This is a genomic window from Klebsiella sp. CN_Kp091 (genome assembly GCF_040065095.1).
Lineage (GTDB): Bacteria > Pseudomonadota > Gammaproteobacteria > Enterobacterales > Enterobacteriaceae > Klebsiella > Klebsiella aerogenes.
This window is the reverse complement of sequence record NZ_JBEAIO010000005.1, coordinates 56,923-114,593: the sequence shown is the minus strand read 5'-3', so window position 1 is coordinate 114,593 and position 57,671 is coordinate 56,923. Positions and strand designations below refer to the sequence as shown.

Annotated in this window: 51 protein-coding genes and 1 tRNA gene (2 of these 52 only partly in view); 21 read left to right on the top strand and 31 right to left on the bottom strand. The window is 54.5% G+C overall.

Going from position 1 to position 57,671, the window contains the following annotated elements; translation table 11 throughout:
• Both ABLV17_RS05075 and ABLV17_RS05070 read left to right on the top strand, forming a co-directional pair.
• Window positions 1-594 carry the 3' portion of an amino acid ABC transporter permease gene (locus ABLV17_RS05075; protein WP_213317077.1) on the top strand. The gene continues 159 nt to the left of window position 1, outside the view, so 594 of the gene's 753 nt are visible here — the last part of the coding sequence; its start codon lies beyond the left edge, outside the window; its stop codon occupies window positions 592-594.
• The gene (locus ABLV17_RS05070; protein WP_213317076.1) at window positions 584-1,288 is read left to right on the top strand and encodes an amino acid ABC transporter permease; all 705 of its coding nucleotides are present in this window, start codon (window positions 584-586) and stop codon (window positions 1,286-1,288) included. Before ABLV17_RS05075 ends, ABLV17_RS05070 begins: the two co-directional genes overlap by 11 nt.
• Here the strand turns inward: ABLV17_RS05070 and ABLV17_RS05065 are convergent.
• The gene (locus ABLV17_RS05065) at window positions 1,248-2,156 is read right to left on the bottom strand and encodes a LysR substrate-binding domain-containing protein (RefSeq protein ID WP_045391015.1); all 909 of its coding nucleotides are present in this window, start codon (window positions 2,154-2,156) and stop codon (window positions 1,248-1,250) included. The two genes, ABLV17_RS05070 and ABLV17_RS05065, sit on opposite strands and share 41 nt — an antisense overlap.
• Window positions 2,157-2,290: 134 nt before the next feature.
• On the opposite strand from ABLV17_RS05065, the gene ABLV17_RS05060 reads away from it, so the two are divergent.
• Both ABLV17_RS05060 and ABLV17_RS05055 read left to right on the top strand, forming a co-directional pair.
• Window positions 2,291-3,484, top strand: coding sequence for an MFS transporter (locus tag ABLV17_RS05060; RefSeq protein ID WP_213317075.1), 1,194 nt, complete (start codon window positions 2,291-2,293; stop codon window positions 3,482-3,484).
• 11 nt (window positions 3,485-3,495) lie between these two features.
• Complete coding sequence (locus ABLV17_RS05055; RefSeq protein ID WP_213317074.1) at window positions 3,496-4,677, top strand: amidohydrolase; 1,182 nt, start codon at window positions 3,496-3,498, stop codon at window positions 4,675-4,677.
• Window positions 4,678-4,694: 17 nt separating this feature from the next.
• Here ABLV17_RS05055 and ABLV17_RS05050 read toward each other — a convergent pair whose 3' ends face one another.
• Genes ABLV17_RS05050 through ABLV17_RS05025 form a run of 6 tightly spaced genes read right to left on the bottom strand, consistent with a single transcriptional unit; the run spans window position 4,695 to window position 11,462 of the window.
• Window positions 4,695-5,390, bottom strand: a complete 696-nt coding sequence (locus ABLV17_RS05050; protein WP_087859193.1) for a fimbria/pilus periplasmic chaperone — start codon at window positions 5,388-5,390, stop codon at window positions 4,695-4,697.
• Window positions 5,359-6,951 (bottom strand): hypothetical protein, encoded by a 1,593-nt coding sequence (locus ABLV17_RS05045; protein ID WP_348854142.1) that lies wholly within the window; start codon window positions 6,949-6,951, stop codon window positions 5,359-5,361. The genes ABLV17_RS05050 and ABLV17_RS05045 overlap by 32 nt, the downstream gene beginning before the upstream one ends.
• A gap of 43 nt (window positions 6,952-6,994) precedes the next feature.
• Window positions 6,995-9,520 carry a CS1-pili formation C-terminal domain-containing protein gene (locus tag ABLV17_RS05040; protein ID WP_348854117.1) on the bottom strand — a complete coding sequence of 842 codons (2,526 nt, stop codon included), beginning with the start codon at window positions 9,518-9,520 and terminating at the stop codon, window positions 6,995-6,997.
• A 25-nt stretch (window positions 9,521-9,545) separates the two neighbouring features.
• Window positions 9,546-10,214 carry a hypothetical protein gene (locus ABLV17_RS05035; protein ID WP_047080978.1) on the bottom strand — a complete coding sequence of 223 codons (669 nt, stop codon included), beginning with the start codon at window positions 10,212-10,214 and terminating at the stop codon, window positions 9,546-9,548.
• Window positions 10,215-10,271: 57 nt separating this feature from the next.
• Window positions 10,272-10,859, bottom strand: a complete 588-nt coding sequence (locus tag ABLV17_RS05030) for a common pilus major fimbrillin subunit EcpA (RefSeq protein ID WP_015704519.1) — start codon at window positions 10,857-10,859, stop codon at window positions 10,272-10,274.
• 60 nt (window positions 10,860-10,919) lie between these two features.
• Complete coding sequence (locus ABLV17_RS05025; RefSeq protein ID WP_047063962.1) at window positions 10,920-11,462, bottom strand: helix-turn-helix transcriptional regulator; 543 nt, start codon at window positions 11,460-11,462, stop codon at window positions 10,920-10,922.
• Window positions 11,463-12,265: 803 nt separating this feature from the next.
• On the opposite strand from ABLV17_RS05025, the gene phnC reads away from it, so the two are divergent.
• The 4 genes from phnC (at window position 12,266) to phnE (ABLV17_RS05005) (ending at window position 15,904) form a co-directional block, all read left to right on the top strand.
• Window positions 12,266-13,108: a phosphonate ABC transporter ATP-binding protein gene (gene phnC / locus ABLV17_RS05020; protein ID WP_213794284.1), complete on the top strand. Its 843-nt coding sequence runs from the start codon at window positions 12,266-12,268 to the stop codon at window positions 13,106-13,108.
• A gap of 31 nt (window positions 13,109-13,139) precedes the next feature.
• Window positions 13,140-14,081, top strand: coding sequence for a phosphonate ABC transporter substrate-binding protein (phnD, locus tag ABLV17_RS05015; RefSeq protein WP_087859189.1), 942 nt, complete (start codon window positions 13,140-13,142; stop codon window positions 14,079-14,081).
• A 69-nt stretch (window positions 14,082-14,150) separates the two neighbouring features.
• Window positions 14,151-15,023 carry a phosphonate ABC transporter, permease protein PhnE gene (gene phnE, locus ABLV17_RS05010; RefSeq protein WP_316425262.1) on the top strand — a complete coding sequence of 291 codons (873 nt, stop codon included), beginning with the start codon at window positions 14,151-14,153 and terminating at the stop codon, window positions 15,021-15,023.
• A complete protein-coding gene (gene phnE / locus ABLV17_RS05005; RefSeq protein ID WP_045388453.1) occupies window positions 15,020-15,904 on the top strand; it encodes a phosphonate ABC transporter, permease protein PhnE in 885 nt (294 codons plus the stop codon). The genes phnE (ABLV17_RS05010) and phnE (ABLV17_RS05005) overlap by 4 nt, the downstream gene beginning before the upstream one ends.
• Window positions 15,905-15,961: 57 nt before the next feature.
• On the opposite strand, the gene ABLV17_RS05000 is transcribed toward phnE (ABLV17_RS05005), so the two are convergent.
• Complete coding sequence (locus tag ABLV17_RS05000) at window positions 15,962-16,627, bottom strand: HAD family hydrolase (RefSeq protein ID WP_348854116.1); 666 nt, start codon at window positions 16,625-16,627, stop codon at window positions 15,962-15,964.
• Window positions 16,628-16,707: 80 nt separating this feature from the next.
• Window positions 16,708-17,505: a sulfite exporter TauE/SafE family protein gene (locus ABLV17_RS04995; protein ID WP_348854115.1), complete on the bottom strand. Its 798-nt coding sequence runs from the start codon at window positions 17,503-17,505 to the stop codon at window positions 16,708-16,710.
• 101 nt (window positions 17,506-17,606) lie between these two features.
• On the opposite strand from ABLV17_RS04995, the gene ABLV17_RS04990 reads away from it, so the two are divergent.
• Both ABLV17_RS04990 and ABLV17_RS04985 read left to right on the top strand, forming a co-directional pair.
• Window positions 17,607-18,404: a helix-turn-helix transcriptional regulator gene (locus ABLV17_RS04990; RefSeq protein ID WP_113374958.1), complete on the top strand. Its 798-nt coding sequence runs from the start codon at window positions 17,607-17,609 to the stop codon at window positions 18,402-18,404.
• 226 nt (window positions 18,405-18,630) lie between these two features.
• Complete coding sequence (locus ABLV17_RS04985; protein ID WP_032707509.1) at window positions 18,631-19,197, top strand: NlpC/P60 family protein; 567 nt, start codon at window positions 18,631-18,633, stop codon at window positions 19,195-19,197.
• Between the two features lie 64 nt (window positions 19,198-19,261).
• Here ABLV17_RS04985 and phoE read toward each other — a convergent pair whose 3' ends face one another.
• Window positions 19,262-20,314 (bottom strand): phosphoporin PhoE, encoded by a 1,053-nt coding sequence (gene phoE / locus ABLV17_RS04980; RefSeq protein ID WP_015368078.1) that lies wholly within the window; start codon window positions 20,312-20,314, stop codon window positions 19,262-19,264.
• A gap of 289 nt (window positions 20,315-20,603) precedes the next feature.
• Here phoE and proB point away from each other — a divergent pair, with 289 nt between their 5' ends.
• On the top strand, window positions 20,604-21,707 hold the full coding sequence (gene proB, locus ABLV17_RS04975; RefSeq protein WP_015368077.1) for a glutamate 5-kinase: 1,104 nt from the start codon (window positions 20,604-20,606) through the stop codon (window positions 21,705-21,707).
• Window positions 21,708-21,717: 10 nt separating this feature from the next.
• Window positions 21,718-22,971 (top strand): glutamate-5-semialdehyde dehydrogenase, encoded by a 1,254-nt coding sequence (proA, locus tag ABLV17_RS04970; RefSeq protein WP_348854114.1) that lies wholly within the window; start codon window positions 21,718-21,720, stop codon window positions 22,969-22,971.
• A 103-nt stretch (window positions 22,972-23,074) separates the two neighbouring features.
• Here proA and ABLV17_RS04965 read toward each other — a convergent pair whose 3' ends face one another.
• Window positions 23,075-24,181 carry a DUF6708 domain-containing protein gene (locus ABLV17_RS04965; protein WP_348854141.1) on the bottom strand — a complete coding sequence of 369 codons (1,107 nt, stop codon included), beginning with the start codon at window positions 24,179-24,181 and terminating at the stop codon, window positions 23,075-23,077.
• A 382-nt stretch (window positions 24,182-24,563) separates the two neighbouring features.
• On the opposite strand from ABLV17_RS04965, the gene ABLV17_RS04960 reads away from it, so the two are divergent.
• Window positions 24,564-24,639: transfer RNA gene (locus ABLV17_RS04960), tRNA-Thr, on the top strand.
• 204 nt (window positions 24,640-24,843) lie between these two features.
• Here the strand turns inward: ABLV17_RS04960 and tssG are convergent.
• The 20 genes from tssG to ampC all read right to left on the bottom strand — a co-directional run bounded on the left by tssG (window position 24,844) and on the right by ampC (window position 48,277).
• A complete protein-coding gene (gene tssG / locus ABLV17_RS04955; RefSeq protein ID WP_348854113.1) occupies window positions 24,844-25,911 on the bottom strand; it encodes a type VI secretion system baseplate subunit TssG in 1,068 nt (355 codons plus the stop codon).
• Entirely contained in the window at window positions 25,875-27,089 is a 1,215-nt protein-coding gene (locus ABLV17_RS04950) for a type VI secretion system baseplate subunit TssF (RefSeq protein ID WP_348854112.1), read from the bottom strand. The genes tssG and ABLV17_RS04950 overlap by 37 nt, the downstream gene beginning before the upstream one ends.
• The gene (locus tag ABLV17_RS04945) at window positions 27,071-27,658 is read right to left on the bottom strand and encodes a type VI secretion system baseplate subunit TssF (RefSeq protein WP_348854111.1); all 588 of its coding nucleotides are present in this window, start codon (window positions 27,656-27,658) and stop codon (window positions 27,071-27,073) included. Before ABLV17_RS04945 ends, ABLV17_RS04950 begins: the two co-directional genes overlap by 19 nt.
• 7 nt (window positions 27,659-27,665) lie before the next feature.
• Complete coding sequence (locus ABLV17_RS04940; RefSeq protein WP_348854110.1) at window positions 27,666-28,067, bottom strand: hypothetical protein; 402 nt, start codon at window positions 28,065-28,067, stop codon at window positions 27,666-27,668.
• Entirely contained in the window at window positions 28,037-29,371 is a 1,335-nt protein-coding gene (locus ABLV17_RS04935) for a phosphatase PAP2/dual specificity phosphatase family protein (protein ID WP_316425255.1), read from the bottom strand. Before ABLV17_RS04935 ends, ABLV17_RS04940 begins: the two co-directional genes overlap by 31 nt.
• Window positions 29,364-31,127, bottom strand: coding sequence for a bifunctional alpha/beta hydrolase/class I SAM-dependent methyltransferase (locus ABLV17_RS04930; RefSeq protein ID WP_316425254.1), 1,764 nt, complete (start codon window positions 31,125-31,127; stop codon window positions 29,364-29,366). Before ABLV17_RS04930 ends, ABLV17_RS04935 begins: the two co-directional genes overlap by 8 nt.
• Window positions 31,124-31,756, bottom strand: coding sequence for a lysophospholipid acyltransferase family protein (locus ABLV17_RS04925; protein WP_348854109.1), 633 nt, complete (start codon window positions 31,754-31,756; stop codon window positions 31,124-31,126). Before ABLV17_RS04925 ends, ABLV17_RS04930 begins: the two co-directional genes overlap by 4 nt.
• A gap of 9 nt (window positions 31,757-31,765) precedes the next feature.
• Window positions 31,766-32,695, bottom strand: coding sequence for a phosphatidate cytidylyltransferase (locus ABLV17_RS04920; protein ID WP_316425252.1), 930 nt, complete (start codon window positions 32,693-32,695; stop codon window positions 31,766-31,768).
• Window positions 32,688-33,290, bottom strand: coding sequence for a CDP-alcohol phosphatidyltransferase family protein (locus tag ABLV17_RS04915; protein ID WP_316425251.1), 603 nt, complete (start codon window positions 33,288-33,290; stop codon window positions 32,688-32,690). The genes ABLV17_RS04920 and ABLV17_RS04915 overlap by 8 nt, the downstream gene beginning before the upstream one ends.
• 32 nt (window positions 33,291-33,322) lie before the next feature.
• On the bottom strand, window positions 33,323-33,844 hold the full coding sequence (gene tssJ / locus ABLV17_RS04910; protein ID WP_316425250.1) for a type VI secretion system lipoprotein TssJ: 522 nt from the start codon (window positions 33,842-33,844) through the stop codon (window positions 33,323-33,325).
• Window positions 33,841-37,194, bottom strand: a complete 3,354-nt coding sequence (locus tag ABLV17_RS04905) for an ImcF-related family protein (RefSeq protein WP_348854108.1) — start codon at window positions 37,192-37,194, stop codon at window positions 33,841-33,843. The genes tssJ and ABLV17_RS04905 overlap by 4 nt, the downstream gene beginning before the upstream one ends.
• The gene (locus ABLV17_RS04900; RefSeq protein WP_348854107.1) at window positions 37,175-38,320 is read right to left on the bottom strand and encodes a hypothetical protein; all 1,146 of its coding nucleotides are present in this window, start codon (window positions 38,318-38,320) and stop codon (window positions 37,175-37,177) included. The genes ABLV17_RS04905 and ABLV17_RS04900 overlap by 20 nt, the downstream gene beginning before the upstream one ends.
• Window positions 38,317-38,574, bottom strand: coding sequence for a PAAR domain-containing protein (locus ABLV17_RS04895; protein WP_348854140.1), 258 nt, complete (start codon window positions 38,572-38,574; stop codon window positions 38,317-38,319). Before ABLV17_RS04895 ends, ABLV17_RS04900 begins: the two co-directional genes overlap by 4 nt.
• A gap of 2 nt (window positions 38,575-38,576) precedes the next feature.
• Window positions 38,577-40,919 carry a DUF2235 domain-containing protein gene (locus ABLV17_RS04890; RefSeq protein WP_348854106.1) on the bottom strand — a complete coding sequence of 781 codons (2,343 nt, stop codon included), beginning with the start codon at window positions 40,917-40,919 and terminating at the stop codon, window positions 38,577-38,579.
• Window positions 40,907-41,419 (bottom strand): DUF3304 domain-containing protein, encoded by a 513-nt coding sequence (locus ABLV17_RS04885; protein ID WP_348854105.1) that lies wholly within the window; start codon window positions 41,417-41,419, stop codon window positions 40,907-40,909. Before ABLV17_RS04885 ends, ABLV17_RS04890 begins: the two co-directional genes overlap by 13 nt.
• Window positions 41,420-41,579: 160 nt before the next feature.
• Complete coding sequence (locus tag ABLV17_RS04880; protein ID WP_348854104.1) at window positions 41,580-42,356, bottom strand: DUF4123 domain-containing protein; 777 nt, start codon at window positions 42,354-42,356, stop codon at window positions 41,580-41,582.
• A 9-nt stretch (window positions 42,357-42,365) separates the two neighbouring features.
• Window positions 42,366-44,750 (bottom strand): type VI secretion system tip protein VgrG, encoded by a 2,385-nt coding sequence (gene vgrG / locus ABLV17_RS04875; RefSeq protein ID WP_348854103.1) that lies wholly within the window; start codon window positions 44,748-44,750, stop codon window positions 42,366-42,368.
• Window positions 44,751-44,777: 27 nt separating this feature from the next.
• Complete coding sequence (tssL, locus tag ABLV17_RS04870) at window positions 44,778-45,479, bottom strand: type VI secretion system protein TssL, short form (RefSeq protein ID WP_348854102.1); 702 nt, start codon at window positions 45,477-45,479, stop codon at window positions 44,778-44,780.
• Window positions 45,480-45,831: 352 nt separating this feature from the next.
• Entirely contained in the window at window positions 45,832-46,458 is a 627-nt protein-coding gene (locus tag ABLV17_RS04865) for a DNA-binding protein (protein ID WP_348854101.1), read from the bottom strand.
• A gap of 673 nt (window positions 46,459-47,131) precedes the next feature.
• A complete protein-coding gene (gene ampC / locus ABLV17_RS04860; protein WP_348854100.1) occupies window positions 47,132-48,277 on the bottom strand; it encodes a CMY2-MIR-ACT-EC family cephalosporin-hydrolyzing class C beta-lactamase in 1,146 nt (381 codons plus the stop codon).
• 142 nt (window positions 48,278-48,419) lie between these two features.
• Between ampC and ampR the strand changes: the two genes are divergently transcribed.
• The 8 genes from ampR to lhgO all read left to right on the top strand — a co-directional run.
• Window positions 48,420-49,298, top strand: a complete 879-nt coding sequence (gene ampR / locus ABLV17_RS04855; protein ID WP_348854099.1) for a LysR family transcriptional regulator AmpR — start codon at window positions 48,420-48,422, stop codon at window positions 49,296-49,298.
• 457 nt (window positions 49,299-49,755) lie between these two features.
• A complete protein-coding gene (locus tag ABLV17_RS04850) occupies window positions 49,756-50,283 on the top strand; it encodes a fimbrial protein (RefSeq protein ID WP_087859131.1) in 528 nt (175 codons plus the stop codon).
• A gap of 69 nt (window positions 50,284-50,352) precedes the next feature.
• Entirely contained in the window at window positions 50,353-51,036 is a 684-nt protein-coding gene (locus ABLV17_RS04845) for a molecular chaperone (protein ID WP_045391067.1), read from the top strand.
• A 90-nt stretch (window positions 51,037-51,126) separates the two neighbouring features.
• Window positions 51,127-53,652, top strand: coding sequence for a fimbria/pilus outer membrane usher protein (locus tag ABLV17_RS04840; protein ID WP_087859130.1), 2,526 nt, complete (start codon window positions 51,127-51,129; stop codon window positions 53,650-53,652).
• 19 nt (window positions 53,653-53,671) lie between these two features.
• A complete protein-coding gene (locus ABLV17_RS04835) occupies window positions 53,672-54,712 on the top strand; it encodes a fimbrial protein (protein ID WP_348854098.1) in 1,041 nt (346 codons plus the stop codon).
• A gap of 9 nt (window positions 54,713-54,721) precedes the next feature.
• Window positions 54,722-55,426, top strand: a complete 705-nt coding sequence (locus tag ABLV17_RS04830; RefSeq protein ID WP_045391073.1) for an EAL domain-containing protein — start codon at window positions 54,722-54,724, stop codon at window positions 55,424-55,426.
• Window positions 55,427-55,687: 261 nt separating this feature from the next.
• Window positions 55,688-56,665, top strand: a complete 978-nt coding sequence (gene glaH, locus ABLV17_RS04825; RefSeq protein ID WP_045380863.1) for a glutarate dioxygenase GlaH — start codon at window positions 55,688-55,690, stop codon at window positions 56,663-56,665.
• A 27-nt stretch (window positions 56,666-56,692) separates the two neighbouring features.
• Window positions 56,693-57,671, top strand: partial view of an L-2-hydroxyglutarate oxidase gene (gene lhgO / locus ABLV17_RS04820; RefSeq protein ID WP_015704497.1) — the 5' portion only. Its footprint extends 290 nt past the window's final position; the window shows 979 of its 1,269 coding nt (coding positions 1-979); the start codon lies at window positions 56,693-56,695; its stop codon lies beyond the right edge, outside the window.

The window sequence follows — 57,671 nt, the reverse complement described above, 5'->3', positions numbered from 1 at the left end:
CCCGGTCGCTGGCTGGTGGCGGCGTGGGTATCGCTGTTTCGCAATACGCCGCTGCTGGTTCAACTGCTGTTCTGGTACTTCGCCGCCTGGAACCTGCTGCCGCTGGCGGCGCGCGATTTTATCAACGACTCCCATAGCTGGTCGATTCTACCGGGCGACGTCTGGTGGCTGACGCCGGAATTTCTCTGCTCAATGTGGGGGCTCGGCGTATTTACCTCGGCATTTCTGGTGGAAGAGATTGCCGCCGGGTTGCGCGCCGTGAGCCACGGCCAGCGCGAAGCGGCGCTGTCGCAGGGATTTAGCCCGTGGGGTGAATTACGTTTTATTCTGCTGCCGCAGGGGCTGGCCAACGCCTGGCAGCCGATTGTCGGCCAGTACCTGAACTTGATGAAACTCTCTTCGCTGGCCAGCGGTATCGGTTTTGCCGAGCTCACCTACCAGGTACGGCAAATCGAGAGCTATAACGCCCACGCGCTGGAGGCCTTTGCTATCGGCACAGTGCTGTATCTGGCGCTGGGTATCGTTATGGGACTGGCGCTGACGCGTTTCGGTCCGGGATATCGTCAGCCACGGAGCGCACAACATGAACGCTAACCTCGCGGTGATCGCCGACAACCTTGATTATCTGCTGTGGGGACGGCTGGCGGAAGGCCAACCCGGCGGCGTGGCGCTCACTTTACTGATGGCCATCGGCGCGACCGCGCTGGCGCTACCGGGCGGTATTCTGCTGGCCTGCGCCGCCTGGCGCTACGGCGGAGCGGTCCGTCGTCTGCTATTCCTGTGGGCGGAAATTATTCGCGGTATCCCGCTGATCTTCGTTATTTTCTGGCTATGGTATCTGCTGCCGATGCTGACCGGCGGCGATCTGCCGGGCGCGGTGACGGTCACGCTGGCGTTGGCGTGGTTCACCGCCGCCTCGGTGATGCACTCGGTGCTGGCGGGGCTGCGCGCCCTGCCCGGCGGCCAGCATGAAGCGGCGCTGACGCAGGGATTCGCCCCCGGCCAGACGCTACGCTTAATCCTGCTGCCGCAGGCGCTGCGCAACGTCCAGCCGTCGCTGGTCGGCATTTTTATCGGCCTGCTGAAAGACACCTCGCTGGCGTTTATCGTCAACGTGCCGGAACTCACCACCGTCGCCGGGCAGGTCAATAACCGGGTGCAAATCTATCCGCTGGCGATATTCGTCTTTACCGGCGCGGTTTACTATTTGCTGTGCTGCGCCCTCAGCCAGCTGGCGAGCCGCCGTTTTACCAGGCGTAGCGCTGACAGGCGCTTCGCAGTCGATTGAGAAACAGCCGGGCATTGGCGGTGAGCGCCGATTTTTGCGACCATACCGCGCAATACTGCGCCGCCGGGAGCGTGGATACCGGCAGCGTGACCAGCTTATCGCCAAGCTGCAGCGGCTGGCTCATGGCGCGCGCGACGATGGTCAGATAATCGGATTCCAGTACCATCTGCAAGCCGACAATCACCGAGTCGGTGCGCAGCGGGGTAATCGACACCTGGCGATAAAAGTGAATCAGCTCGTTTTGTAGCTGCTGATAGTAACCCATCGGCGACTCCGGCAGCAGCCAGCGGGCTTTACGCAGCGCCAGCAGATCGCTCTCGTGCGCCAGCGGATGCCCCTTGCGCGCGATGACGCAGAACGGCGCGGTAAACAGCGGTTCCAGCATCACCCCTTCCGGCGGATGCATCGGGTCGACCGAACCGATCGCCAGGTCAATCTCTCCGCTGCGGACACCCGGCAGCAGCGACGAAAGCTGCCCCTCTTTCACCGTCATCTGTACCTGCGGCAGCGCTTGCTTAAATCCTTCGGCCACCTGCGGAAACACCGTCAGGGCAATCAGCGACGAAAAGCCGACCGTCAGCCGACCGTGGGTGACATGGTTTATCTGTTCCACCTCATCCGCCGCGCGCCGCAGCTCCTCCAGCACCCACTCCGCGCGCTGTAAGAAAGCGATTCCCGCTTCGGTCAGGGCGACGCCTTCTTTGCTGCGCAGAAAAAGTTGCGTGCCGAGGATTTGCTCCAGCTCACGTAATGTCCGGCTCAGCGCTGGCTGCGATTGCCCCAGTTCACGCGCCGCTGAGCGGATGCTGCCGCTACGCGCCACCTGCCGTAGCGCCTGCAGCTGGTTCAATTTGGGAAGATATTTCACCGCTCACCCCTATCAGAAAAAAGCATCACCTATAGAAAAATTATATCTTCCCGCCGCGCGGGTAAAGCCTGAGGATGCAGTGGGGGGATTTCCCACGACAACACATGCAACCATGAGACACCGGGCGGAAAAAAATGAAAAGTCAGTCTCAGATGATCTTCTTACTGTTTATCGGCTACGTGGTCGTTTATATCGACAAAACCGTCACCGGCTTCGCGCTACTGCCTATCGAAAAGGAGTTCGGGCTTAACGCCGAGCAGTTGGGCTACATTACCGGCATCTTTTTTCTCGCCTATTCGCTGTTTCAGGTTCCGGCGGGCTGGCTTAACGATCGCATTGGCTACAAAACCATGCTGGTGCTGTCGCTGGCGGCGCTGGGGATCTTCGCGCTGTGCTTCGGCCTGCTGGGAGCGAGCTTCGGCCTGCTGCTGCTGTTCCGCTTTCTGTCGGGCGTCGGCCACTCCGGCTATCCCTGCTCCTGCGCCAAAGCGGTGGTAAGCAACTTCACTCTTGAACAACGTACCTTCGCCCAATCAATATTGCTGTCGTCAGCGGGACTGGCGATGACCATTGGGCCGATTATCGCTGTTAACGCGCTGGCGCTGCTCGGCTGGCATCTGTCGTTCACCGTACTGGGGATCGTTGCCTGCGCTATCGCCCTACTGATCGCCCTGCGCGTGCCGCGCCGACAGCCGACGGCGGTGGTCGCGAAACAGAGCGCCGCTGGCGCCGCCCTGTGGCGTAACCCCACGGTTATCCTGCTCTTTCTGGCTATCTTTTGCGTCAATATTCCCAGCTATGGCCTGATGGCCTGGCTGCCGAAGTTTTTTGTTCAGAGTATGGGAATGTCGCTTTCTGCATCCGGCTACGTGGTGGCCGCGGGGGGGCTGGGGATCTGGATCTCATCGCTCGGTACCGGCTGGCTGGTGGGCAAATATTTTCTTAATCGCGAACCGCTGGTGATTGCCATCAGCGCGCTAATCAGCGCCGTGGCGATCTTCGCCATCTTCCACGCCCGGACGCCGCTTATCGCCAGCCTGCTGCTGTTTATCGGCGAAATTTTCCTGATGTCGACCTTCGTCACCGCCTTTACCCTGCCGATGAAGCGCCTGCCGGAAAATATGATGGGCTCGGCCATCGGTCTGATTAATACCGGTGGTACCCTCGGCGGCTTTGTCTCGCCGATCGTCATTGGCTATCTGGTGGAGAAAACCCACGGTTACGCCAGCGCTTTCCTGTTTCTTTCACTGGCGATGGTTTGCTCCGCGCTGGCGGTGCTGCCGCTCATGAAACGTAAAACCGTCGTCAATCAGCCCGTTATTGATTGAAGGAGTCACTGATGCAACACGCCACTGAACAATTCATTTCCGCCGCGGCCGAGGAAGCGCTGCGCTGGCGTCGGCATATCCACGCCCATCCGGATCTGTCGTTTAACGAGAAGCCGACCGCCGATTACATCGCCCGCGAGCTGGCGCTATTTTCCGGCCTTGAGATCAGCCGCCCGCTGGAAAATAGCGTGATTGCCGTACTGCGCGGCGCGCATCCTGGGCCCATGTGGGCGCTGCGTGCCGATATCGATGCCCTGCCGCTCCAGGAAGAGAGTGGTGAAGCATTCTGCTCAACGAAGCCCGGGGTGATGCACGCCTGCGGTCACGACGCGCATACCGCGATGCTGATGGGGGCGGCGAAAGTCTTGTGCCAGCTTCGCGAACAGCTGCACGGCAGCATTAAATTCATCTTCCAGCCTGCGGAAGAGGTGCCGCCGGGCGGCGCACGTGAGCTGGTTGAGCTGGGCGTGGTTGACGACGTCGAACATATTTTCGGCCTGCATGTTTTCCCCACCAGCCCGGTTGGCGTGATAACCCTGAAAGAGGGTGTGTACGTCGCCTCCAGCGATAACTTTGATATCACCATTCGCGGCAAAGGCGGCCACGGTTCGATGCCACAGCACTGTATCGATCCGGTGACCATCGGCGCGGAAGTGGTCGGCGCGCTGCAGCAGATCGTCGCCCGCCATATCGACCCGGCCAACGCGCCGGTGCTGACTATCGCCACTTTTCAGGCCGGCGATAGCTATAACGTGATTCCCGACAGCGCGCGCCTGGCCGGGACGCTGCGTACCCATAGCCAGCAGGTGCGCGAGGCGGTACCGCCGCTGATGGCGCGGATTATCGACGGCATCACCGCCGCCCACGGCGCCAGCTACGAAATCAAATGGCAGCAGGGCTATGCGGTGGGCAACAACCACGACGCCACCAATCATATCGCCCGCGAAGCCATAGCCCGCCATTTCCCGGCAGGCACGCTGCAGCTGCAGGATAAGGCGCTATTCGGCAGCGAGGATTTCTCCTCCTACCAGGAGAAAATCCCCGGTACCTTCCTGTTTATCGGCTGTGGCAACCCGCAAAAAGGGGCGACGTGGAACGTGCACAACCCGCATTTTCGCATCGACGAAGATGCGCTGGCGGTCGGCATTAAGACCCATATCGCGCTGGTGAGTCAGTTGCTGAACGAGGAATAAATCAGGCGAATGCCCGGCTATTTCACCGGGCAATCATTGCTGATTTTAATAAATTTCTCGTTATAGATGATGTAGTGGTTGCCGGGCTTACGCAGCGACGACTGGCGAACGACATCGCCGGGGCGCAGATACCAGGCGTCCCCCTCCTCTTCCGTGGTGTCGCATCCCGGTTTGATCAGCAGCTTAAACCAGGTATTGCCGGTATTACTGACGCTCCCCGCCGCTTTATCGAACGCCCATTTAAACTGAACCTGCCGCGGGCGCACCACCAGAATGGTATCCATCACCACCACCGGCTCCATGCTGATCTGCCCGCCCGCCGGGGCGCGCATCACCAGGTTGCGGGTGGGAATTTCACGAAACGAGACCCGATAGTAGCGTTCGCGGTTATCCTTCGGCCCGTGATAATAGAACTTAAAATATTCGCTTTCGCCCGCCTGCAGCGTCAGTTGGCGCGGGGCGAACAGCAGTTCGCCGTCCGCCGGACGGAGGCGCACCTCACGGCCGCCGGGCCGGTCGATGCCAACGATCGACACCCGATATAGCCGCGCGCTTTTATTGTTGTTGATAACTCTCTTCGCCGCAAACTCAGCGTCAGAGGCCAGCGAAAAGGTCAGATTACCGACAGAAATCGCCTGCGCCAGCGGCGTAGCCAGCAGCCACAGGCTCGCCAGCGCCAGCTTAATTAATGTTACGCCACGTCGCCTGGACATGAATCTCTCCTGAAGCGCTGACCTCGCCAAACCAGCCGTTGTCGGTGATGGTGCGCAGCGAGATAGGATCGTCCATAGCAATCGAGAAGCGCACCGTTGTTTTATCCATCTGCCCCACATCGCCGGAAATATCAGTCCACGGCGTGGTCAGCCATAGCGCATCGGTCATGTCGTGCCAGCTATCGTCGCAGCCGGCGTCGTAACTTTTCGTCGCCCCGCTTTGGGTAATGAAAGAGAGCGACGCCGGAAACGGCACCTGCGCGGTACCGTCCGCCGAGCTGAACAGGCAATACGAGCGCCCGCTAATCGCCTGTGACGGACCGGTCACTTTAATCAACACCTCATCGGCGGCGGTTTTGCCGCTGGTGGTGACGATGTAGCCGAAATCCAGCGCCGGTTCGCCGCTGCCGACGTAGCCCTCACGTGACGGCGCCGAAGTGTACTCATCGGAGATAATGCTGATGCTGAAATCACGCGGTTTGATAATCAGGCTATTGGATGTCGAGAATTCATACCAGCCGGATTCCGGCGAAGTGGTGTTATAAAAACGGAAGTTAAACAGATCTTTGGTGTTAATGTCGCTAATGCCCAATGCCACCATCTGCTTGAAAAAGTTACTGGAGAAAAAGACATAGATAGAATCAGAGCTCTTCATCTCGTTAAAAGTGTAATACTGCAGAATGCCGTTGACCGGTTTCCATGAGTTACCGTCAAGGCTGAACTGCATATCGTAGTTACCTACTGCCGATGCCAGCGCAGAGTTACTGATAGCCGGGAAAATGTGAATCGAACTGTTGCTTAACCCATTAGTCTGCAGCGTATAGTTAACCATTTTGCAGCTTAAACCGGAGCGAGAACCAATCGTTTGTGTACGGCAATCGGCATTGCCTTCACCCAGCGTGGGCACGCCGTCGCTGTTGATAAACACTTCCGCCAGTGAGTGGGTGTTTATCAGGCGTAAGTGCCCCGCTTTGGTATGGGTTACGTCACGGATATACCAGGTACCTGACGCCTGATCTTTACAACGCTCGCCTTTGCTCGCATCGTAAACGACCGATGTCTGGCAGGAATTAATCGTCATCGTAAAACTACCGCCGATCGGCATCTGCTGCAGGTATTGATAAAAGGCATCGGACATCATCCCGTGCCGCCATTTCGTCCCGCTCCCCGTTGAGACGCCGTAAAATCCATTAGCATCGGTTGACTGGGGTAAAATCAGGCTGGTTGCCAGGTCGCATCCCGAGTACCAGTTAATACACCGTAAACCCAGTAAAGGGTGAGAGACCGGCGCATTATCCAGCCACATATCAAACCGGTAATTAGCGGAGATCCCATGGTTGTGACCATCATCGATATAACCCAGACTGACCTGACGGTACGCGGTATCGCCAGAACCGGTTGATTTTAACCCGGTCCAGCGGTTTGAGCCGGTCAGGCGGGGATCCAGCGCGCCGCCAGGGGTGACAAAGAAGTTGTCATCAGAGTTGTTCTCGACAAAGACAAATTCGCGCGCCGGAGCAGCGGCTTCAGAATATTTTGTCACCGCCGCCTTAGCGTTCATCGCCAGCGGCGCAATCGTCAGCGTCGCCAAAGCGAGTAGCCACTTAGCTTTCATTACCTTCTCCTGTCTGCTGCACCGCCGCCCATGAAGAGAGACCGCTGCATACTACGTCCCCTACCCACACCGCGCCGCGCGCCTGGCTGAGCTCCAGCGCCACTTCGCAGGTTTTATTTCCGCCGTAGCTAAAATCGATGGTGGGATATTTTTTATCGACATCCATGACAAATTCACCGTTCTCATCGGTGCGGGTGCGCCCGATATGGTTATTAATGCGCGCGTTCGCCAGCAGCGTGCCGTCTTCGGCGCGGATGCGCCCGGAGACGGTGACCATCTGCTTCACTTCCGGCTCGATCACCGCCACGTTACCGGGATAAAGCGTCAGGTGACTCTTACGACCGCTGACAATGTCGTAGCTGTCGATCGAGTTTTTACTGTTCTGCAGTTCGACTTCATAGCGGCTGTACGGCGACAGCGGCAGATAATTGCGTTTACCGCTGAGCTGCACGATGCGCCCGTTAACCTTAGCGCTGAGCTTGCCGTCGTCTTCCAGCCCGGTATTGAAGATCACCCCGGCGTTGCCGTCGGTTCTTCCGCTGGCGGCGATATTTTTCCCCTGCCAGCCGACGCTGCCGCTGGCGGTCAGGTTGGTGTTCACGTAGCCGTCGGCGCCGCTGTTGACGTTCAACGTGCCGTTGGTATAGCGTGTTTCAAACTGCGTATAAGCGCCGCCGCTTAAGGTTTTGTCGTCGCCGGTATCGCCGGAAATCGCCCGCGAAATATTGGCGCCGACGGTTCGAATCGCTCCTTCATCAAACTGCTTACGCGCCGAAATGTTGGCCATGGTATAGCCGTTCTGGTGGGTCATTCCGGCGCTGAACCAGTTGCCCAGCGGCAGTGATAAATCGAGGGCGATATATTTCCCGGTGTTGGCGTTGCTATCGCCGTTGTTATAGCGCTGTAAGCCCGCGCGCAGGCCTAGCGAGCCAAAAGAGCCGCTATAAATCGTCTGGTAATAATCCGCCGTGTAGTAATGGCTGTTGTAGCGGCGATCATCGTTGTAGCTGATGCTAAAAGTACCTAGTTTTGACCACAGGGCGTTCAGGTTCAGCGTGCCGCCGATCGCCCGGTTATCGGCATCGCTGCGGCGCAGCTTATCGCCGATGACGGTCTTTTCCTGGTTAATCCACAGCGAGCTAAAGCCGCCGGGCAAGGTGGCGCTAACGCTGCCGATGCTGCTCCAGGAGCTGTCGCTGGCCAGCATGTTTTGCAGATTAATATTCACCGCCTCGGTTAGCGGCAGCGTAATGCGCGTTTCGCCGACGGCGTTGCTATCGTAGCCGTAGCTGCTCGCCGCCCAACTGAGGGTGCTAAACGATCCGGAGGCCGATGCCCCCGCCAGCCAGCTCTCTTTCGCCGGCTGCGTCTTTTTACCGCTTTCCGACCAGCGGTCCATATGAAAACTGCCGCCCCAGATTTGCCAGGCCAGCGGCGCGCCCGCGCCGCGTCCACGGCTGAACAGTTTGTTGACGCGTTGGGTGCGTTTGCTGACCACTCTTCCGTTAACGATAACTTCGACGTCAACGTCGTAAATACCGTACGGCAGGCCTCGGGTATCAACTTCATGATTACCCATGACGAAGTTCTGCACGCTTAACAGGCGCCCGTCGCGCATCAGGTGAACCTCGCCTGCCGCCGGTAAGAATGCCACCACTGGCGTTGCCGACTGGCTGTTGTCAAATACCGTCGAGCTGGCCTGGTTGCCCCACGACGCGCCGTAGATTTTACCGGCCGAAATCGCGGTCATCGGCCCCAGCGATTGTAAGTTCCAGGTATCCAGCATCCCGCCGGCAAAACGGTGCCCGGCGAAGTCGCGCTCGTACATCGCTTTATACAGTTCGTTGTCCTGGTGGCTGGTGCCGATGCCGTACAGCGAGCCGTCGAGCACCACGTGATGCTCGCGCAGCGCGCTAACGCTATTGAGTGACAAATAGCTGGAGGTATTACTGCCGCCGCTACGCATCTGGTTGTTGTAGACCCCGAGGTTGTAGGTAAGGTTATTACTGAAGGTTTTAACGCTCGACTGGCCAATATCCTCGCTGCGCGACCGCAGCACGGTTCCCAGCGCCTCACGTTTCACCACCAGTTGTAGCAGCAACTGGCGCAGACTAAGTTGCAGCTGCGCGGCATCGGTTAAGGGGATCTTCAGCGCATCGTTGAAAGCCTCATTGGATAAACGGCTGAGCTGTTGACGTGTCTCGTCGCTGACGCGAGCGTTGTCATCGCCCTCTTCGAGGGTGATTTGCCGAACCCGCAGCACATCGCCATCAAGCCAGATATACGCGGCGCCGATACGCTGATCGTTCTGATTATCGCGGCTGCCTTCAAGATGAATAAACAGAGGGATGCTCATGCCGTCCTGCAAAGCCTGGCTGAAAGCCTGCGGGATAATCACGCCGCCGATTTGCTGCACGCGCTCGGCGGCCATGCTGTCGCTATAAGGCGCCAGCAAAAGAACCATGCCGGAGGCAAGCAGCGCGTTCAGTCCAGGGGTGATCCGTCGTAAAGGCATAGTCTTAATCCATCAGCACACATGTCTATTTCACGGGAACAAACTGCTCGCCCTGCCAGAGCGCGACCCGTCCTTTTTTGTCAGCAATATTGACGCGCGTGAAGCGACGCGATTTCCCCGGCATCAGGTAGTAGTTTTCTTTGCACTCTTTGCCATCGGCGATTTTCAGACACGGGCCATAGGCGATGATGCGCAGGGTGGCGTTCCCGGTATTGGTCAGCGTGTCGCCGGCAAACTGATAGCGAAAATTAGCCTGACGCGGCGCCACCACCAGAATGGTGCCGATGCGGGCTGAAGCGGTGGCCACGGCGCTGCGCTGGGAGCCATTGCGCTGGGCATCGCTTAAGGCCTGATCGAACCAGACAATGCGGTAGTAGCGCTCTTTATCATCCGCCGGGCCTTTGTAGAAAAAGCGCACCACTTCACTGGCCTTTGCGGGCAATAACAAGCTAGCGGGGGTCAGCAGGACTTCATCCTGTTTATCCATCGGGATCACTTTGCCGCCATCCAGCGGTGAAGAGAGACGTTCCAGATGAATGTTGATTAAGCGGCCGCTGTCGGTGGTATTTTTAATCTCTTTACTCAGCGTGCTGCTGCCGCTGTTCATAAAGGAAGAGATATCGCCGACATCCAGCGCCCGCGCAGGGTTAGCCAATCCAAGCAGCAGGCCAATGGCCAGGAGATGTTTTTTCATAAGCGTTCAGTCCATGAAGAGGCAGGGGTATTCCCCCTGCCCGGTGCTACGAGAAAATCAGCTGGTCCAGGTTGCGTCGAACTGCACGCTCACGTCACCGCTCCAGATCCCTTCCGGCAGCGTGCTGTAATCGGTTACCGCGGTGGTGCCGTCGGTGGTACCGCTGATGATGGAGAAGTTAAAGCCGTCCTGCGCGGTGGTGCGGCCTGCGGTGTTGTAGCCGTTAGACAGCGCGCTGAGGTTGCCGCCCAGTACGCCGTTAGCGGTGTCGATCATGATGGTGTCAGCACTCTTTTCTACCGCGGCGCCGTTATAATCCACGCCCACGCTCAGCGTTGAGCCGGAGGTATCCAGCTGAGTTAGAGTGTTAGTGATAAGACGTGAAGTCAGTTTGAAGGCAGTCGCCGTGGTATCGCCTTCAACCGCAACATCAAACAGACCTTTTTGTGAGTTAAAGCCTTTAATCCCTTCGGCATACTGGAAAGCCAGGCTGCCAAGCGGGGTAACAACCAGTTTGCTGGAAGTGTCTTTTTTCGCGGTTGCAGACCAGGTAGCAACGGCCTGAGCAGTGACATCAGCAGCCTGAGCAACACCCATTCCAGCAAACGCCGTTACCAGAGCAATAGCAATAACCTTTTTTTTCATAGCTTTTTCATCCTGAGTTTAATTAAGGACAAGTCGTCCCGGTGTACCACTAAATAAACGTTACATAACTAATTTATAAATTTTTGAATACAGCTTGGCCTCAGCATTTCGCCGATGGGTATAAATAGTTTTCACACTGCAATTTTCAATTCTGGCGATAGATTTCGGATGCATTCCCTGGGCCGTCATTCTGATCACCGTCATTTCCCGGTCAGTAATTTTTTCTTTCTTTATATCTTTACGCAGAAACCGGCCATTAATTACATAGGCCAGATCTTTTCTTATATCGCGCGCGAGGTCGACATACACCACGCCGCGAATATCACCGTTGTAATACCAATAATTGGCTAACGCTTCTGACTTTCTCGCGGCAATCAGAATGATTTGTTTGCCCTTGGCCTTGGCTAACCAGTCGTTGTCATAGCGAATAAAGTAATTTAATGCATTGGTACTCAGATTGATAAACAAAAAATCCTTACATATTTTATCCAGTGACAAATAAATAAGTTCTTCGATATCTAAAATGAGTTCCGATAAGCCTTTTAAAAAATAAGTATCATGGGCTGGCCAAATACACTTATCAAGGGAGCATTGTTCGTCCATATACTGTTTATCCTCTTCATCCTGGAATACTACCTTTCACCCCATCGCCGATAGCCAGGCCTGCAGAGATTAAACCTGCAAATTACCCCTGTTTAAATTGGTTATAATAAAACACCAGCGGCATTATTTAATAATTAATAATGTCGAAATTATTTATCGATTTATATTTTTTGTTGGATTCAAATTTAGGTTTTTTCTGATTAAGTGTCAACAAGCAGGATGTGAAGCTAATTCTCATTTATGTCAATTTTTTGCTTTTTGGCGAAATCCTATTTTTTGCTCAAAAACAAAAAACATTTAATTTCATGTGGTTATTGATCGAAAATTCCTACAATCCGAATCGATTATTATATCATCCAGGATCATAACCCTAATTCATTAGGAATATTCTTAATGGATGAGATAAATGACGTTGCGAAAAATCTTAATAACACATAAAAGTAAGAAGATAATACCGCAAAACAGCCATTTACAAGATGATTCACCCAATCATAAGCTGCATGAATGGTTTTAAGCACCGCACAAAAAGCCTAAACATAAACAAAAAAACCACTTGCAGAGGACTATTAATCCAATGAAAGAATGATATCTAAGAGAATGAGATTACTTCTCATATTTCTTTCTTATTTACTCTCATTTTCATTAGTGTAGTCCATTACGCAATGATTGCCGCTGACATGTTCCTCTTGCCTTGCAGATAAGCGTTTCATCACGCTTTCATTATTTGTTCGCCTTACCGTCATCGAAAGTTCACACAAAACGCGATTAATAGTGGCCAGTTTATGACGAACCAGGACACTCTTATGAACAGCTCTCTTGCCGCGGTGGCGGAAACCGAATTTTCGCTAATTACGCCCATCACCCCAACCCGGCAGCGGAAAGTCTTAAGCGTGCGCAACCTGAGTAAATCTTATAATGCGCAGCAAACCGTGCTCGATAACATCAGCTTTGACCTCCATGCCGGCGAGCTGGTGGGAGTGATTGGCCGCTCGGGAGCCGGGAAATCCACGCTGCTGCATGTCCTGAACGGTACTCACAGCGCCACCGGCGGTGAAATACTCAGCTTTCCGGAAGTGGGTATGCCACATGATGTTTCACGCCTGAAAGGACGCGCGCTCAATGCCTGGCGCAGCGAATGCGGCATGATTTTCCAGGACTTCTGTCTCGTGCCGCGCCTTGATGTGCTGACTAACGTACTGCTCGGCCGCCTGAGTCAAACCTCAACCCTGAAGTCGCTGTTTAAGGTTTTCCCTGACGCCGACCGGGCTCGCGCCATCTCTCTTCTCGAGTGGATGAACATGTTGCCGCACGCGCTACAGCGGGCGGAAAACCTCTCCGGCGGCCAGATGCAGCGCGTAGCAATTTGCCGTGCGCTGATGCAAAACCCCGGGATCCTGCTGGCGGATGAACCCGTCGCCTCGCTCGATCCCAAAAACACCCAGCGAATTATGAACGTATTGCGGGAAATCAGCGGCCAGGGGATTAGCGTGATGGTCAACCTGCATTCGGTCGAACTGGTCAAAGAGTACTGCACCCGGGTCATTGGCGTCGCCAAAGGCCGCATCATTTTCGACGATCATCCCGCACAGCTGACTCAGGATGTCCTGCATCGGTTGTACGGCGATGAAATTAGCCAATTGCATTAATTTCCTTTAGTAAAAACACACGGGCAAAATAATGAACAAACATATTAATGGCGCAGTTCGTTTATCCGCAGCACTCGCAGCTCTATTACTGACGTGGCAAGCGAGCGCCGCTGAACAGCCGAAGGAATTAAATCTGGGGATCCTCGGCGGTCAAAACGCCACGCAGCAAATTGGCGATAACCAGTGCGTGAAACAGTTTCTTGATAAAGAGCTGAAGGTCGATACCAAATTACGTAACTCATCCGATTATTCTGGCGTCATTCAGGGACTGCTGGGTGGTAAAGTCGATGTCGTATTAAGTATGTCGCCTTCTTCTTATGCCTCGGTCTATATCAATAACCCGAAAGCCGTCGATATTGTCGGTATCGCCGTTGATGATAAAGATCAGTCCCGCGGCTACCACTCGGTGGTCATCGTCAAAGCTGACAGCCCGTATAAAACGCTGGACGATTTAAAAGGCAAAGCCTTTGGCTTCGCCGACCCGGATTCCACTTCCGGTTATTTAATTCCAAACCACGCCTTTAAACAGAAATTCGGCGGCGACGCGGATAACAAATACAATAACTTCTTCTCCAGCGTCACCTTCTCCGGCGGCCACGAGCAGGACATTCTCGGCGTGCTGAACGGCCAGTTTGCCGGCGCGGTCACCTGGACCTCAATGGTCGGCGACTACAACAGCGGCTACAGCGTAGGCGCTTTTAATCGCCTGATTCGCATGGATCATCCGGATTTGATGAAGCAAATCCGGATTATCTGGCAATCGCCGCTGATCCCGAACGGCCCGATCCTCGTTAGCAATGCGCTGCCGGCGGACTTCAAAGCCAAAGTCGTCACCGCGCTTAAAAAACTGGATACCGACGATCACGCCTGTTTTGTGAAAGCGATGGGCGGTACTCAGCACATCGGCCCGGGCAGCGTGGCCGATTTCCAGCAGATCATCGATATGAAACGCGAACTGGTTAGCGCGCGTTAATCCCGTACTGATGCCGCCGTTCGCAGATCAATGCGGACGGCGGCGCTACGTTAAAGACCTTTTCGCCGCATGAATAATACCCATACCGAATTTGAACGTTATTACCAGCAGGTCAGGACGCGGCAAAAGCGCGATACCTTCGGCTGGTCGCTGGTGCTGCTGGCGCTCTACTTTGCCGCCGGGCACGCCGCCGAGTTTAATCTGTTCACCATCTGGCGCTCGTTGCCAAACTTTCTCGATTATATGTTCGAGACGCTGCCGACGCTGCATCCGGGCGTCCTGTTAGCCGATTCTCATACCAAAGGCTCGCTGGCGTACTGGGGCTATCGCCTACCGATTCAGCTGCCGCTGATTTGGGAGACGCTGCAGCTGGCGCTGGCCTCCACGCTGGTGGCGGTCGCGGTAGCGACGATACTGGCTTTCCTCGCCGCCAATAACGCCTGGTCACCGGCGCCGCTACGCTTCGCCGTTCGCGTGCTGGTGGCCTTTTTACGCACCATGCCAGAGCTGGCCTGGGCGGTCATTTTCGTCATGGCGTTCGGTATCGGCGCGATCCCCGGTTTTCTGGCGCTGATGCTGCATACGGTCGGCAGCCTGACCAAACTGTTCTATGAAGCGGTGGAAAGCGCGCAGGAAAAACCGGTGCGCGGGCTGGCGGCCTGCGGAGCATCGGCGCTGCAGAAGGTGCGTTTTGCCCTGTGGCCGCAGGTGAAACCAATTTTTCTCTCTTACGGCTTCATGCGCCTTGAGATCAACTTCCGCTCATCCACCATTCTTGGTCTGGTGGGCGCCGGCGGGATCGGCCAGGAGCTGATGACCAACATTAAGCTCGATCGTTACGATCAGGTCAGCATGACGCTGCTGCTGATCATTATTGTGGTGTCGCTGCTGGATATGCTTTCCGGCCGCCTGCGCCAGTGGGTTCTGGAGGGGAAAAAATGAGCCAATGGCAACATCAACCGGATATCGCCGCCAGCCGCCGCCAGCATCAGGCGCTGTATAAGACCCAGGGGCGATACTTGCGCTACGTCGGCCTGCTGGCGCTGGCGAGCGTACTTTATTACGTCTGGTTCTTTATGCAGTTCGGTATCAGCAGCGAACAACTGGCTACCGGACTACAGCAGATGGGGCGCTATCTGCTGCGGATGTTCGTCTGGCACGATTTCTGGAACTGGCCGTTTGCCTATTACTTCACGCAAATCGCCATTACGCTTGCCATCGTCTTCGCCGGGACGATTACCGCGACGGTCATCGCGCTGTTGCTGTCATTCCTGGCGGCGCGCAATATTATGCGCGGCGTGATTCCCGGCATTATCGCCGTGTTGATGCGCCGCTTGTTTGACATGCTGCGCGGTATCGATATGGCTATCTGGGGTCTGATTTTCGTGCGCGCCGTAGGGCTCGGGCCGCTGGCGGGGGTACTGGCGATTATTATGCAGGATACCGGCCTGCTGGGCCGCCTGTATGCTGAAGGCCACGAGGCGGTAGATCGTTCGCCGGGACGCGGCCTCACCGCCGTCGGCGCTAATGGTCTGCAGAAACACCGCTTCGGCATTTTCACCCAGTCGTTCCCGACTTTCCTGGCGCTGAGTTTATATCAGATTGAATCCAACACCCGTTCCGCCGCGGTGTTAGGTTTTGTCGGCGCGGGCGGGATTGGCCTCATCTACGCGGAAAATATGCGTTTGTGGAACTGGGATGTGGTGATGTTTATTACCCTGTTGCTGGTCGCGGTGGTCATGGTCATGGACACCCTCTCCGCCTGGCTGCGCCGCCGTTATATCGGCGGCAGCGTGGTGCCGTTGTATCAAAGTCAGCAATAACCCCTCTCCCCGGTGGCGCTACGCTTACCGGGGCTACGAACCAGGGAAAACGTCTCGTTATTCGATCCGCCACGCCAGCACCGGCCAGCCGTGCTGGGCGTTGGCTGCCAGCAGCTGCGGACAGGGGTTGACCAACCGCACGCGATCCGCATGCAGGCACAGGGGCAGGTCGTTTATCGAATCGGTATAAAAAGTGACTTCGCCAGTATAGTCAGGATGCGCCTCGCGCCACTGCGCCAGGCGCGTCACTTTGCCCTGCTGATAGCTCGGGGTACCGGCAATCACACCGCTGTAGCCGCCATCCGCCATTTCAACATCAATACCCAACGCCTGTTCAATTCCCAGCTCGGCGGCTATCGCCTGCACCAGCAGCGTTACCGAGGCGGAGATCACCAACATTTTTTCCCCTCGCGCCTGTAGGGTACGAATAACGTCCCATGCCTGTGGGTAGACCCGCGGCAACACCTTTTCGCGCACGAATCGCGCCACCAGCGTATCCACCTGCCCCTGCGGGATACCAATCAGCGGCGCCTGAATCAGCGCGACATAATCGGCGATATTCATTTCTCCGCGGTCGTAATCCGCCATCAGCTGCGCCTCGCGCGCCAGATATTCCGGGTCGCTCACCCAGCCTTCGCGCACCATAAACTGGCTCCACAGCGTACTACTGTCCCCTTTAATCAGGGTGTTATCCAGATCGAAAATCGTCACAGCATTAGACATCGGTCATTTTCCATAATCAGCAATATAAGCCTGCGAGAGCATGTATAAAGAAGATGACAGGAGCATGATCCGGCTGCGTTTCAGCCCACCCCGCCAAAGCCCATCGCCAGCAGCACCAGTAGCAATAGTAGCGGGTAGATCCGCACGTGCCAGCGATCGGGAAGTTTTGCCAACCAGCGCGATGCGCCCCGCAATCCCAGCCAGCTTCCGGCTACCAGCAATCCGGCCGCCAGCCACCAGATATTGCCGATGAAACCGGAGGGCAGCGCCGCCATCGGCGCCATCAGCAGCCACGCCAGGCTGGCGGTCGCCGCCAGCGGCAACGTCAACAGATTGGCCATCGCCGCGGCCTGCGCCATCGTCGCGCCACGCCGGCGCATCAGCGGTACGGTCATCACGCTGCCGCCAACGCCAAGGAAGGCGGCAATTAGGCCAATCCCGCCACCAAGAATAGTCTCGCGCCCTGCACTCGACGGTGCGCAAGCCGTCGACGGCGCCATAAAGCCGGGGCGAACGTAGCAATCCACGATGGTCACCGCCAGGTACAAAATGAACAGCCAGCGGATCCACTCGCCGTTGACCCTCAGCGCCAGCGCCGCGCCGGCAATACCGCCGATGGCGATGCCGCCAAGTATCGGCAGCAGGGAGCGCCAGTGAACCGTTCCGGCGCGCAGGTGGCGGCCGCTTGCCAACAGCGACGTGCACAGCATCACCAGCGCCGACGTCGCTACCGCTATTTGCATCGCCTGACCGCCTACTGTGTCCTGATGGCTCAGCAACAGGTAAAGCAGCGGCACGGTAACAAAGCCGCCGCCGAAGCCAAACAGCCAGGTGGTTACCCCGGACAACAGTCCGCAAACAAAAAGCCCAAATATCATCTACCGTTCCTCCATTCAGGGAGGTAACGATATAGAATAGCGGAATGGCTGACTTACGATTAAAAGCCAATATATTACGATTTTCAGCCAGGAGAGTACGCATGCGCAATATCGCGATTAATGATGTCGATCATCTGCCGCGCCGGGTATTAGGCCTGGGTAGCGATTATCCGCCTGACACCCTTTTACCACGCCATCATCATCGGCGAGCGCAGTTTCTCTATGCCGTGAATGGCTTAATGAAAGTCGAAACCGATGACGGCCAGTGGCTGGTGCCGCCGTTCAGCGGCGTATGGATACCCGCTAATAAACCGCATCGCGTCTGGATGCCGGGCGTGAGCACCCATAGTCTGTATATCGAACCGCAGGACGCGCCGCGCGCCGGCGTGCGCTGCGAAGTTTTGCAGGTTTCGCCGCTGCTACATCAACTGCTATTGGCCGCCTGCCAGTTGCCGCTGTTGTATGAAGAGAGCGGACATGATGCGGCGCTTATCGCCCTATTGCTGTTTGAACTGCAGGGCGCCCCGCCGCTGCCTATGTTTACGCCGCTGCCGCAACATCCGCGGCTGGCTGAACTATGCAGCGCGTTTCTCCTTCAGCCGGAGATTCACAGTACACCGGAGCTGTGGGCTCAAAAGATGAGTCAAAGCCTGCGCACCTTCAACCGCCGCTTTTTGCAGGAGACCGGGATGGCGTTTCGCGACTGGCGTCATAAAGCCTGCCTGATGTACGCTCTCACCGCCCTGCGAGAAGGCCGTAGCATTACCGACGTGGCATTAAGCCTTGGCTATGAGCATCCGGCGGCGTTTACCGCCATGTTCCGCAAAGCGATGGGCTATGCGCCAGCCTCTTTTATCCGCCATCTTAAAGGAGGCACGCCTGTCTCTCACGCCAGATAAATAAGAACATCCTGATTCTGGCCTGTTATATTTTGATTTAGATAGTAAATATTTATTAATAAATAAAATCACCGCGTTTACTATCTGAAAAATGTGCTTATTACGGTACCGGCGAATTTATGCCTGCGGTACGTAAGTTTTCGTAAATTTTGCGTTTCATCATTCTGACGTTTCCCTGAATACGCTATAAATGGCGACGGTCGATCCCTAACATGAAAATAACGACATGAAGCCCAAACTCACCCACGCTTTATTACTTGTTCCTTTATTGATTTTGGCAGGATGTTCATCTTCCCCAAAAAAACCGCCCAAGGCGGTGGCGCAGCATCATTACGAGCCAATCGACAGCGGCTCCGACGATCTGATACCGGTGCTGGCCGCCCTGCATGATCAGATGCACACCTGGGACGGCACCCCTTATGAATGGGGCGGCACCGACCAGAGCGGCGTCGACTGTTCCGGCTTTGTCTGGCGTACGCTGAAGGACCGCTTCAATCTGCCAATGGACCGCGTGACCACCGGCGATCTTCTGCATATGGGCGTGCGCGTTAGCAAGCAGCAGCTGCGGCCTGGCGATTTAGTCTTCTTCCGCATTCACGGCGGCATGCACGTCGGTTTCTACGATACCGACCACAATTTCCTGCACGCCTCCGCAAGCCAGGGCGTCATGCGTTCGTCGCTGGATAATCCGTACTGGAACCGCGTATTTTATCAGGCGCGGCGCTTGCCGAAGGAATATAACGCGCAGATCACCATGAATAACGACAATCTGCATCTGGCGAAAAACCGCTAATCCTGACAAATAAAAACCGCGGCGCTCAGGGCCGCGGTTTTTATTTTTCTTGCGCTCAGTTTTATCAGAACTGATAGGTCATCCCCAGCGCGACGATGTCATCATCGTTAATACCGAGCTTATTATCGCTCTTCAGCTGGTTAATTTTGTAATCCACAAAGGCGTTCATGTTTTTGTTGAAGTAGTAGGTCAGGCCGACGTCAATATAGTTGACCAGGTCTTCGCTGCCGACACCTTCAATATCCTTGCCTTTCGACAGTACATAACCCAGAGACGGACGCAGACCGAAATCGAACTGATACTGGGCGACCGCTTCAAAGTTCTGCGCTTTATTCGCAAAACCACCGCTGATCGGGGTCATTTTGCGGGTCTCAGAGTACATTGTCGCCAGGTAGATATTGTTGGCGTCGTACTTCAGGCCGGTAGCCCAGGCTTCCGCTTTGGAACCCTGGCCGCGCGCCAGCAGGTTCTGATCGTTGGTACGGTCAGAGCTGGTATAAGCCGCGCTAACGGCGAAATCACTGCCGCCGAAATCATAGCTTAAAGAGGTGCCGAAGCCGTCGCCGTTCTGTTTTTTCGCTTCGCGGCCTTCGTTTTTACCCTGGTATTGCAGGGTCATATTCAGACCATCGACCAGGCCGAAGAAATCGGTGTTGCGGTAGGTCGCCAGGCCGCTGGCGCGTTTGGTCATGAAGTTATCGGTCTGCGCGGAAGAGTCGCCGCCGAACTCCGGGAACATATCGGTCCAGGCTTCAACGTCGTACAGCGCGCCGAGGTTACGACCATAGTCAAATGATCCAAACTCTTTTAACTTCACGCCGGCAAACGCCAGACGGGTTTTCTGCGAGGAATCGCTTTCGGTTTTATTGCCGGAGAATTCGGATTCCCAGCGGCCATAACCGGTCAGTTGATCGTTGATCTGCGTTTCGCCTTTGATACCGAAGCGAACGTAGGTCTGGTCGCCATCCTTGCTGTCATAATCGCTGAAGTAGTGCATGGCTTTCACTTTGCCGTACACGTCCAGTTTATTGCCGTCTTTATTGTATACTTCCGCTGCCTGTGAAGCCGAAGAAGCAACAAAACCCATCATCATTAATGCCAGTGAACGCTTTTTCATTATGTGGTCCTGGTGATTTATTTACACGCGCTTATCAATTCCGGGCGAAGGCCCCGTCAAAAACTGGAGGTTTTTTAACGCTGTAGTGTTAAATATTTATGACGAAATGGAACTTTTTATAAAAAAGAATGTTTAAATATTTCCGTCATAAATATGTCACCTTGCCTGCGCAGAATGCCCGATCCGCGCAATAAAATGGCTTGACCAATACGCCAGCAGTTGGCAAGCGGCCTGACTCCTGTTACAACATCAGCTCGATCTCGATATTCCTTTTGAACGGCAGAAAATCATGAGTGATAGCCAGACGCTGGTGGTAAAACTGGGCACCAGTGTTTTAACGGGCGGATCCCGACGCCTGAACCGCGCCCATATCGTTGAGTTAGTGCGCCAGTGCGCGCAGCTGCATGCCATGGGGCACCGCATTGTGATTGTGACTTCCGGGGCCATCGCCGCCGGACGTGAACACCTCGGCTACCCTGAACTGCCCGCCACCATTGCCTCAAAACAGCTGTTGGCGGCAGTCGGCCAAAGCCGTCTTATCCAGCTATGGGAACAGCTTTTTTCTATTTACGGCATTCATGTCGGCCAGATGCTGCTGACCCGTGCCGATATGGAAGATCGCGAGCGGTTCCTCAACGCCCGCGATACCCTGCGCGCGCTGCTGGATAACAATATTGTGCCGGTCATTAATGAGAATGACGCCGTCGCCACCGCTGAAATCAAAGTCGGCGACAACGATAATCTTTCCGCCCTGGCGGCCATTCTCGCCGGCGCCGATAAACTGCTGCTGTTGACCGATCAGCCGGGACTTTTTACCGCCGACCCGCGCAGCAATCCGCAGGCCGAGCTTATTAAAGATGTCTACGGCATCGATGACGCGCTGCGCGCCATCGCAGGCGATAGCGTTTCCGGCCTCGGCACCGGCGGCATGGGCACCAAACTTCAGGCCGCGGACGTCGCCTGTCGCGCGGGCATCGATACCATAATCGCCGCCGGCAACCGCCCGGACGTTATCGGCCACGCGATGGAAGGCCTGCCGGTGGGCACCTGTTTCCACGCTCAGGAATCACCGCTGGAGAACCGCAAACGCTGGATCTTCGGCGCGCCGCCGGCCGGTGAAATCACCGTCGATGCCGGGGCGACCCAGGCTATTCTGGAAAGAGGAAGCTCATTGCTGCCAAAAGGCATCAAAACCGTCAGCGGGAATTTCTCCCGCGGCGAAGTTATCCGAATCCGCAGTAGCGAAGGGCGCGATATCGCTCACGGCGTAAGCCGCTATAACAGCGACGCCCTGCGCCTGATCGCCGGGCAGCACTCGCAGCAAATCGATGCCATCCTCGGCTATGAATACGGCCCGGTGGCCGTCCATCGCGACGATATGATTACCCGTTAAGGAGCTGAAAATGCTGGAACAAATGGGCATTGCGGCCAAAGCGGCCTCTTACCAACTCGCGCTGCTTTCCAGCCGAGAGAAAAATCAGGTTCTGAACAAGATTGCTGATTATCTGGAAGCGCAGACCGAAGACATCCTGCGCGCCAACGCCGAAGACCTCAGCGACGCCCGCGCCAATGGCCTGAGCGACGCGATGCTCGATCGTCTGGCGCTGACGCCGGCGCGCCTGCGCGGCATCGCCGATGACGTGCGTCAGGTGTGTAGCTTGGCGGATCCGGTCGGCCAGGTGATTGACGGCGGTCTGCTGGATAGCGGCCTGCGTATCGAACGTCGCCGCGTGCCGCTGGGAGTGATCGGCGTGATTTATGAAGCGCGGCCAAACGTGACCGTCGATGTCGCCTCTCTGTGCCTGAAGACCGGCAACGCGGCTATTCTGCGCGGCGGTAAAGAGACCTGGCGTACCAACGCCGCGACGGTGAAAGTGATTCAACAGGCGCTGCAGGAGTGCGGCCTGCCGGCTGCCGCGGTGCAGGCAATCGAGAGCCCGGATCGCGCGCTGGTCGGCGAAATGCTGAAGATGGATAAATACATCGATATGCTGATCCCGCGCGGCGGCGCAGGCCTGCATAAGCTGTGCCGCGAGCAATCCACCATCCCGGTAATCACCGGCGGTATCGGCGTGTGCCATATTTTCGTCGACGATTCGGCAGAGATCGCACCGGCGCTGAAGATCATCGTGAACGCCAAGACCCAGCGCCCGAGCACCTGCAATACCGCCGAGACGCTGCTGGTACATCGTAATATCGCCGATACCTTCCTGCCTGCGCTGAGCAAACAGATGGCGGAGAGCGGCGTGACGCTGCATGCCGATCCGGCCGCCCTGCCCCTTCTGCAGAACGGTCCGGCGAAGGTGGAGCCGGTGAAAGCGGAGCAGTACGACGACGAGTATTTGTCGCTGGATCTGAACGTGAAAGTTGTCGCCGATCTCGATGATGCGATTGCCCATATTCGCGCGCACGGTACCCAGCATTCAGATGCTATTCTGACGCGTACCCTGCGCCATGCGAATCGCTTTATTAATGAAGTGGATTCGTCGGCGGTATACGTTAACGCTTCTACCCGCTTCACCGACGGCGGCCAGTTCGGCCTCGGCGCGGAGGTGGCGGTCAGCACCCAGAAGCTGCACGCCCGCGGGCCGATGGGCCTGGAAGCGCTGACTACCTATAAGTGGATTGGTTTCGGCGACGATACCATTCGTGCTTAACGCTAAGCGGGTGATGCAAAAGTAGCCGTTTGATTCGAAAGGGCATTGACGCATCACCCACTTAGTTTCATGCTGAACCCGATCTCTGCTTATACGAAAATACTCAACCTTTATCTTTGAGAATATTTTTCTTTTTACGGTACCATCTTCTGGTCGATTTTTTCACCGCTACCGGAGCCGTGTCATCAACATATTCAAGTTCCTCTCGATTGAGCAACAATTTCTCCTGAATATCCGCTGGAAAATCATCAAGCGCTGTCAGCTTAGGTATTTGCTTCCCTTGTTTACCGGCTTCCCTAATCACCTTAGGCCAGCGAGGTTGCCAACAAAACAACTCTGACAGGAAATAAAGTAAACTCATCAATGTCACAGCCAGTCCCGCCAGGGGTAGCATTAATATGGAAAAACCATGCAATGGCCAAAAAAAACCCCGCATCGACTCCAACTGCACGCTGACGCCATGCCAGGGTAACGGTAGCAGTGAGGTAATCGCAGGTTTGGGTAATCCTTCAGGCCCATTCTCCATATAACGACGAATAAACTCCCACTCATCCTTAATATCTTGCCCGGTAGTGGCCTGTTTCCCAATAGCCATATAGTCAACATAGGGTAAACCAGTGTTAATTGGTTCCCATACCAATAGATTTCTTGAGCCCATAACGGGTAATACTTTCGATTTTGCTGAGACACCTGGCTGAGTATCCTCCCAGCGATACACGGCGACACCACCACAATACTTAGGCCGTTGAATATAAACCTGCCGAGTAATCCGATTAAAACGAACGCGTAAATGCCGGTGAGTGAAAATCTCAAGCCGCACAATTTTATAGGCAAGAAAAAAAGAAGCCAAAAAAATTGAAGAACATAAAACTACAAAAATACTTGCAAGAATCTGACCAGCCTGTAAACAAACATATGCCAACTGAGCGGAACCACAGCCAAAAAATAAAAAAGCCAAAGATAATAAACTTAAAGGACCGCGCCTTTCCTCCATCATGCCGCCACGAATTTCTAAATATATATCATTATAGGCATAATATGGACCTAATGGTTTAGGATTTTTGCTACATGATTTTGTATGGTCGATAACAGATTCACTAACTTTAACCTTATTAAATCGTGAGTAACCATGTTCCTCCCAAATTGAACCACTCAACACTCTCTCCTGCATTGAGCTTGTTGCATAGCTCCAAATCTGCCATTCAATCATATACACTATAGGACACTCCCTTCCCAATAAAATCAGCCTGATGAATAAATATGATGAAATTAATAATAAAAACAAAAATGGCGTGAATACATTATTCAAATAGAAATCACAAAATAATAAAATACAAAAAAATAGCATTTATTGGAATAAGGAAATGACGTTTTGCCTCTATCGGTTCCGACCCCATCTCCCCCGCGGGCCGATGGGCCTGGAAGCGCTGACTACCTATAAGTGGATTGGTTTCGGCGACGATACCATTCGTGCTTAACGCTAAGCGGGTGATGCAAAAGTAGCCGTTTGATTCGAAAGGGCATTGACGCATCACCCACTTAGTTTTAACCTTCTACCCCGTGCTTCACGCAGGTGAACGCGTCCTTTCAGGGCCGATATAGCTCAGTTGGTAGAGCAGCGCATTCGTAATGCGAAGGTCGTAGGTTCGACTCCTATTATCGGCACCATTTCAACGTCTATCCCCATCGATGAAACCCTATGTCTTTATGCGGATCCAGGCCGTATGGGCATCTGGAGAATTCTCCAGGTAACCATTCCCACCACGTCTCATGCCAGACAGGGTCTGCGGTATTTTTGTTCTCGATAATCACATTTATAGTAGCTGTGCCGTCAACACTCACTAACCCGGTATCTCGGCTTCGCAAACACAATTAGTCTTCCTCGAAACCTTTTCCTCGCAGTTTCCCCATCTTCGTGCGCAACGTCTGCGGCATCTCGTCTTCGTTATCATCTCTGAGGCCTGACATGATGTTGTACCCGATAAAAAGCCCCGCTTTCCCCAGCCCTGGACGAGGTAAAATGCGAGTGGGAACGGTCAAATATATGTCTGCATCGTAGTCACACCCCAGATATGCTTTCAGCAGCGCAAACACATCCTTGCGCAGTTGTCCTTGCGGCCACCAGCCTTTGGCCTCTTTGGCATCCTCGGTGTACATTTCAATGCGCATGCAGTAGTTAAGGGTTTCCACTTCATCCCCCATAATGAGGCGCTCGCGCAGCGCCATAGGATTCTTCAGCGTCAGGCGTGTACGCTCATCAACTGACATGGTAACCGGGTGATGTGGAAAGACTTCTACCCGTGTACTGAGAGCCTGACTGCGTATCACAGCGGCCACCCCTTCCGTGGTCAACGTGGTATGCATCATCGGCCCAAGGATAGCCAGCAATCGAGAAGCGGGTAAATCATCCGTTTGTGTTATACCGGCCAGCGCCATGAGGCTACGGGAGAATTTATCCGTTCCCCCTTCTTCATACGATGACGGATAATTGTACTTCCGCTGAATACGGTAAAACTGCGTCATCATCCGGTGATTGAAGATATCCAGAAATGCAGCCATCGCATCAGCCCCCTCTCGCCCCTGATTGATATCATCAACATAGGCCGTCGGAAGCGGCGAATCCACGCCATATAGCCCATGGAATGTTGTTCTGACCGTTGGCGGGTCATCAGGATGAGCCGGATCGGTCTCCGTTTTTTTCAGTTCACTGGTCGGAAAGCCGAGATGTGGGTCGGGACGGAACCGAACAGCATCCTGGCTCAGCTTCCCCGCTGCACCTAGCTTTCTGCCGCTGAATTTCTCCACTAGCTCACAAAAGCGGTAGAAATTGAACATGGCCGTCTGGTCTTTGCCCTCTTTATCCAGCCAGAACGGTGGCAAACTCTTTTTTTCGTCTGCTGAATTCACATCAACACCCTGTGGATCGTGCGCATAGGCCATTCCCATTTCGTCCCTGACTCAGCCAGAGTGACCGTCAATTGAGTAAAACGGGCAATGCTGGCGTACTGCGTAAAAAATTGCTCTAGCAACTCGCAGAACAATCTCGCGTCCCCAATGCCACTGAACTGCGTTTCATCCAGCTCAATAGTAATATGTACGCCGTGCCACTCTTCCGCCGAACTGTATGCCTGTTTATAGCTGACGTGACTTACCCCATTGATACGGCGAAGGTTATCCTTATCCTCTGTCCAGTTGAACAGCAGCAATACCGCGCGAAGATTTTTGGCGCTATCGATCATCCGGCTTAGAGCACGTGGATGTAGCAAAGCCATCGCATGCCACTGATATAACTCGGACAATGGTGGATAGCACGGCATAGAGGGAGCCTGCCTGGTTTGGCAGCATAGCGACTGGTTGCCGGCGGTCGTCATACCATCAAACACGGCATTATCCAGCGCCATACGTGGGTAGTTGCCGTTGGTACAGGTGATGTTCAAAAACAGCGTCGCATTTTCTTCCTGCAGATCCTGTTCACCCGCCGTCCCTCCCAGCATCAACAATGTTTCATGCATTCCGGTAACACCCCGCCAGATACGGGTGTGGAAGTAACGTTCAGGCCAGCTATCTTTACGCTGCAACATCCCGCCCTTGTGCCAGAACTGCCGAAACGGCACGTACTGTCGCTTGTCCAGCGTTTCACTCGCGGCCATCTTATCCACACTGTAAATTTCAGTGTGATGATCGCGCAGCCGGTGTGGACGAAGCCGGTAATCCAGTTTTGCGGGTTCCACCTTCAGGGGTTCAGCGTTGAGCGAAAACAAATTGATGAGCGGTACACAGTGGATACGCAGAGTATCCTCCGGCACGGAAATATCCCGGTTCAGTGGCTTGCTCAGATGAAGTTCCAGCTCAAAATACTGACAGTCTTCCCCGAGCAGCAGCGTTTCAAGGCCCGTCAGGGTAAAGAACGCAAACCGGGCCGGGAAGCTGAAGTATTCCAGTAATGGGCGAACCTCACCGCACAGCGCCGGGCTTTCACTATCCGGCCAGACTGAGGACCAGTTTTGCTGCCAGCGCGACGACAGTTTGCCGTGAAACGGCTGCGGATCGAGATTGCCTGTTTGCGGCAAGCGCACCGTGATATGCGAGACATGATGCGTCAGCGCCAGATACAGCATCGACTGTAAGGGGCGATCGCCGTGAATGTAGAGCGAGATCTGCTCAAATCCGTCTGCGATGGATCGGCGTACTTACCAAATGAAAACTTCAGCGCCAGCACCTGGTGACCATCCGGATGCAACTGCTGTCTGACGTGATGCAGCGTCAACGGGTGCAGTACCAGTTCGTCGGTCGTGCGGTATGGGCAGCGCAGGCCGGTATCATCCATTGGCCGGGTCAGCAATGTTGTGCCTGTGGGAATAACCACATCCCTGACCTGCGCAACCATTTCCGGGGACAGCTCGACTACGGCCATCGAGGGCTGTGTCCGGTTGGCTATCGGCAGCAGATGCCCCAGCAGCGGCTCTGTCAGCTCCGGGATATCGTCATCAATCTGGCGACGCAACCGCGCCATCATCAGCGCAAAGCCCTGAAACAGCCGTTCGACAGACTCATCAGCTTTATGAGACTGTCGGTCGATGCCCAGCCGCCGACCGGCCTCCGGGTGTTGTTCAGCAAACTCACGCGCCGCCGCCCTCAGCCAGCGCATTTCGGCGTCAAAATATTTCAGAAAATCATGGTCATTCATAGGCTGGTTAATCCACCAACGTAAAAGACTGGTAAAGGACTGTGCACAGTGAGGCGACCCACAGCGCCATTAGCGAAAACATGGCCCAGTAAAAAAGGTTTCTCGCCCCACGCCAGCGTTCAGCCAGCGTACGAGTGTTACCCGTCTTTTTGGCCCACAAATGCGCCATACCGTTATCAAATTCAGCGAGATCGCTGTCACTCTCAATGAGCTGAAAAAGTCGTTCATCCAGCCATATACGCCAACAGTAATAATGGGTCAGCAAAAAGAGTCCCATCAGCAACACGCAATCGAGTGAAAACAACAGGTTAAAGATCAACACCAAAGGTGGCAGCGTCAGGGCAGCAAAGTAGCGCCAGCTCGATAGATGAATGTGCATTATTTGGTGGGTCTTAGTGATATCTGACATTGCAGCTCCTTGCTGAATGTTTCCAGAACCTGAAGATGGGCGGGCGTAAGCACCACCTGAGGCCGCCGGGATTTGATTAACGCCACGGCCTGCGTGACCGACCCGGCGAGCCCTTCACTTAGCAGCCAGGCCGCAACAACCGTTGCACTGCGGGATAAGCCTAAGGCACAGCATACCAGCACACTTTCATGTTCTTGCTGCAGTTGACTGAGCTTCATCACGGCCTGGTGGATGTCCCGGACGCCCGGCACCACCAAATCCATCAGCGGGTAAGCCTCCCAGTGATCTGCTTTGCGGCGGCCCTTATGAAATTCAGCCGTCAGATCGAAAACGGCGGCCTGCGTCATGGTTCTATCCGGAAAGCGACCCAATGCCACGCCGTCATAAACAACGTTGCTCAGAGATATCCGTCGGGAAAACCATTGTTTTGAAAGCCATGTCCCGGCTAAATAGGGGAACAACATCCAGCGGGCAGAAAGGGATAAATCGCCGTGATTATTTTTCTGAAACACCGACACTCCGAGCCCGGTATAGCCCGCCGCCACCATCAATAATGCCGCTGCAAGCCACAGCAAAATGAAGCCGTGGGGGATCCACAAACCCACTAACAAAAACACTATTCCACCAGCACCATATTTCGCTGCGAGACGTACGGCGTGCGCTGATGGGCGCTTCCACCGCCAGTGGCCTTCAACCGGAATGGCATAGCTAATCACCACGCCGACCACAAACCCGCTAACGACATCGATGAAATGGTGCTGCCAGGTGGTAAGCACAGATACCGCTATCAGCAAAAACCACGCACTGGAAAGCAGCTTTGCACCCTTCCCCAGATGCTGACGAAAACGCAGCCACAACAGCCATGTCAGGATGATATGCAGCGACGGAGCCTGGTTATAAGGCAAATCAAACTGTTCGAGCTGTTGAAACAGCCAGCCAAACATCCCCTGCGTTTCTGGGCGCATGAAAGTGAATTTCAGCGGAAACAGGAGAAAGCCGACGCAGGCAATAAGTGATGCGGCAAGCAGCCGACAACCGTGACGGGTCAGCTCCTGCTTTGAAGTACAGATAAACAGCGAAATGCCATACAGTAGGTCAATACTCCAGTAAGGTACGATGGTCCAGGGCATAAACGGGATAACATGTTCCCACCCGAGGACCATGCTTCCCACATCAGGACGTGTAGCCGTGAACTGATTCACCTGTCCATAGCTGAAGAAAAACAGCGGTCCCAACAACACCAGCCAGCACAGCCCCCGTTTCCAGAGACTGGCGTTGTTCTGTATAAGCGCGGACTCAGCCATGCTGCTTTCTCACGGCCAGCGAGACGGTGAAAATACCAAACTCATCAATCACCTGGTGGCATTTCTCGAAGCCCGCCTGCTCCACCAGCGTATCCATCTCTTTCTGCGTGCGCACACGCATCATCCACGGAATGCCGTTCTGGTGGCTGGTTAAGGTATAAGCGATAGTTTTTAACTGCGGATGCCACGGCTGCCCGGTGTAGACCAGCATGCCACCAGGCGGTATTGCCGCAGCCAGCCCGGCGAGCGAGGCTTTGATTAAGGCGTTATCCGGGAAGAGTTCATATAGCCCGGAAACGATCCCCAGTGTAGGAGCTGGCCCAAGTGTAGCGAGAGAGTCATAGTCAAAAGCATTGCCCTTTTTGAACTGAGCGACATGGCTTAACCCTCGCCCTTCAATCATGGTCTGGCCTTTCTCAACGTTCAGGTCGCTGTAATCACGCAGCAGGATACTTTCGATATCCTGATGTTTCTCCAGCGCGTCGAGCACATAGCGACCGTGTCCGGCTGCGATATCCACTACACGTACCGGCATATCACTCTCTTTCAGCCGGGCGACAGCCTGCTCTATGACCTGCTGAATATTGACTTTTCGTACCCGGATCCCCTGCCAGCCAATACTGCTCAGGTAGTGTCGGTCAATCATGCGCCCCAGAATACCTTTGCCTTCCGGATAGTTACGGTACACATAATCCAGCGTACTGCCGGAATCAAAACCCGTCTCGTAGCCCAGACGCATCCCTTTTGACAGTCTGCCGATTGTTTTCATGCCATAGCTCATTGAGGAATAGAACATCCCCTCCAGCGAGAGTGCTTTTGGCGGTGCCTGCAGTTCGCGGTACGCGTCGGCACTCGGGCTCCACTGGTCTTCATGGCTGTAATCGAAAGTGTAAGGTTTTACCGCATAGAGTTTGTCGATAAAGGTTTTCATTTTATCGAAGGCCATAGCCCTGTCTTTTTCACCCAGCGTATCGTGATAGAAACCGGGTAAAATATGCTGCTCTTTGATAGAACTTCGCAGACCGGCGTAGAATTGTTTTTGCGGCTTCGCATGCACGACAAAATCATCGCCAGAGATAAGTAATTGGGTCGGCAGCGTAATGGCGGCAGAGTCGGACACAATGCGCTCAGCCGTTTTGTAGAGATCGAGAAGAATGTTCACCGCGATTGCCCGTGTGATGAGTTTATCCTGTTCAAAACTGGCAACACGCTCCGGATCGTGGGTAAGGAATTTCCCTTTCACGTAGGAGTTGACGTAGAACAGGCCACGGATCCTCTGCATCAACCCAAGGCCCGTTCGGGCAAACGGCACATACAGTTTGACCTTAAAGGCCGGAGAAGCCAGCACCATCCCCCGAATTTTCGGCGCATAGTCGTGAACCCAGGTAGAGACCAGTACCGCCCCCACGCTCTGCGCAATCACTACGATATCCTCAAGGCTGACCTGCGCGTCCTTCGCCACAAAACGAACAAACTCATCCACGTCCAGAACAGAGCGAGCCAGGCTCGGGCTGTAACCACGATCGCCCGGCGATTGACCGTGACCGCGAGCATCCCAGGCGTAAAAATGCGTATCGGGCATATCCAGCTCATCGACAATGTGCTGCAGACGCCCGGAATGTTCATGCCCGCGGTGAAACAGCACGATCACTTTCTTACCGTTGCCTTCCGTTGCAGGCCAGTGGCGAAAATAGAGCGACTCTCCATCGCTGGTTGCGAATGTACTTTCCTGAAATAAACGCGCTTCCTGACTCATGTGATTTTCCTTGTCACCTGCTGTTGTAATGTGACGAAACGAGTGAATAACGATTGTTTAAAAGTGACTTTATCCGCGTCGTAAAACAGCGGTTCGTCGATAAAGATGTCGATAAAAAACGGCACGGGGATTTTCTGCCTTTTGCCCATTGAGCGCTCCAGACCGTGCATGTAGACGGGTATAATCGGCACCTCCGGACACTGCTGGCTTAAATGCCAGATGCCGGATTTGATCTCTGCGAATTTCCCCGGCTCGCCGCGCGTGCCTTCAGGGAAAATAATCACAATTTTCTTTGCTGCTAGTGCATCGACACAAGCCTGCAGCGGATTGGCCTGATGGGCTCCACGATAAACAGGAATGATGCCGATGACCTTCAGTGCAAACCAGCCAATCACTTTGTTTCGCAGGAAATAGTCTGCCGCCGCCACGGGCTGCACGTTCACCAGTGTTGAAAGTGGAAACAGCGTGAACAACGTCAGCACATCCAGATGGCTGTTGTGGTTCGCCACGATAATCGCCGGGCCTTCCACAGGCAGCTTTTTGCGGCCTGACACGCGAACGCCCAGCCATATCCAGACCACGGGGTACGCAATACACAACGTAAAGATCCAGCGCAGAAAACGATTCATCTGCGCCCCTTATACATAGAAGTAGTAATAGAAGTGGAAAAACAGCGGCGCGGTGTAAATCAGCGAATCCAGACGGTCAAGGATGCCGCCGTGCCCCGGGAGCAATTTACCGGAGTCTTTCACACCAAAATCACGCTTGATGGCCGACATCACCACATCGCCGCAGAACCCGCTCAGGCCGATAATTACCCCGGCACCCAGCGAGTGGATCCAGTTCATCGGCGTCAGCAGCGGGCCGAAAATGGCCGCCAGCAGCGTGGTGGTCAGCACGCCGCCCAGCAATCCGGCCAGCGTTTTATTCGGGCTAACCTTCGGCGTGACCTTGATTTTGCCCAATGATTTTCCCCACAGATATTGCGCAATATCGTTAATCTCAGTGGTCGCGACCAGGAATATAACCAGCAGTGCGCCCGCTTTGATATCCACGCCTGGCAACATCATCAGGAACGCGACGTGGCTTAAAGCAAAGACCGTTGTCATCATGCCCCAGTGCATGACGGAGGCAGAGTGTAAGAACCCTTTAGTATCGCCAACGAGCACCATGCGAGCAGGCAGGAATAAGAAAATGTAAATCGGGATGAATATAATAAACATGCCGTACCACGACATCCCCACCCAGATATATTGCACCGGGATCGCGGCATACATCCACAGCAACGGCACGCTGTCAGAGCGGCGTGTCGGGGCCAGCGTCAGATATTCCTTCAGTGACAGGAAGCTGAGAAATCCGAAGAAGGTGAGTGCCAGCCCTTTAGGCGAAAGCATCGCCAGCGAAAATAAGCCAACGATGACCCACCAGCTGTTGATCCGCTGCTGGAGTTCCAGCCAGTCACGCTGTGGGCGGCACTTTTTTAAGACGAAGATAATGGCGGTCGCCAGTACTAAAACGCTGAAGATCCCACCAAGGCAGTAATACAACGTGTGCAGGGAATCAGGCATTGGTGACCTCCAGCGCACTGCGACAGCGGTTGATTGAGGTCCAGGCCAGCAGCACAGCCGAGATACCAAAGACAATATTGGCGACGATGATGTACTGCGGCCAAAGCGCGATAAACAGACCCAAAGCCCCCAGAACAAAGGCACGGTCACTTTTACCCATCGGGCCACGATAATTTCGGCTACCCGTCAGGGTCTGGGCAGTGATGCCGCAAAACTCTGTCAGCCACGACAGCAGTACCACCAGCACAACCAACCACGGAGTAACTCCGGTCAAAAAAGCAAATGCGAGATAGAGTGCAGCATCAGCGATAATGTCGCCTACCTCATTGAGAATGGCCCCAAGCCTGGACTGCTGGTTAAATTCCCGCGCTAACATGCCGTCGATAGCATTCAGCGCCATACGGAAAAATAAGAAGATCGGCAATGAGATAAAAAACAGCGGTTTCGGGAAACACATCAGTACGCTGCCGAGCAGAACCGAGGCCAGCATTGCCAATAGTGTTACCTGGTTTGCCGTCGCACCTATGGCATGCAGCCTGACGACGGTGGGTCGAAGTAAATTTTGAAACTTAGGTTTGATGTCATACAGCGTCACGTTATGGCTCCTGCCTTGTGTTTGACGGATTTCTATCGCAGTGGTCGTAAAAACAGGGTGTTATCCCTTACTTCAATGACGCGCGGCTCATCCGGGTCAAGTAAGTCGCGGCTCAGCACCTGCTTCCAGGTGCCACGGGTTCTATCCGGCTTGCGGAACAGCCCGACCACCGCCACAAACTGCGCTTTTTCATCCATTGGAATATCGAGGTTGACTGTCTGACCCGGATAAACACTCAGCTGACGCTGTGTCAGCAGCGATTCCTTCAGCACCAAATCCGGCTGTGTCAGCAGGTCGGTGTATTCCGTGTTATCAAAGGTCTTGCGGTCATTCAGTTGCAGGACGCGGATACGCAGCGGCATCGCCTGCTGCGCGTCATCCGCGTTAATGGCACCTCGGGCGGTAATGGTCAGGTGTAGCGTCTCAACCTGGCGATAGAAAATCGCTTTCGCTACGCTCTGTGTACCCTGCTTTGTTTTCTGGTACAGGCCACAGCTACTCAGCAGCAATAGTGGCAGGCATAACCACAAACGACGGAATGGCCGGATGTTCATTGTTCACCTCCAGGGCGGATTCCCGCAGCGGCAGCGCCACCGGACGAGAAAATCTGTGATGGCAGCGCAAACCCGCGCAGGTCAAGTAGTGACAGCGGCCCTTTCCCCAGCTCCGTACGCAGCTGGTAGTTCAGCGCCACACCGTCCGGCGTTACCCAGACCACGCGGTACAAGTTGTCACCCAGCTCAGTGACCAACGCTTTATCCAGCAGGCGAATGAACCCCCAGCTTCCCGGCTCATCGGAATAAAGACGTGTGCCGGTTTTGATAGTGCGCCATGTCAGCGTGGTCTGGGGTTGCCAGCGGTTATCCGGCCAGCTCAGCGTTTGCCAGCTTTCTTCCTGGTTGAAATATTGAAGTTTCTGTCTGTCCACAATCAGGTCTGATTCGACCACATCGCGGGACGGCTTCGCCATCAGTTGGAAATGCAGCGACACGTCGCCATGCGCAAAGGCGACATTCCCTACACGAGTCAGGCGGTTGAGAGCGTCCAGAAACGCCGGATTGAAGGTCAGGCCCTGACTGTTCATTGCGTCCGGCACCCACTTATCTCCTTCAAGACGCAGCAGGCCACCGAGGCGGGTTTGGATAAACTGCGCAATACGCCCGGTGTCCATTCGCATAAACCGCGCCAGCTCAGCCAGTGAAGCCTCACTCTGACGGTTGGTAAATGGATAGCGGTCCGCGAACGACGCATTCCACGGCGTCACGATATCGCTTTGCCACTGGCTGTTAAGGCTCTGCGAGGTTGGGGAGAGGACCTGCTCCCAGGCCTGGATCATCGGCTGCACAAAAACCGTCTGGCCGAAACCGCTCCACTCCTGACCGAGACTCGCGGCGATCAGACTGCCGTAGTCGCGGGTATCGGTCAGATCAACCGCCTTACCCTGAAACACCGTCAGCGCCAGTGACTGCATCATCGCCTGTGGGTCAGGCGCGTTCGTCACCTGCTGAAGCCGCAGGCGAACACGGGTAATGCGGGTGAGGAAGGTTTGCAGGCTCAGGCTATTCTGTGAGCCATCCCCGTCCGACAGTAACAACAGCGGACCAAAGGTCGCATCCAGTGGCCCGTGCGCCTCATTTCCGGAGTGCCGCATGGCAGCATTCGCTTTTTCACTGTGGATCAAATTTTTCGCTGAACTCACCAGGGAGTCCGTCAGATCGCCTCCGATCTGCCCGGCACGCCCCTGCACTCTGAGAGTATTCATCAACGCAATCAGCGGTGACTGCCGCACATCAGCCAGCAGAGTCAGTTGATCAATTGACTCCGATAGGCTGCCTGCCTGATGCCATTGCAGGCTGTTGAGGAATTTAAGCCACGCTCCGGAATAATCAGAGAAATAGCGCGCCGTCAGCCGGGCTTTCAGCGTATCCGGGGAAACCGTGCTGGTGGCATCGCTGGAATGCTGGGCATCGCTGAGCACCCAGTCAATTTCTTCCCGCCGTGATTTCGCCAGTTTCTCGATGGCGGGCTGAACTTCTTCCTCCCAGGCCTTGCGCGTAAATACACCGGGTACGGTAATATCAGTGCTGAACAATTGGCTGCTGTCCGAACCATTGACCATGGCACTCAGCGACATATCCGCATAATCACGGGATACCTGTTCAATCATCTTTTGATAGCGAGTGGATTCTGCATGACTGGCGCCAATCTGGCGAAGCAGGGCCGAGCGCATGCCGCTGACCAGCCGCATATCCGGCATGATTCGCCATTCCAGGTGTGCCGGAAGGTTCTGCATCATAAACGCCAGCATGCTGTTACCAACCGCTCGCCATGTGCCATCCTGCACACCCTCGCGCTGCGGCCAGAATTGCGTCACCGTCGAACTAAAGAAAGCCGGTTCGGCTTTATCCGGGCGGGAAAGCATCAGATAGGCACGAAGCTGGTCATATATCACTTTCGACTGTGAAGCTCGCTGCGGATCGTCAGGCGGCAGATTGCGCCAGCTGTTCATCAGCGCGGACAGATGCTGCGCTGACGCATCCCGCAGTAGCGGCATCGCCGCCTGCCGCCAGTACGGCCAGAGCGCGTCGAGGACGTCATTGTTTCGGCTAAGGCCCATGCGCATATACCACGGCGCGCCGTACAGCTTGCGGTGTTGCAGGCGTTCAATTTCATGCTGCAGCTGGTACAACGCCAGCAGTTGCTTCGCTAAAGGCTGGCGGGTATTGACAGCATTCAAGGCCAGCGCATGGTCGGCCTGCATCAGACGTTCGTTAGCAACCCAGGAGAAAATACAGGCCGCCAGCCAGAACGTCAGCAAACAGGTGCTAATCAGCTTTAAGCTTTTATGCCACGATGCTCCCGTCGCTCCAGGTTTACGCCAGCGTTGTGCGAGTAAATCCAGCCACATGTTACCCGGCAGCCAGGCATGGCGAAGAGAAACATTTCCGGACGTTGTCACAGGGCTGAATGCCATCCCGGCCAGCGACAGCGCCATGGCTCCTTCCCCCAGCTGTGACAGAGTCTGCGTCAGGCGAGCGTTCCCCCCCTCGCGCAAATATTTCGCCAGCTCTAGCAGAAAGGAGTGCTTTCGATTATTAATGATCTGCTGCATCCCCTGACGCAACAGTGCGCTTTCCAGTTGATTCATGGAATCACTAAAATCTTCAGCCTTATCGCCCGCCGCGACCAGGAATCCAATGCCCTGCGCGGGTAAGCCAGCTTGCTCCCACTCGAACGAGTGGATCTCCCACAACCATAGCGGTACTTCCCAGCCGAGCGCGTGATACTGCTTTCGCAGTTGGCGCGCCGCAGTATCCCTTATATCGTGAGTCAGTTCAGTTTCAGCATTCACCACCCAGACCATCGCATCTGCCAGACGACGGCGAATTTTACGCAGCGCTTTCAGGGCTGAGACATCGGGTTCATCAACCGGATTCCCCTGCCACAACAGCACGGTTCGGTGGCCTTCAACCCAGAGTTGCGTGGTCAGGCCAGGAACGGCCTGCTCTACATTACTTTCCTCGCCGACCATCAGCAGAATACGAACTTTACGCCGCCAGAGACGGCCATACTGGAAGCGCATCTGCGTGGTAATGTCTCTTACCAACTGGTTTTCCGGCGCGCGCGTGGTCTTGTTGTTGGTCTCCCCCGTCGCTTCCCGGGCTTTCAGTCTGACCAGGGCTTTCCAGGCAAGAATAAACGGGGCGCAAAACCACACCAATACCATCCAGACGAGGCAAGCGCGGAAGATTATCTTGCCCGGCAGCAGCGCCGGCAGATCGACACTGCTACCAGCGAAGTAATACAACAGCGCCCCGAGAGTAACCAGCAGGGTGATAGTGATGATGTAGCCAGTCACAAGCCAAAATAAGGAATGACGAGGCTCAGTGCGCGAGGTTTCCACGGGGAACGCAAACTCCTGTAATAAATTGGGATTCCGTAAATGTTGTCGTCCAGCCGCAGGACTTCCCCTGAAGGGCTGACAGCAAGGCCAGGGACTGCATCACAAAAGGCGTAACCGGCCCGGCCTGCCCCAACCACGGCATCAGAACGTAATCGACGGCTGACCAGCCGGACGGCAAAAGGGTATCCATTGCGGATGAATCGGCGGCTAGTATCCCGTCAGGCACACCGTGCAGGCCGGCATAGCGACTAAGCTGTTCCGTCAGTTGAGTCGGCGTTTCCCCCGTCTCAGGCTGGAGTATTTCGCTGCGCGTCATCAAAGCTGCCGTCCGGTGTCCGCACAGCCAGGCAAAACCCGCTTCCGAGGCGGCGTATTCCGCTGACGGTGTTGCCTCCCCGGTCCCTGCGCAAAGCAGCATCGCCTGTTCATCGGCGGGCATGGCATCAATAACGTTGTCCAGTTCGGCAGCGCTTTGCAGATGAAGCGCATCTTCCGGCAGGCGAATGCCATCGAATTCCAGCGCCTGGCTGAACGCGGCCAGGCTCTGCTCATCTCCCAGCCAGCAAAACACCTGTATTGGCCGGGCTTCATCAGCCTCGCGCAAACGCGCCAACACCAGACGGCCTAGAGAGCGGGACAGCAGAACAGTCCGGCTTTCCCTACCTCCCAGCCCCAGCACCTTCGGGCAATACAGTCGCGCGTTACCCTGCGGATCTTCGACCACACCGGGAGTTGCCGGAAGCGGTTGCGACAACAGCGCCTGATGGTCAGACTCTTTATCGCCTACTGCCGTCATCAGCATCACGGCTTCTACGGGTAACATACGCGAACGGTATCGCCACCAGGCCTCGACGGTTGATGCGATCGCCTCCCGGTGCGTTTCGCGGTTCGAAACGGACTGAAGCCAGACCAACCAGCGCAGCGCGATGGCAACCAGCCAGACGCTCAACGGACATCCCACGCTCCAGAACCAGAAGGAGAGCGTTCGGGTGGGTTTGCCTTCCGGCCACAGCAACATCGTCGCCAGTGTCGCCAGGAACAACATCACCGGCAGCGCAATCCACCATCGCCGCCAACAGACGGGATGAAGTTCGGCATAGTCAGGGTAACGTGGCGGGAAAATCATCCATGTACGTCCATCGCGCTCAGTGAACTGACCAGCGTACAACCGCAGGCGCATTGGTGGCCGTCGAGCGCTACCGCTTTGCCATTAACCGTGCTGCCCGGCGCTCCCTGGGCGATAGTGGTCATGCCATGCTTATTGCAGCGGGCTTTATCCCCCACGCAGGCCACCGGTTTGCCGAAGGCCTCATAGCGGCCGCTCAGCACTTCGCCGCCGTGTTCCCTGAGCATATCCCCTACGCGAATTAGCTTTTTCAGGCTCATACCACTTTAGCTCCTGCTTCTTTGAGCATATCAATTGCCGAAGCCATCATGGTTTGGTGCCGTGTGGCGATGGTCTGACGGCTGGCCTGCGCCACCAGCAAGCCCGGATCCCGCGTGGGTTTAAAGAGCTCTGCGGCGTTATCAAGCAGAGGAACCGGTTTACCTGTCGCATTATTAATAATGATGCGCTCCATACCGTAAACGCCTGCCGCAACGCCGATGCCTTTAAGGGATTTGTGTTTGATGGTATAGGTCGCGCCAGCGGCAATAATGGCAACCCCCAGTAATTGCCCCGCGACGGAGAGCAGATACTGATCCTTATTGCTCTGGGGACCAAAGTAGATTGAACGATAAAAGAAATAGCTTCCCCAGGGTTCACGAGTGCCGAGCGTGGAATACATAAACCAGGCGCGGGAATCATGTATCTGCTCATCAAACAGCGCAACAACCTGCGCCATCGCGGGCTCGGTTACGACATCTCCCTGTTTTGACGTAAATAATCTGCCGTATAAACGGTCGCCATCGCCTTTGATCCGATCGTGCTCGGCCTGCTCATCATCCGTGTTGATCAGCCAGACGGCATATTTGGGGATCGTGTGGATAGCGAACTCCCACCCGTTCTGCGGGCGAAATTCGTCCAGGTAGTCGCTACGAAACTCTTCTGCTGCCTCGCGGAGTTCCGTCTTATCAATGGTGGGTTCAAAGGCAGGCCAGCCGGCCTGATCCGCCGACGCAGAAGGTGCTGATTTAGCGTTTTGTTTTGCTGCGTTGCGGATTTTGTCTATCTCGCTCTGTCGAGCGTCACGCATTTTCTCATCTTGCTCCAGCTCCTCTTTGGTACGCTCGGGCGCCCCCAGATAAAACGGCTGGGTGGCATAGCTCCGGAAAGCATAACGCCCAATACGCCAGGCAGTGATCCAACCGATTTGTTCGATAACGGCATCTTCCAGTGACTGGCTGAGACGATGCGGATGGTAGCCGTAGACGCTATCGGTTTTAGCATCCGCTGGTTTTTCGGCAATGATGGTCTGCCGCCAGGCGTTGAAGCGTTGGATGAGTACATCATCAATTCCAAATTCATCATAAGATGCTGGCTTCATTGCACGTGAAGGCGTTTTCTGGGCTAATGAATCAGAAATTAATTCCTGTGGAACAGACAAAGGAGCTCCCGCAGCAAATGCAGCGGCATAGAGATCGTGCAAAACGATCTGCGATAAAACCTTTCCAGGGTTATTGGGATCAGCTTCATCAGCCATTCCCTTTCCCTGTTCGCCCGGTGGGTAGCCACCGCCAATATCGGAATGCACACCGGGATAAACCACTTCCATCGTGGTTGGCGGATAGATACCCTCTGGGCGGCGAACGGAATCCAGAGGAAAACAGAGGCGCTGTTCATGAGCTGATACAAAGTGCCGGCAGCACTTAATCAGGTTAGGAAAACGTGCGTCATCGGGTAACTGTTGCGTGCCATCCGCCCATCCCATATGCCCGTCGCACATGGGAGCCATGTGGGCTACGCCAACAGAAGGTACGGTATCCAGGAGCCCAAGAAATTCAATGCTCAGAGGGATCCCCAGAATTGACTGCTCAGGTTTATCCGCCCCTTCTGGCGTTTCAAACAATTCTGTCAGCCAGTTAACAAAAGTTCGGGCTTCGGCTGCACCGCGGGAAAACCCATAGATAAACAGCTTTATTTTGAGGATCTTGGGTTTGGCGGTTTCATCCTGGGCTTTGGCACGCATTTCTGCATTCAGAAATTCGTAAAACGCCGCTTTGCGGTTAGATTCGCCACTTAGCGGCCAGTCTGCAGCCATCCCTTCAAGCTTGCTCTTTGCCAGTGATTCATCAAGACGTTGCTGGTTCTTTGTTAATCCTGCAATTAACGCATCTGCGAGTCGAAGCAATGCCCAGTTAATCCGGTTTTCACCTCCGGTAGCATACTTCAATCCCGCATCGCTATAGTCCATCTCACCGATTTCAGGGAAGGCGGTGCCCACTCCAGACATGTAATATCTAAAATACCCATCATTTTCAGCACGCTCATATGTTGCATGGTAAAGCTTGGCTATATTAGTGGGGTGCGTTGGGTTAGCCCGATTCGTATCGTTATTATCGTTATTACCTGTGCCATCAAAAAAGAAGCTGATATGCAGGCTTCTTGCACAAGTAAAGCCAGCCCCATTTCGCCGTCCTGTTTGCTCATTGAAGGCATTAAGGTATTCATCTTCTTCTCTACGCTGCTTTAGATAATTATCCAGTACGTCTTTTTGCGCCCCAGGTAAACGCCCACTCAAAGGGAATGACGGAGGAACCCAGGCAGACGCTTTTATTTCTGACATGTTGCGGGCTCCTGCATATTCATCGGCTCTTTAATTGGGTAGGAATAGGCACCGTAGCCGGCTACACCCGCATAAATTTTTACCTGATGGCAAGGAAGAAAATGGACGTTAATGCCCGCACTCTCCTTATATTGCGGAATGGGAACATCAGCGCTGAAGTGCTGGTATTTGGCCTCGTGCTGAGCTAAGGCCATTGGTTCAAAACCAACCCCCATTTTCAGTCTTGGAATTTTTTCATCCGCGTTAGGATCAACTTCCCACTCAATATGTGCAGTCATCCCAGGTCGCCACTGGTCCGGGATCATAACGCAGCACACATTTCCATTTAGCGTCGCATGGTAGCCGTTTACTGAAAACCAGTTAACGTTCTGCCCGACAACATGGTTGTATCCTCTAATATTCCCTGCGCTCGACTCGCCAGCCTGGGAGTGCGAACATCCCGATAACAACACTGACACAAATAAAGCAATGCCCCGGATAATCCATTTTATTCTGTTCACCCTTCCTCCCTGGCTTGAGCGTTTGTTGTTTTCCTACATTGCAAATCGAATCAATCGATAACAACACGACATCTATCACTGCAAAAAATAGTGTCCAACAGGGAAAAAGAATTCATAAGCCAGTTTCTATCGATTTTTTGGTACCTGCGTAATAAACGCTTCATATATTTATCACCTCTAATTCTGCATCGGATGCCAAATCACCTAAGTATCCTTGCTGGCTTGCCTTTAAAGCTACGGAAAGGCAGTACGAAAAATGCTCCTCTTTCCCGCCTTGCGAAGATAACCGCCTCGCCAATAAAGCTTCTGCATCACTAATACAGCCCATCAGATCTATCTGATCATCGCCAACTCGCCCCAATTGAGGGTTATTTGCCAGTTCGCGTGCAGGAGAAAATGTTCCCGTTTTCCAGACGATCTCGCCGTCTCGGTCTCTCCAGCCCCAGAACAGCGCGATATCCGTAAATGCAGCCTGTTGTTCTGCGTTAAGAACGTGAGTAAGTAAGGATGGGAACACGCGGTTATCGTAATAACGCAGTAAGCCGGTCTGCTCTTCCCACTGTACCTGCGACAATGCCTGCAAATGGCGGCAGAGCAAATCAAAGGCCAGAGGAGATATCAGCAACGTCAGGCGCGGAGTACCAGAAAAGTATTCCAGTAACTGCTCCAGCCACATCCGGTGGCTCGTTAGCGCAAAACACAGCCGCATAACGACCGGCGAATATTCCAGCATTCCCCCCTCCGGGGTTCCTTTGAACAACTCAAACCAGCGCAGATCGGGAGATAACTGGCGTAGCGCATTTTGCAGCGGCTGGTTGGTTCCAGCCTGATCGATCAGAATATCAATATAGTCCTGCCCGGTAGCAGAACAGAGAGACTCACCCTGCTGCATCCAAAGCATATGCTTTTTGGGTGTTATCAGTGGTGTTGTTGTCATCAGATGTCCTTATCCTCGCGGCGCAAATGCGACGGCTTCTTCCTGCGCTTTCTTCAGGCAGTCCTTACACACCGACTTAGGGAGTTCCGGCAGTTGGGTACCGACACTCACCGGTGCATCCCAGATGTGCTGACCTTTAAGGCTCAGTGTCCCCGGCGTATGGATCTCGATACTGCCCTGCGGGGAGATGCGAATCGACCCACCGCCGCAGCCCAGCACAATGCCGTTCTTCGCCGCGAAATGAAGCTCGCCCTGCGTGGACTGCACGGTGACATCCTTCATGGCCGTTAGCGCCATTAAATCGCCATGAGATTCGATGGTCAGCGGCCCCTTGCCAGACACCATGCGCAGCCCTTCCTGCTGCGCGAGCAGTGAAATGGTCTGGCTGGCGTTCAGGGAAATACGCTCTCCGCTGGCAATATTGACTTCCCCCTGGCTTTGCAGGTGCAGCGTCTGAGCGCTGTTTATCAGAACGGATTCCCGGCTAACTACCCCAATCCCTTGCGGGGCGCTCAGCAGCATGGCCGGAGATTTCAGTTGATCGGCGGCGGCAAGATAGCTTTTCAGATGCGTGGTATCAGGCTGAAGGTTGTGATGCGACTGGGTGATGGTACGCCACTCGGCCATCTGGTTGACCGCACCTTTGACCAGGCAGATTGCCGCAGACATTTCCAGCACCTGTCCGCTTGCCGTGGCCTGCGCATCTGCGGTCAGGAAAAGCCCTTTACCCGCCCGGAGAGTTCCTGTGCTGTCGGTTCGCAGTTCAAAACCCTCACCGCGTTTGTTACGCGAACTGTCAACAATATGACCGAGCGTCAATTGGCTCTTGCCGCCATATTCTGTCGAAATTTTAACGTGCTCAGCCCCGCGCCGATCCTCAAATCTCAGTTTGTTGTTCGCAGGAGTCCTTAACACGTTACGCTGATAGTTATAGAGGTTGACGTGATCTTCATGTCGGGAATCATGCATAGCGCAGAGGATGTACGGCCTGTCAGGATCGCCGTTAGTGAAGGCAATCATCACCTCCGTGCCGGCAATCAGCGGGAAATGCCAGCCGTAAACGTTCCCCGCATACGGCCTGGCAAGGCGTACCGGAAGGCTTTCAAAACCAGACCGCCAGGTAGTATTGAGATCGAACTGGAAACGCACCCGGTAGCGCCCGGTTTCATCCAGTTCAGCATACTGCGCGTTTTCAACCGGACTGGTGACTCTGGCGAGCAGCGTACCGGCAATGTGCGGCCTGCCCAGCAAAGGTGGACGATATGAGAGGTGCAGACGATGGGGCACGGCAGTAAAGCTGATGATGTAGGCGGTATCGCGGGAGACGCGCTGTGACGAGGTCGATACCACTAATAGCCCGTCCGGCGCTTCCTCCCAACTTTTACCCTGTGGATGAAGAATCATCCCAGGACGGATCGTCATGCCGTTTGATTTGCCTTCAAAGACAACCTGTTCTGTTACCAGACGTTCACGACGACGCTTAACAAACCAGCGGCCTTGCTCCGGCTGTTCTGCTGCCTGCCTGCCCTGCTCTTTGTAATTCTCGCCGTAGCGGTATTCTTCGCCAATGAGCGCAGGCATATCCAGATCGGTTTCCAGATGCGCCTGCAGATCGCTTTGGGCTTCGCGATAATATTCATCGTTCACTCGCGTCTGCCCGGCAACCGAGCGGCGGTTGATTGTCATCTCCCACAGGGATTCAAGACCGCCATCGAAAAGCCCTGATGGATGACGGTAGGCCATATTCTTCTCTTCGGCGAAAGAATGCGTGTAGTCTCCCAGAACCAGCACATCCCGATGATTCTCTTCATCCCAGACGAAATAATAAAATACGCCAACATGCGCCAGATGACGCTCAATAAAGGATAAATCGCTTTCTGCATACGAGATATAGAATTCGCGCACCGGATACTGGGTTTTCAGCGCATAACGATAGTCGAGGCTGGAATATCCCCAACGCTTCAGGATATCTTCAACGACACCAATGACGCTTTTATGTTGATACACCGCATATGTCAGGCTATGACGTAATAACGCCAGGCTGGCTTCCAGCACAACCACATAACGAGTGATATCAGCAGTTCGTTCACACTGCTGAAAAGCGGTAATAACACCACGCATGACGCGGGGTTCGACCGCTTCCCATGGTTTACCATCAGGATAAAAAAGGAGTTCTGCGGTCGTGTTAATTAACACATCTGCAGGAATATCAGGGGCTTCACAGGTCAGTTCAATGGAATAACGCCACGGGGTATTTAACGCTTCGTCGCCGCTAAAGCGAAGGACAGACAATTGAATGTCGGGGCGTCGCTTGCTTAACTCCGGTATGTTCAACTGGTAGTGGTTATACACCGGAATTTTGTTTCCTTTGAGGATATATTTATTCTTATTCATGACCTGCGTCTCCCTGGTCAATTGTTATTAGCTCAGCGTGAACCATTGCCCGAGCAAATAATGCAGATGGGCGCTCATTGCACAGGTAATGGCAACAATAAGCAGTAAGCCCAGTCCTCTCATCAACCAGGGGAAACGTCGCCAGAAATGAATATCCGGGCGAAAATTACGTATAAAGACAGGAGAATTCATTTTTTCTTTTGTTGCAGGCAAAAGCGCGCTCAGCTGCTTAAACATAGATTGTCGTTCTTCATTTTCTTCTCCACCTTCCCTGATAAACTTCCCCTGATAGCCCAGCAATAGCATTCGGTGATAACAGGCCACAACAGCTTCTGAGGGAACGGCTTCGTGCAGCAGGTTCTTGATATGTTCGTAGAAGAACTCACCGCCATTTAAGTTTCCAAGATAGCACCCCTGAAGGGGTGTATTCTTCCACCAAAGAGAAACATCGATATCCGGCTGCGTCATTACCGCTTCATCCAGAAAAACACAGTGAGCAAACTTAATTTCACTTGCAAGCCCCTCAGATGCACCAGCTGCAAACAACGCTTTCTGAACCTGCTCAATCATATTCTCGCACGTTTTATAAAGCGTCTGATCAACGACAACGGCAGGCATATTACGAATTGCCAACGCGAGCAACCATGTATCCTGAAATATTTCATCAATAAAGGATGTCGTAATAGATTTTGTTTGATTGCTGCTCTCTCTTTTTCCCAGAGAAGCCATGACACCCTGCCTATAATTAATGAGGAACTTATGTTTAGCGATGGTATTGGCGCAAAATCAGGCGGGCAATAAAATGGATGTTACCAAATGTAACCAGACGGCGAAAGTATACTCTAAAAGCTTGTTGCACGAGGAATATCAGCAAATCAAAGAAGAACACAAAATATTTCACCAGGGCATTAAATTATTAACCCTTTAATTTATTTAAAAGTTAAACAAATTCATCAGCATTATATATGAAATCTAACTATTCCATGTAACTATTTTAGAGAAACTAATAAAAAGTCAAACGCAAAACTCGCTCAAAATAATCTGTTAGCAAACGAGTTTAACCTAATGACTAAAATAACGATCACTCCACCCGATACGCCGCTATCATTCGCGTCGTTCTGGTCAGACTATCCGCCACCTCCGCTTCCGCAGTCGTAATCGCCATTCCCGCAGAACGCAGCGCCGAAATATCCGCAGCGATTCGCTGGATACCAAACCAGAATAGCCCATCCAGCGCATTGACCTGCAAGCCGCTTTCCAGCGCCAGACGTAACCGCTCGCGCGGCGCCTTTATCTCTTTTGCCAGCTGTTGATAGGGCGCGGCGGAAACCGCACCCGGCCCGCTGCGAATAATCCGGCTCACAAAGCGATAACGAAACTCCTCTGGTACAGCGCTGAGATCGGCTTTCAGGCTGTAAACGCAGCCGCGTTTCTTACCATTAATCACCACGTTCTTTTGATTCAGCGCCAGCGCATGGCGTAAGCGATCCACCAGCTGCGGGGCGCGGATAAGCAATAAACGAAACGGCAGTTCGAAGCTGGTGGCGTAGTCGACATTCAGCAACGCAGTACGCAAACGCGTTTCACTGTTTGCCTTTTCCTGCTGACATTCAGCAATGACTTCCGCCCACTGGCGGGTAATACGCGGAGATTCGTTGCGCTCGATGAACTGAAATTTTTCAATCTGATAGTCAATACGTCCAGCCATTGCCGTTCCCTGTGGTTCACCATCTCGCTGATAGTTTTCAGCAGATTGCGTCTATTCGCAAGTAACGGCATTGAGCAATTTGCCAATGATGAAGCGGGCCCTCCGCGCTGCGCCTTATCCGGACTACCTATGGCACTGGGCCCACCCATTGCACTGAATCTGTAGGCCCGCGCAAGCAGCGCCGCCGGGCATGGGCACAGGTAGGGAGCCGCCTGTACGCCGGATGGCGGCTGCGCCTTATCCGGCCTACGGTCCGCGCGGCCTGCCTTTGATTTATTCACCATGCTGACTGAAACTGCCGGTGTTGGTGGCCTCAAAATCGCTGAGACGTTACCGGAAGGCCGGGACAGCCCGCATGGATGCGGGCTGAGGGCCGTGATTTGCAGGGACGCAGCCTCGGCCCGACCCGAAGCCTGCCGGGATAAGTCGAAGGAACCACGAAGTGGCGATTTTGGCGGCCAAAGCCCGGGGGTACAGGGGGCGGCGGCGACTGGCCGCCCCCTGTGCGCTCCCTGCGCCACGGAAAACATGTTGCAGAAAAATTAACCGGGAGCGCAAGATACTCTGGAGCGAAACGAGATAAACGCTTTTCTCAAGCTAAAAGGTTGCAAACCGATAACAGTATCTACCAGTTAGCGCCACCTTGGCCCCGCTAAGCGCAGCGCGACCGTCCTTACTGCAGCGCCTCAAGAATATGATACGCCGCCTTCACCCGCTCCGGGTTGGGGTAGCTTTTATTCGCCAACATCACGATGCCGAGATCCTGTTGCGGGATAAAGGCCACGTAGCTGCCGAATCCGCCGGTGGAGCCGGTTTTATGTACCCAGGCGGCCTTCACCGGCGGCGCGGGCGGATTGACTGCCGTTACCGGCGTCGCGGCAAGCGCTACCTTATTATCGCTGCCGTTAATCAGCACCTCGGCCGACACCGGCCAGTTCAGCATCTCCCAGCCGAGACCCTGATACATCTCCCCAGCCCGCCAGTAGCGCGACTGCGCCAGCTGGATCCCCTGCCGCAGATTTTTATCCTGCACCGCCTCGTGGTTCATATTCGCCAGCACCCAGTGCGCCATATCCTCAATGCTCGACTTCACGCCGTAAGCCTCAGCGTCCAGTTGCCCCGGCGAAACATGTACCGCTTTACCGTCGCGATAACCCCAGGCGTAATCTTTGCTCTGGGCGGGCGGTACGTTAATCCAGGTGTGGCTCAGTGTTAACGGCTGCAATACGCGCTGAGTCATCGCCTGTTCAAAGCTCATACCGGAAGGTTTCACCGCCAGCGCGCCAAACAGGCCAATGCTGGCATTGGCGTACAGCCGCTTACTCCCCGGCGCCCACTGCGGCTGCCAGTTCTGATAGTAACGCAGTAATGCCGCTTCATCCGTCACCTCGTCCGGAACCTGCAGCGGCAGACCGCCTGCGGTATAGGTGGCGAGATGCAGCAGCGAAATCCCCTGCCACTGCTTGCCGGTCAACTGCGGCCAGTACTTCTGCGCCGGATCGCTGAGCTTAATTTCACCGCGCGCCACCGCATCGCCGCCCAGCACGCCGGTGAAAGTCTTACTAACAGAGCCCAGCTCAAACAACGTCTGTCGCGTCACCGGACGCTGCCCGGCAACATCGGCCTGGCCCCAGGTGAAATAGTAGGGTTTGCCGTGATAGATCACCGCCACCGCCATACCCGGTATCGCCTGTTCTTTCATTAACGGCGTGATGGTCTGATTGACCAGTTCGCGCAGCTGCTCCGCCGTTTGCGGCGCGGCAAACGTCGAAAATGAGGCGCCCAGCAGCAGTACGCCTGTAAGGGATTTTTTCATCATGAAGTATTTTTCCATTATCGGTTCTCGCTCAATATCCACTCTCGTCCGGGCCCTTCAGACGCGCTCAGTGTCGGTGTTTTGCACTGCGCTGACAAACTGTTAAATTTAGCAGCAGGCTTTAGTTTTTCTAACGGATAATGTTATGACGCGCAGCTATCTTCCTCTCAATTCACTGCGGGCGTTTGAAGCGGCCGCCCGGCATCTCAGTTTTACCCGCGCGGCGATTGAGCTTAACGTCACCCACTCCGCTATCAGCCAGCATGTGAAGACGCTGGAGGAACATCTTAACTGCCAGCTGTTCGTTCGCGTGTCGCGCGGCCTCAAGCTCACCACCGAAGGAGAAGGCCTGTTACCGGTACTCAATGAGTCGTTTGAAAGGATTGCCGGGATGCTCGACCGTTTTACCGGTCACCAGGCGCAGGAGAAGCTCAAGATCGGCGTAGTCGGCACTTTCGCTACGGGCCTGCTGTTCCCGTTGCTGCCAGCCTTCTGGCGCGAGTGTCCGCATATCGATTTGCAGATCTCCACCCATAATAATCGCGTCGATCCCGCCGCCGAGGGGCTGGATTATGTGATTCGCTTCGGCGGCGGCGCCTGGCACGATACCGCCGCGCAGTATCTGTGCGCCGCCCCGCTCTCCGCGCTGTGCGCTCCGTCGTTAGCTGCCCGGCTAAATACACCGAAGGATATTTTACAGTTCACGCTGCTCCGCTCTTATCGCCGCGACGAATGGTCGGCGTGGATGCAGGCAGCGGGAGAATTGCCGCCTTCGCCAACCCATCGGGTTATTGTCTTCGACTCATCAGTGACCATGCTGGAGGCGGCGCAGGCAGGCTTAGGCGTAGCCATCGCCCCGGTAAAAATGTTCAGCCATCTGCTGGAAGAAAAACGCATTGTGCAGCCGTTTAAGATTCATATCGATCTCGGCAACTACTGGCTGACGCGTTTGCAATCACGCACGGAAACGCCCGCGATGCTGCATTTTTCCCGCTGGCTGGCGGAGGCCTTAAAAGGGGGTTAATTCGGCGGAGTAATCCGCCATCAGTAGGCGCTCCCGAAGGTAACAGGAAACATTTGGAAATAACGCTTACACATTATGCATAGCGATGGATTAATCAGCGTTTTTAATTTGCCCGGCACAGCGCATAAACGTTTACCTCCTGAGAAACAAAAACAATAAAACAAACTAAAAACAATAAGTTAATTAATTTCCTTTCCCGCAAAACTCTCTCCAGCCAGCCGCTGACCATAAAATTATTATGGTTGCCGTTATCAGATAAGTCCGATCAAGTGCATCGTTTATGTCTATTAATTTTCTGTAATTAAGTCGCCGAAGCAATCAAAACGCGAAAACTGTTGCTGTATATTTCATCGCGATCAACACGCCAACATAGGTTATCTGGATACCCATCTGCACGGTATTCGCTTGCCGTGTTTGATTACCACTATGGTTATCCCCTTAAGTACATGGAGTTAAAATGAATAAGAAATTACTGCCTGTTGTAGCACTGATCCTGTCCGCGTCCGCCACCAGTGCTTACGCAGTTAACGGCAAGGTCAACTTCACCGGTGAAATCATCCAGTCAACCTGTACTGTGACTTCTACCGACCAGAACAAAGACGTTTTCATCGGTAAATACCCGACTACCGCGTTCAACGCTGTTGGCGATGTTACCGCTTCTAAAGCGTTCACCATCAACCTGGAAAAATGTGAAGCCGGTGATTACTCCCTGCGCTTCGACGGTGCGACCGTTGCCGGTAACCCGAACCTGCTGTCCGTTGATAACGCTGGCGGCGTAGGTATCGAAATCCTGACCAACGACGAAAAAATCGTCCCAATCAACCAGAGCGCAGACGACAACTCCCCGTGGGTTAACGTTGCAGCGTCTGACGACAACAGCGGCACTGCGGTATTCAACCTGAAAGCTCGTTACAAATCCTTCCTGAAGGATGTGACTGCTGGTTCTGCTAACGCAAACGCCACCTTCACCATCGAATACAAATAATACGGATAATCCCGTTTTAGGGTAGACGTTTTGGCCATGGATGGCTGGTAACATTATTTGGAACGTGAAATGAAAAAGTTATTAACCGCTTTATTGTTATTTGTCTCGCTGGATACTTTTGCGGGTATTCAGGTCGATCAGACTCGGGTTATTTATAACGGCGGGGAAAAATCTGCGGCGTTATCCATTCATAATGATACCGATGAAACATGGATGGTTCAGACCTGGCTTGATACCGGTGACGCCACCGCAACGCCAACCAATTTACCGATGCAGGCTATTCCGCCGATTTTAAAACTGGCGGGCAATAAAGACGCTATTTTGCGCTTTGTTTATTCCGGCAGCGGATTACCGACCGACCGCGAATCCGTGTACTGGATTAACGTGCAGGAAATTCCGCCTTCGGCGAAACAAGAAAACGTACTGCAGATTGCGATCCGCACCCGCGTGAAGCTGTTCTACCGCCCTACCACGCTGAAGACCACTTTGCAAAAGGAAGCCCAGGCCCTGACCTGGCGCAAGCAGGGTAACGAGCTGGTCGTGACTAACAAAGGTCCGCTGCACGTGACTTTCGGCGTACTGACGCTGAAGAGCGGCGCGAAGACCTGGAAAGTGAATGCTGACATGGTTAACCCCATGGACTCTCTGAACATCAAATTGCCAGCCGGCGCGGCGGCAGCGGATCAGATGTCATTCACTTTTATCAATGATTTTGGCGGACATACGGAAATTAAAGATATCCGCATTCAGTAAGAGAGCAATACAATGGCTAGCCATAATAAAATAAGGACGATCCCTGGATGTCTGGCGCAGCACGTTCGCTTTGCTGTTTACGCCTCGACAATGTCATTACTGGCGACACCATTTGTCAATGCCGAAGAGCAATTCAATACCTCTTTCATCCGCGGGGCGAATAACGCCTCGCTGGTGCAAAACCTCTCTACCGGCGACGATATTTTACCAGGTAAATATGCCTTCGATATTTACCTGAATAAAAATCGCGTCGATCACCGGGAAATAGAATTTAAAAAAGATACGCCTAACACCCCGGGCTATTTCTGTTTAGATGCCGACAGCTACCGTTCATACGGCGTTCTGGTGCCAGATACCGCCGGCAGCAGCGCCTGCTACGATCTGGTAAAAAATATTCCAGGCAGTAGCGTGAGCTGGAACGCCGCGCTGCAGGAGCTGAACATCTCCGTACCGCAAACTGAACTCGAAGCGCGACCACAGGGCGAGATTTCGCCGCTGGTCTATGACGACGGTATTAACGCCGGTTTCGTTAACTACGCTTTCAGCGGCAGCCACTCCCGTTTTTCCAGCGGCAGCGGCAAACAGGACAGCGACTACTACTTCCTGAGCCTCAATAACGGCCTTAACGTCGGCGCGTGGCGTTTTCGCAATACCTCCTCCCTGTCAAAACAGACCGGGCAAAAAGAGCAGTGGAACCCGATTTCCACCTGGGCGGAAACCGATATCGCCTCGTGGCGCAGCCGTATTCAGATTGGCCAAAGCAACACCAATAATAACGTGTTCGACAGCTTCCAGTTCCGCGGCGCGCAGATTTCCAGCGTTCCGGAAATGCTGCCGGACAGCCGTCGTGGCTACGCGCCGGTCGTACGCGGCGTCGCCAACACCAACGCCCGCGTCGAAGTGCGCCAGAACGGCTATACCGTATACAGCACCGTGGTGCCGCCGGGACCGTTCGCGCTGACCGATATTTCGCCAAGCACCCTCAGCGGCGACTTAGCCGTAACGGTTATCGAGGCGGATGGCTCACGCCATAGCTTCACCCTGCCTTACTCCTCCGTACCGAATATGCTGCGCGACGGGATCTGGGAGTACCAGGTGACCGCGGGTAAATACCACGACGGCACCAATAATTATCAGCCGCAATTTATCCAGGGCACCGTCGCGCATGGCGCCGGCTCCGACTATACGCCATATGGCGGGATTATCATGGCCGAGCACTATCGCTCCGGCGTGGTCGGGTTGGGTAAAAACATGGGCGAGTACGGAGCGGCCTCCGTTGACGCCTCATGGTCTGATACCGATCTGGCTTCCGGCGAGAACAAGCGCGGCGCCAGCGTACGCTTCCTCTATTCCAAATCGCTCAACACTCTCGGTACCGACGTACAGATCGCCGGCTACCGTTATTCGACGTCGGGCTTCTATGACTTCTCCGATGCGGTAGCTGAACGTAACAACTGGCAGAACGGTTTCTACCACACCCAGTATTACGATCAGAGCGACGATAAAACCGGCGCGCCGGATTGGGCGACGCAAAACCAGCGCCGTCGTTACTACGACTCGCAGCAATACAACAACAAACGCCAGCGCGTCGAGATGACGGTCAACCAGCACATTGCCGGCGCTTCGCTGTACGCGACCTTTATTCGTCAGAACTACTGGAACACTTCCGCTTACGACCGCACCATCCAGACCGGTTTCAACACTACCTGGAATCGCGTCAGCGTCGGCGTGTTTTACCAGAACAGCCGCAGTAACTACGGCTATAGCGACAACAGCGTTAACCTGAACGTGTCGGTGCCAATCAACATCTTTGGCCCGGACCATGAAAGCACGGTTAACTTTAACGCCTCTAACAGCAAGCAGAGCGGTAGCGGCTACAGCGCCGGGATGAGCGGTACGCTGCTTGATGACAACCGCATGAATTACTTCGTGCAGAGCGGTCACACCCAGCACGGCGGCGATACCAGCCTGGTCAACCTGGGTTATCTGGGCAGCATGGGTAACGTCGATCTGGGCTACAGCTACAACAACAACTATCAGCAGACTTCGCTGAACGTCTCCGGCGGCGTGGTCGCGCACTCCGGCGGCGTCACCCTGTCGCAGCCGCTGCAGAACACCTTCGTGGTGGTGAAAGCGAAAGGGGCGCAGGGCGTGCGCCTGGAAAACCAGCCTGGAGTAGCGATTGACCGCTTCGGCTACGCGGTGCTCACTTCTGCGATGCCGTATCGCCACAACCGCGTCGCGCTGCGTACTTCGGATATCGGCAACGGCCTGGAAATTCCGCTGGCGGCGAAAGATATCGTGCCGACCGAGCGCGCCATCGGCCGCGTGACCTTTGAAACGCATCTCGGCCAGAGCCTGCTTATCCACGCCAAACTGGCGGACGGCAGCGTGCCGGTGATTGGCGCCAATATCTTCGGTCAGAACGGCGAACATGTCGGCGTAGTCGGTACCCGCGGTGAAGCGTACGTTTCCGGCGTTCAGAGCGGCGACCGTCTGCAGATGAAATGGGGCGACGATGCCGACGCCTCCTGCAGCCTGACGGTGCCAGAGTTACCTGCTATTCAAGCCGATCAACCCGGTGGTTATCAGGTCGTCTCCCTGACCTGTAAATAACATGAAAGGACAATTAGTTATGTCGAAGTTTAACCTCTTATCCCGCACCGGGCTGACGCTGCTGGTACTCTCAAGCGCGCTGTTCTCCACCAGCAGCTTCGCGCTGAGCTGTAAGAAGAACGGTACCGAAGTATCGCAGACCATCGCGCTCACCGATCAGATTAACGTTTCGACCGCTAACCTGAAGCCGGGCGCCCTGCTGTGGCGTTCGCCGACGTTTACCTCCACCTTCACCTGTACCGATACGGATCATATGCCCAACGGCGAAAATGCGTATCTGTACTGGGATCCGGAAACCCGGATGCAGAATATCCACAACTCGCTGGAAGTCGGCGTAACCTATCTGAGTTCCGATATTAAACCTGCAAAAGGTCAGAAAACCGACATCGGTCCCGGTACGGTCTGCCGCCGCAACCGTCCCGGCGGTGCATGCCAGTCTCCGGCGACCCCGCAGACCGTCACGGTGACCTACTCGGTTTATATTAAAGCCACCGGTAATCCGCCGCCGTCAAACGGCGTGATTAACGACACCAACCGCTACGCTATCTTCCAGGTTGACGGCGTTGGCGGCCTCAACAGCCGCCCGAATAGTAACTTCCGCGCGTGGGTCACCGGGCTTGGCAACATCCGCTTTATCGCCTGCAACCCGAAAATCACCGTCTCGGCGAACAATGGTTCAACGGTAAACTTCGGCAGCATCCCGGCGCGCAATGCCGTCGTCGGCGCCATTGAGAAACAGGTTCCGTTCAGCGTCCGCGCCGACCTGACCGGCGCTGGCCAGGATTGCCAGGGGCAGACCTTAATGGCCAGCTTCAGCACCCAGCAGCCGACCCAGGACACCAATACCATTCTGCCATCTAACGATAGCGGTTTTGGCATCCTGCTCTCGCGCGCAGATGCGCCGACAACCTGGCTTTCCATGAATACCCCGACGCAGTTGGGCATGATTAACGGCAGCGTGGTAGAAAGCAACTTCCTGGCCAGCCTGAAATGGCTAAGCGTTAAGCCAAAAATCGGCACCTTTAATGCGACGGCCAATATCGACGTTACCTTTAAATAGTGAAGCAAAATGCCGCTGACCAACACCGAACCGACCGGGTTACGCTATGTATTTCAGCCGATGTTCAACCGCGAAGGGAAAATGATTGCGGTTGAATGTTTGACCCGGTTTGCTCATCACGAGCCTGCTAGTCCGCAAGAAATAGAACGGTTTTTCAGTGAGGCATCGGAATCACTGCGCGCCCGCATCCTGCTCGAACAGATTGAGCTAGTCAGGCAGCATCAGCAGTGGTTCCGCCACAACGAAGTCATGGTTACCCTCAACGTCGACGAGTCGACGCTGCATATGCTGCATGATGATTTTATCGCCGAGTGCGTGAAAACCATCGGCTGCCTGCATTTTGAGGTTAATGAATTTTCCAACACGCTGGTGAAACGCACCCCGACCATCGACGCCCTGACGGACAAATACTCCTTCTGGCTCGATGATTTTGGCGCCGGTTACGCCGGGTTCGCCGCCCTGACGGCGCAACCCTTTCGTTTTATCAAGACCGACAAGAACCTGTTATGGAGCCTGCTGGAAAAGAAAAACGGCCAGCAGTTGATGGACTCACTCCTGCACTATTTTCAGGCGAATCAGTATCAGGTGATCGTCGAAGGTATTGAAACCGAAGCTCATCTTCAGTGGCTGGAAAACATGCCGTGGTTTGCCCTGCAGGGGCTCCTCTGGCGGGAACAAACCATTGAAGCCTTAGTGGCCAGCGTCGAAAAATAACCCCGCTTTTCCCCGGATATCCACTCCCCCGCTATCCGGGCTGTCCGTCCTATCTTCAACTTATTCATTTTCAGGCATTTTTCTTTTCCCACCTCGTCTGGCCTCGTCTTTCATATTGTTAACTTATTGTTGCTAGCGATCACAAAAATTAAACAATATGGCTATTTCATACGCATTTTTCAAAAATGTAGATATTTTTAATTTATGGCTACGAAATGAGCATCACCCCGACTCTCTGACTCTACCCGAGGAATGATTCTGATGAATGCACTGACCGCCGTAAAACCTCATGCTGATGATTTGGCCCACAGCTACACCGGTTTTTCCTTCGCTCCCTCTGCGCAATCGCCGCGTCTGCTGGAGCTAACGTTCACCGCCGAAACGACCGCGCAATTTTTGCAACAAGTCGCGCAGTGGCCAGTGCAGGCGCTGGAATACAAATCCTTTTTGCGCTTTCAGGTCGGCAAGATCCTCGACGATCTGTGCGGCAACCAGCTGCAGCCGCTGCTGATCAATACACTGCTCAATCGCGCGGAGGGCGCTCTGCTGATCAACGGTATCGGCATTGACAACGTCTCTCAGGCCGATGAAATGGTCAAACTGGCTACCGCCGTGGCGCATTTGATCGGCCGTTCCAACTTTGATGCCATGAGCGGCCAGTATTACGCCCGCTTCGTGGTGAAAAACGTCGATAACTCAGATAGCTACCTGCGCCAGCCGCACCGCGTGATGGAACTGCACAATGACGGTACCTATGTCGAAGAAATTACCGACTACGTGCTGATGATGAAGATCGATGAACAGAATATGCAGGGCGGCAATTCACTGCTGCTGCATCTCGATGACTGGGAACATCTCGACGAATTCTTCCGCGATCCGCTGGCCCGCCGTCCAATGCGCTGGGCCGCGCCGCCGAGCAAAAACGTCAGCAAAGACGTCTTCCATCCGGTTTTCGACGTCGACCAGCAGGGTCGCCCGGTAATGCGCTATATCGACCAGTTTGTGCAGCCGAAAGATTTCGAAGAAGGCACCTGGCTGAGCCGCCTTTCTGACGCGCTGGAAACCAGTAAAAACATTCTTTCCGTACCGGTGCCGGTGGGTAAATTCCTGTTGATAAACAATCTTTTCTGGCTGCACGGTCGCGACCGCTTTACGCCGCACCCCGATCTTCGTCGCGAACTGATGCGCCAGCGCGGCTACTTTGCGTATTCCACGAATCATTACCAGACTCATCAATAAGGGTTCTCAGGCGAAGGAATTGAGCGGATGTATGATTTCGTGATTATCGGCGGCGGCATTATCGGCATGTCGACCGCCATGCAGTTAATTGAGATTTACCCGGACGCCCGCATTGCCCTGCTGGAAAAAGAGTCCGGTCCGGCCTGCCATCAGACTGGCCACAACAGCGGGGTGATCCACGCCGGCGTTTACTATACTCCCGGCAGCCTCAAGGCGCAGTTTTGCCTCGCCGGCAACCGCGCCACCAAAGCCTTTTGCGAGCAGAATGCGATTCGCTACGACGTCTGCGGCAAGATGCTGGTTGCCACCTCGCCGCTGGAGATGGAGCGGATGCGCGCGCTGTGGGATCGCACCGCCGCTAACGGCCTGCAACGCGAATGGCTGAGCGCGAGCGAGCTGCGCGAACGCGAGCCGAACATCAGCGGACTGGGCGGGATCTTCGTTCCTTCGAGCGGCATTGTCAGCTATCGTGAAGTAGCGGCGGCAATGGCGAAGATCTTCGAATCCAAAGGTGGAACGATCGTCTACGACGCCGAAGTCAGCGCCCTGAAAGAGCACGCCAGCGGCGTGGTAGTCCACACCCGCCAGGGCGGCGAATATGAGGCATCGACGCTGATTACCTGCTCCGGGCTGATGGCCGATCGGCTGGTGAAAATGATCGGCGTCGATCCCGGCTTTATCATCTGCCCGTTCCGCGGCGAATATTTCCAACTGGCGCCGCAGCACAACCAGATCGTCAATCATCTGATCTATCCGATCCCCGATCCGGCGATGCCGTTCCTCGGCGTCCACCTGACCCGTATGATCGACGGTAGCGTTACCGTCGGCCCTAACGCGGTGCTGGCGCTGAAGCGCGAAGGCTATCGCAAGCGCGATATCTCGCTGACCGATACCCTTGAGATCCTGACCTCGCCCGGCATTCGCCGGGTACTGCAAAACAACCTGCGCTCCGGGCTTGGCGAAATGAAGAATTCGCTGTGCAGAAGCGGCTATCTGCGGCTGGTGC

Bases quoted from the DNA above. Each gene is read 5' to 3' on its own strand.
- ABLV17_RS04830 (WP_045391073.1), top strand. From the start codon at position 54,722: ATGCCGCTGACCAACACCGAACCGACCGGGTTACGCTATGTATTTCAG.
- ampR (WP_348854099.1), top strand. From the start codon at position 48,420: ATGACGCGCAGCTATCTTCCTCTCAATTCACTGCGGGCGTTTGAAGCG.
- ABLV17_RS04995 (WP_348854115.1), bottom strand. From the start codon at position 17,505: ATGATATTTGGGCTTTTTGTTTGCGGACTGTTGTCCGGGGTAACCACC.
- proA (WP_348854114.1), top strand. From the start codon at position 21,718: ATGCTGGAACAAATGGGCATTGCGGCCAAAGCGGCCTCTTACCAACTC.
- ABLV17_RS04940 (WP_348854110.1), bottom strand. From the start codon at position 28,067: ATGTCAGATATCACTAAGACCCACCAAATAATGCACATTCATCTATCG.
- ABLV17_RS05055 (WP_213317074.1), top strand. From the start codon at position 3,496: ATGCAACACGCCACTGAACAATTCATTTCCGCCGCGGCCGAGGAAGCG.
- ABLV17_RS04890 (WP_348854106.1), bottom strand. From the start codon at position 40,919: ATGTCAGAAATAAAAGCGTCTGCCTGGGTTCCTCCGTCATTCCCTTTG.
- phnD (WP_087859189.1), top strand. From the start codon at position 13,140: ATGAACAAACATATTAATGGCGCAGTTCGTTTATCCGCAGCACTCGCA.
- ABLV17_RS04965 (WP_348854141.1), bottom strand. From the start codon at position 24,181: ATGATTGAATGGCAGATTTGGAGCTATGCAACAAGCTCAATGCAGGAG.
- phoE (WP_015368078.1), bottom strand. From the start codon at position 20,314: ATGAAAAAGCGTTCACTGGCATTAATGATGATGGGTTTTGTTGCTTCT.
- ABLV17_RS04985 (WP_032707509.1), top strand. From the start codon at position 18,631: ATGAAGCCCAAACTCACCCACGCTTTATTACTTGTTCCTTTATTGATT.
- ABLV17_RS05000 (WP_348854116.1), bottom strand. From the start codon at position 16,627: ATGTCTAATGCTGTGACGATTTTCGATCTGGATAACACCCTGATTAAA.
- phnE (WP_045388453.1), top strand. From the start codon at position 15,020: ATGAGCCAATGGCAACATCAACCGGATATCGCCGCCAGCCGCCGCCAG.
- vgrG (WP_348854103.1), bottom strand. From the start codon at position 44,750: ATGAATAAGAATAAATATATCCTCAAAGGAAACAAAATTCCGGTGTAT.
- ABLV17_RS05040 (WP_348854117.1), bottom strand. From the start codon at position 9,520: ATGCCTTTACGACGGATCACCCCTGGACTGAACGCGCTGCTTGCCTCC.
- ABLV17_RS04865 (WP_348854101.1), bottom strand. From the start codon at position 46,458: ATGGCTGGACGTATTGACTATCAGATTGAAAAATTTCAGTTCATCGAG.
- ABLV17_RS05060 (WP_213317075.1), top strand. From the start codon at position 2,291: ATGAAAAGTCAGTCTCAGATGATCTTCTTACTGTTTATCGGCTACGTG.
- ABLV17_RS04990 (WP_113374958.1), top strand. From the start codon at position 17,607: ATGCGCAATATCGCGATTAATGATGTCGATCATCTGCCGCGCCGGGTA.
- phnC (WP_213794284.1), top strand. From the start codon at position 12,266: ATGAACAGCTCTCTTGCCGCGGTGGCGGAAACCGAATTTTCGCTAATT.
- ampC (WP_348854100.1), bottom strand. From the start codon at position 48,277: ATGATGAAAAAATCCCTTACAGGCGTACTGCTGCTGGGCGCCTCATTT.
- ABLV17_RS05035 (WP_047080978.1), bottom strand. From the start codon at position 10,214: ATGAAAAAACATCTCCTGGCCATTGGCCTGCTGCTTGGATTGGCTAAC.
- ABLV17_RS05070 (WP_213317076.1), top strand. From the start codon at position 584: ATGAACGCTAACCTCGCGGTGATCGCCGACAACCTTGATTATCTGCTG.
- ABLV17_RS05030 (WP_015704519.1), bottom strand. From the start codon at position 10,859: ATGAAAAAAAAGGTTATTGCTATTGCTCTGGTAACGGCGTTTGCTGGA.
- tssL (WP_348854102.1), bottom strand. From the start codon at position 45,479: ATGGCTTCTCTGGGAAAAAGAGAGAGCAGCAATCAAACAAAATCTATT.
- phnE (WP_316425262.1), top strand. From the start codon at position 14,151: ATGAATAATACCCATACCGAATTTGAACGTTATTACCAGCAGGTCAGG.
- proB (WP_015368077.1), top strand. From the start codon at position 20,604: ATGAGTGATAGCCAGACGCTGGTGGTAAAACTGGGCACCAGTGTTTTA.
- ABLV17_RS04935 (WP_316425255.1), bottom strand. From the start codon at position 29,371: ATGGCTGAGTCCGCGCTTATACAGAACAACGCCAGTCTCTGGAAACGG.
- glaH (WP_045380863.1), top strand. From the start codon at position 55,688: ATGAATGCACTGACCGCCGTAAAACCTCATGCTGATGATTTGGCCCAC.
- ABLV17_RS05025 (WP_047063962.1), bottom strand. From the start codon at position 11,462: ATGGACGAACAATGCTCCCTTGATAAGTGTATTTGGCCAGCCCATGAT.
- ABLV17_RS04850 (WP_087859131.1), top strand. From the start codon at position 49,756: ATGAATAAGAAATTACTGCCTGTTGTAGCACTGATCCTGTCCGCGTCC.
- ABLV17_RS04840 (WP_087859130.1), top strand. From the start codon at position 51,127: ATGTCATTACTGGCGACACCATTTGTCAATGCCGAAGAGCAATTCAAT.
- tssJ (WP_316425250.1), bottom strand. From the start codon at position 33,844: ATGAACATCCGGCCATTCCGTCGTTTGTGGTTATGCCTGCCACTATTG.
- ABLV17_RS04950 (WP_348854112.1), bottom strand. From the start codon at position 27,089: ATGCTGTATCTGGCGCTGACGCATCATGTCTCGCATATCACGGTGCGC.
- ABLV17_RS04945 (WP_348854111.1), bottom strand. From the start codon at position 27,658: ATGAATGACCATGATTTTCTGAAATATTTTGACGCCGAAATGCGCTGG.
- ABLV17_RS04845 (WP_045391067.1), top strand. From the start codon at position 50,353: ATGAAAAAGTTATTAACCGCTTTATTGTTATTTGTCTCGCTGGATACT.
- tssG (WP_348854113.1), bottom strand. From the start codon at position 25,911: ATGGCCTATGCGCACGATCCACAGGGTGTTGATGTGAATTCAGCAGAC.
- ABLV17_RS04835 (WP_348854098.1), top strand. From the start codon at position 53,672: ATGTCGAAGTTTAACCTCTTATCCCGCACCGGGCTGACGCTGCTGGTA.
- ABLV17_RS04930 (WP_316425254.1), bottom strand. From the start codon at position 31,127: ATGAGTCAGGAAGCGCGTTTATTTCAGGAAAGTACATTCGCAACCAGC.
- ABLV17_RS05045 (WP_348854142.1), bottom strand. From the start codon at position 6,951: ATGAACGCTAAGGCGGCGGTGACAAAATATTCTGAAGCCGCTGCTCCG.
- ABLV17_RS04880 (WP_348854104.1), bottom strand. From the start codon at position 42,356: ATGACAACAACACCACTGATAACACCCAAAAAGCATATGCTTTGGATG.
- ABLV17_RS04925 (WP_348854109.1), bottom strand. From the start codon at position 31,756: ATGAATCGTTTTCTGCGCTGGATCTTTACGTTGTGTATTGCGTACCCC.
- ABLV17_RS05050 (WP_087859193.1), bottom strand. From the start codon at position 5,390: ATGTCCAGGCGACGTGGCGTAACATTAATTAAGCTGGCGCTGGCGAGC.
- ABLV17_RS04920 (WP_316425252.1), bottom strand. From the start codon at position 32,695: ATGCCTGATTCCCTGCACACGTTGTATTACTGCCTTGGTGGGATCTTC.
- ABLV17_RS04900 (WP_348854107.1), bottom strand. From the start codon at position 38,320: ATGATTTTCCCGCCACGTTACCCTGACTATGCCGAACTTCATCCCGTC.